The sequence below is a fragment of the Clostridioides sp. ES-W-0016-02 genome, assembly GCF_020641035.1.
Classification (GTDB): Bacteria; Bacillota; Clostridia; order Peptostreptococcales; family Peptostreptococcaceae; genus Clostridioides.
In genome coordinates this window covers 1,343,940-1,401,610 of record NZ_CP061361.1, presented here as the reverse complement: position 1 = coordinate 1,401,610, position 57,671 = coordinate 1,343,940, and the positions used below count along the sequence as shown (strand labels likewise).

Annotated in this window: 54 protein-coding genes (2 of these 54 cut by a window edge); 11 read left to right on the top strand and 43 right to left on the bottom strand. The window is 27.8% G+C overall.

The genetic code is table 11. The annotated features are described in order from the left end of the window. Together IC758_RS06815 and IC758_RS06810 are read left to right on the top strand one after the other, a co-directional pair. Nucleotides 1-18: the 3' portion of a helix-turn-helix domain-containing protein gene (locus tag IC758_RS06815; protein ID WP_227434280.1), read on the top strand. Its footprint begins 393 nt before the window's first position; only the last 18 of its 411 coding nucleotides appear in the window; its start codon lies beyond the left edge, outside the window; its stop codon occupies nt 16-18. Nucleotides 19-253: 235 nt separating this feature from the next. Further along, nucleotides 254-709, top strand: coding sequence for a hypothetical protein (locus IC758_RS06810; RefSeq protein WP_227434279.1), 456 nt, complete (start codon nt 254-256; stop codon nt 707-709). A 169-nt stretch (nt 710-878) separates the two neighbouring features. Here the strand turns inward: IC758_RS06810 and IC758_RS06805 are convergent, their stop codons facing one another. The 18 genes from IC758_RS06805 to IC758_RS06720 all read right to left on the bottom strand — a co-directional run bounded on the left by IC758_RS06805 (nt 879) and on the right by IC758_RS06720 (nt 19,334). Continuing rightward, nucleotides 879-1,676: an N-acetylmuramoyl-L-alanine amidase gene (locus tag IC758_RS06805; RefSeq protein WP_227834623.1), complete on the bottom strand. Its 798-nt coding sequence runs from the start codon at nt 1,674-1,676 to the stop codon at nt 879-881. Nucleotide 1,677: 1 nt separating this feature from the next. Further along, complete coding sequence (locus IC758_RS06800; RefSeq protein WP_227834624.1) at nt 1,678-1,941, bottom strand: hypothetical protein; 264 nt, start codon at nt 1,939-1,941, stop codon at nt 1,678-1,680. Nucleotides 1,942-2,185: 244 nt separating this feature from the next. Then, nucleotides 2,186-2,539, bottom strand: coding sequence for a CD1375 family protein (locus tag IC758_RS06795; RefSeq protein ID WP_227834625.1), 354 nt, complete (start codon nt 2,537-2,539; stop codon nt 2,186-2,188). Nucleotides 2,540-2,556: 17 nt separating this feature from the next. Beyond that, nucleotides 2,557-7,734, bottom strand: a complete 5,178-nt coding sequence (locus IC758_RS06790) for an RCC1 domain-containing protein (RefSeq protein WP_227851638.1) — start codon at nt 7,732-7,734, stop codon at nt 2,557-2,559. A 21-nt stretch (nt 7,735-7,755) separates the two neighbouring features. Then, nucleotides 7,756-8,742 carry a phage tail protein gene (locus tag IC758_RS06785; RefSeq protein WP_227851637.1) on the bottom strand — a complete coding sequence of 329 codons (987 nt, stop codon included), beginning with the start codon at nt 8,740-8,742 and terminating at the stop codon, nt 7,756-7,758. Next, nucleotides 8,743-9,441 (bottom strand): putative phage tail protein, encoded by a 699-nt coding sequence (locus IC758_RS06780; protein WP_227845290.1) that lies wholly within the window; start codon nt 9,439-9,441, stop codon nt 8,743-8,745. Further along, nucleotides 9,438-10,490 (bottom strand): baseplate J/gp47 family protein, encoded by a 1,053-nt coding sequence (locus tag IC758_RS06775; protein ID WP_227851635.1) that lies wholly within the window; start codon nt 10,488-10,490, stop codon nt 9,438-9,440. The genes IC758_RS06780 and IC758_RS06775 overlap by 4 nt, the downstream gene beginning before the upstream one ends. Then, entirely contained in the window at nt 10,483-10,911 is a 429-nt protein-coding gene (locus IC758_RS06770) for a DUF2634 domain-containing protein (RefSeq protein ID WP_003438449.1), read from the bottom strand. Before IC758_RS06770 ends, IC758_RS06775 begins: the two co-directional genes overlap by 8 nt. Continuing rightward, nucleotides 10,911-11,237, bottom strand: coding sequence for a DUF2577 family protein (locus IC758_RS06765; RefSeq protein WP_227851634.1), 327 nt, complete (start codon nt 11,235-11,237; stop codon nt 10,911-10,913). The genes IC758_RS06770 and IC758_RS06765 overlap by 1 nt, the downstream gene beginning before the upstream one ends. Nucleotides 11,238-11,252: 15 nt before the next feature. Continuing rightward, the gene (locus IC758_RS06760; RefSeq protein WP_227860834.1) at nt 11,253-12,809 is read right to left on the bottom strand and encodes an NlpC/P60 family protein; all 1,557 of its coding nucleotides are present in this window, start codon (nt 12,807-12,809) and stop codon (nt 11,253-11,255) included. A gap of 281 nt (nt 12,810-13,090) precedes the next feature. Continuing rightward, complete coding sequence (locus IC758_RS06755) at nt 13,091-13,513, bottom strand: phage baseplate protein (RefSeq protein WP_227823677.1); 423 nt, start codon at nt 13,511-13,513, stop codon at nt 13,091-13,093. Beyond that, on the bottom strand, nt 13,513-15,960 hold the full coding sequence (locus IC758_RS06750; protein WP_227834632.1) for a hypothetical protein: 2,448 nt from the start codon (nt 15,958-15,960) through the stop codon (nt 13,513-13,515). Before IC758_RS06750 ends, IC758_RS06755 begins: the two co-directional genes overlap by 1 nt. Next, nucleotides 15,960-16,127 carry a hypothetical protein gene (locus tag IC758_RS06745; RefSeq protein ID WP_227434270.1) on the bottom strand — a complete coding sequence of 56 codons (168 nt, stop codon included), beginning with the start codon at nt 16,125-16,127 and terminating at the stop codon, nt 15,960-15,962. The genes IC758_RS06750 and IC758_RS06745 overlap by 1 nt, the downstream gene beginning before the upstream one ends. A gap of 26 nt (nt 16,128-16,153) precedes the next feature. After that, on the bottom strand, nt 16,154-16,600 hold the full coding sequence (locus IC758_RS06740) for a phage tail assembly chaperone (protein ID WP_227823675.1): 447 nt from the start codon (nt 16,598-16,600) through the stop codon (nt 16,154-16,156). Between the two features lie 81 nt (nt 16,601-16,681). After that, nucleotides 16,682-17,110, bottom strand: coding sequence for a phage tail tube protein (locus IC758_RS06735; RefSeq protein WP_009896262.1), 429 nt, complete (start codon nt 17,108-17,110; stop codon nt 16,682-16,684). A gap of 13 nt (nt 17,111-17,123) precedes the next feature. Then, a complete protein-coding gene (locus IC758_RS06730) occupies nt 17,124-18,188 on the bottom strand; it encodes a phage tail sheath subtilisin-like domain-containing protein (RefSeq protein ID WP_227860833.1) in 1,065 nt (354 codons plus the stop codon). A gap of 4 nt (nt 18,189-18,192) precedes the next feature. Further along, on the bottom strand, nt 18,193-18,642 hold the full coding sequence (locus IC758_RS06725; RefSeq protein WP_227860832.1) for a DUF6838 family protein: 450 nt from the start codon (nt 18,640-18,642) through the stop codon (nt 18,193-18,195). A gap of 251 nt (nt 18,643-18,893) precedes the next feature. Next, nucleotides 18,894-19,334 carry a hypothetical protein gene (locus IC758_RS06720; RefSeq protein WP_227434266.1) on the bottom strand — a complete coding sequence of 147 codons (441 nt, stop codon included), beginning with the start codon at nt 19,332-19,334 and terminating at the stop codon, nt 18,894-18,896. A 467-nt stretch (nt 19,335-19,801) separates the two neighbouring features. On the opposite strand from IC758_RS06720, the gene IC758_RS06715 reads away from it, so the two are divergent. From IC758_RS06715 to IC758_RS06705, 3 genes are all read left to right on the top strand, one after another. Further along, nucleotides 19,802-20,122 carry an XRE family transcriptional regulator gene (locus IC758_RS06715; protein WP_227434265.1) on the top strand — a complete coding sequence of 107 codons (321 nt, stop codon included), beginning with the start codon at nt 19,802-19,804 and terminating at the stop codon, nt 20,120-20,122. A gap of 82 nt (nt 20,123-20,204) precedes the next feature. Further along, entirely contained in the window at nt 20,205-20,711 is a 507-nt protein-coding gene (locus tag IC758_RS06710) for an ImmA/IrrE family metallo-endopeptidase (RefSeq protein ID WP_227434264.1), read from the top strand. Between the two features lie 709 nt (nt 20,712-21,420). Further along, nucleotides 21,421-22,176 (top strand): peptidylprolyl isomerase, encoded by a 756-nt coding sequence (locus IC758_RS06705; RefSeq protein WP_227434332.1) that lies wholly within the window; start codon nt 21,421-21,423, stop codon nt 22,174-22,176. A gap of 148 nt (nt 22,177-22,324) precedes the next feature. On the opposite strand, the gene IC758_RS06700 is transcribed toward IC758_RS06705, so the two are convergent. The 3 genes from IC758_RS06700 to IC758_RS06690 all read right to left on the bottom strand — a co-directional run bounded on the left by IC758_RS06700 (nt 22,325) and on the right by IC758_RS06690 (nt 24,713). Beyond that, nucleotides 22,325-22,753, bottom strand: a complete 429-nt coding sequence (locus IC758_RS06700; RefSeq protein WP_227434263.1) for a CBS domain-containing protein — start codon at nt 22,751-22,753, stop codon at nt 22,325-22,327. 422 nt (nt 22,754-23,175) lie between these two features. Next, entirely contained in the window at nt 23,176-23,376 is a 201-nt protein-coding gene (locus IC758_RS06695; protein WP_227434262.1) for a cold-shock protein, read from the bottom strand. A 182-nt stretch (nt 23,377-23,558) separates the two neighbouring features. Beyond that, entirely contained in the window at nt 23,559-24,713 is a 1,155-nt protein-coding gene (locus IC758_RS06690) for an amidase domain-containing protein (RefSeq protein ID WP_227434261.1), read from the bottom strand. A gap of 250 nt (nt 24,714-24,963) precedes the next feature. On the opposite strand from IC758_RS06690, the gene IC758_RS06685 reads away from it, so the two are divergent. After that, a complete protein-coding gene (locus tag IC758_RS06685) occupies nt 24,964-25,785 on the top strand; it encodes a pyridoxamine kinase (RefSeq protein ID WP_227860831.1) in 822 nt (273 codons plus the stop codon). A gap of 80 nt (nt 25,786-25,865) precedes the next feature. Here IC758_RS06685 and IC758_RS06680 read toward each other — a convergent pair whose 3' ends face one another. From IC758_RS06680 to IC758_RS06645, 8 genes are all read right to left on the bottom strand, one after another. Beyond that, entirely contained in the window at nt 25,866-27,257 is a 1,392-nt protein-coding gene (locus tag IC758_RS06680) for a sensor histidine kinase (protein ID WP_227834634.1), read from the bottom strand. Nucleotides 27,258-27,389: 132 nt separating this feature from the next. Beyond that, entirely contained in the window at nt 27,390-28,145 is a 756-nt protein-coding gene (locus IC758_RS06675; RefSeq protein ID WP_227860830.1) for a lantibiotic immunity ABC transporter MutG family permease subunit, read from the bottom strand. A 1-nt stretch (nt 28,146) separates the two neighbouring features. Next, the gene (locus IC758_RS06670; RefSeq protein WP_227434257.1) at nt 28,147-28,866 is read right to left on the bottom strand and encodes a lantibiotic immunity ABC transporter MutE/EpiE family permease subunit; all 720 of its coding nucleotides are present in this window, start codon (nt 28,864-28,866) and stop codon (nt 28,147-28,149) included. A gap of 1 nt (nt 28,867) precedes the next feature. After that, nucleotides 28,868-29,575 carry a lantibiotic protection ABC transporter ATP-binding protein gene (locus IC758_RS06665; protein WP_227434256.1) on the bottom strand — a complete coding sequence of 236 codons (708 nt, stop codon included), beginning with the start codon at nt 29,573-29,575 and terminating at the stop codon, nt 28,868-28,870. A gap of 126 nt (nt 29,576-29,701) precedes the next feature. Beyond that, nucleotides 29,702-30,232 carry a hypothetical protein gene (locus IC758_RS06660; protein ID WP_227823670.1) on the bottom strand — a complete coding sequence of 177 codons (531 nt, stop codon included), beginning with the start codon at nt 30,230-30,232 and terminating at the stop codon, nt 29,702-29,704. 101 nt (nt 30,233-30,333) lie between these two features. After that, nucleotides 30,334-31,407 (bottom strand): DUF4097 family beta strand repeat-containing protein, encoded by a 1,074-nt coding sequence (locus IC758_RS06655; protein ID WP_227434254.1) that lies wholly within the window; start codon nt 31,405-31,407, stop codon nt 30,334-30,336. Continuing rightward, nucleotides 31,400-32,329: a DUF1700 domain-containing protein gene (locus tag IC758_RS06650; protein ID WP_227482261.1), complete on the bottom strand. Its 930-nt coding sequence runs from the start codon at nt 32,327-32,329 to the stop codon at nt 31,400-31,402. Before IC758_RS06650 ends, IC758_RS06655 begins: the two co-directional genes overlap by 8 nt. Further along, on the bottom strand, nt 32,316-32,648 hold the full coding sequence (locus IC758_RS06645) for a PadR family transcriptional regulator (protein WP_009889116.1): 333 nt from the start codon (nt 32,646-32,648) through the stop codon (nt 32,316-32,318). Before IC758_RS06645 ends, IC758_RS06650 begins: the two co-directional genes overlap by 14 nt. Nucleotides 32,649-32,837: 189 nt before the next feature. Here IC758_RS06645 and IC758_RS06640 point away from each other — a divergent pair, with 189 nt between their 5' ends. After that, nucleotides 32,838-33,968: an MGDG synthase family glycosyltransferase gene (locus IC758_RS06640; protein WP_227834635.1), complete on the top strand. Its 1,131-nt coding sequence runs from the start codon at nt 32,838-32,840 to the stop codon at nt 33,966-33,968. A gap of 144 nt (nt 33,969-34,112) precedes the next feature. On the opposite strand, the gene IC758_RS06635 is transcribed toward IC758_RS06640, so the two are convergent. Further along, a complete protein-coding gene (locus tag IC758_RS06635; protein WP_227434251.1) occupies nt 34,113-36,011 on the bottom strand; it encodes a glutamine synthetase in 1,899 nt (632 codons plus the stop codon). A gap of 313 nt (nt 36,012-36,324) precedes the next feature. Between IC758_RS06635 and IC758_RS06630 the strand changes: the two genes are divergently transcribed. Beyond that, nucleotides 36,325-37,101 (top strand): 3'-5' exonuclease, encoded by a 777-nt coding sequence (locus IC758_RS06630; RefSeq protein ID WP_227434250.1) that lies wholly within the window; start codon nt 36,325-36,327, stop codon nt 37,099-37,101. 92 nt (nt 37,102-37,193) lie between these two features. On the opposite strand, the gene IC758_RS06625 is transcribed toward IC758_RS06630, so the two are convergent. Further along, a complete protein-coding gene (locus IC758_RS06625) occupies nt 37,194-37,946 on the bottom strand; it encodes an exodeoxyribonuclease III (protein ID WP_227434249.1) in 753 nt (250 codons plus the stop codon). Between the two features lie 135 nt (nt 37,947-38,081). After that, nucleotides 38,082-39,032 carry a galactose-1-phosphate uridylyltransferase gene (galT, locus tag IC758_RS06620; protein ID WP_227434248.1) on the bottom strand — a complete coding sequence of 317 codons (951 nt, stop codon included), beginning with the start codon at nt 39,030-39,032 and terminating at the stop codon, nt 38,082-38,084. A gap of 374 nt (nt 39,033-39,406) precedes the next feature. Here galT and IC758_RS06615 point away from each other — a divergent pair, with 374 nt between their 5' ends. After that, on the top strand, nt 39,407-40,603 hold the full coding sequence (locus IC758_RS06615) for a pyridoxal phosphate-dependent aminotransferase (RefSeq protein ID WP_227434247.1): 1,197 nt from the start codon (nt 39,407-39,409) through the stop codon (nt 40,601-40,603). A gap of 87 nt (nt 40,604-40,690) precedes the next feature. Here IC758_RS06615 and IC758_RS06610 read toward each other — a convergent pair whose 3' ends face one another. The 3 genes from IC758_RS06610 to IC758_RS06600 form a co-directional block, all read right to left on the bottom strand. After that, the gene (locus IC758_RS06610; protein WP_227434246.1) at nt 40,691-41,143 is read right to left on the bottom strand and encodes a MarR family winged helix-turn-helix transcriptional regulator; all 453 of its coding nucleotides are present in this window, start codon (nt 41,141-41,143) and stop codon (nt 40,691-40,693) included. A 309-nt stretch (nt 41,144-41,452) separates the two neighbouring features. Then, entirely contained in the window at nt 41,453-42,898 is a 1,446-nt protein-coding gene (gene purB / locus IC758_RS06605; protein ID WP_227482258.1) for an adenylosuccinate lyase, read from the bottom strand. Between the two features lie 140 nt (nt 42,899-43,038). Further along, the gene (locus IC758_RS06600) at nt 43,039-43,950 is read right to left on the bottom strand and encodes a tyrosine-type recombinase/integrase (protein WP_227434244.1); all 912 of its coding nucleotides are present in this window, start codon (nt 43,948-43,950) and stop codon (nt 43,039-43,041) included. Between the two features lie 255 nt (nt 43,951-44,205). Between IC758_RS06600 and IC758_RS06595 the strand changes: the two genes are divergently transcribed. Further along, nucleotides 44,206-45,030: an undecaprenyl-diphosphate phosphatase gene (locus tag IC758_RS06595; RefSeq protein WP_227434243.1), complete on the top strand. Its 825-nt coding sequence runs from the start codon at nt 44,206-44,208 to the stop codon at nt 45,028-45,030. A gap of 39 nt (nt 45,031-45,069) precedes the next feature. After that, nucleotides 45,070-45,600: a signal peptidase I gene (gene lepB / locus IC758_RS06590; protein ID WP_227434242.1), complete on the top strand. Its 531-nt coding sequence runs from the start codon at nt 45,070-45,072 to the stop codon at nt 45,598-45,600. Between the two features lie 77 nt (nt 45,601-45,677). Here lepB and IC758_RS06585 read toward each other — a convergent pair whose 3' ends face one another. From IC758_RS06585 to rimO, 8 genes are all read right to left on the bottom strand, one after another. Beyond that, a complete protein-coding gene (locus IC758_RS06585) occupies nt 45,678-47,465 on the bottom strand; it encodes a UvrD-helicase domain-containing protein (protein WP_227434241.1) in 1,788 nt (595 codons plus the stop codon). Between the two features lie 353 nt (nt 47,466-47,818). Beyond that, nucleotides 47,819-50,152: a diguanylate cyclase gene (locus IC758_RS06580; protein ID WP_227860829.1), complete on the bottom strand. Its 2,334-nt coding sequence runs from the start codon at nt 50,150-50,152 to the stop codon at nt 47,819-47,821. Nucleotides 50,153-50,498: 346 nt separating this feature from the next. Beyond that, entirely contained in the window at nt 50,499-51,305 is an 807-nt protein-coding gene (locus tag IC758_RS06575; protein ID WP_227823666.1) for a response regulator, read from the bottom strand. Between the two features lie 4 nt (nt 51,306-51,309). Next, nucleotides 51,310-53,103 carry a sensor histidine kinase gene (locus IC758_RS06570; RefSeq protein ID WP_227860828.1) on the bottom strand — a complete coding sequence of 598 codons (1,794 nt, stop codon included), beginning with the start codon at nt 53,101-53,103 and terminating at the stop codon, nt 51,310-51,312. Nucleotides 53,104-53,428: 325 nt separating this feature from the next. Then, nucleotides 53,429-54,970, bottom strand: a complete 1,542-nt coding sequence (gene rny, locus IC758_RS06565) for a ribonuclease Y (RefSeq protein ID WP_227434331.1) — start codon at nt 54,968-54,970, stop codon at nt 53,429-53,431. A 175-nt stretch (nt 54,971-55,145) separates the two neighbouring features. Then, on the bottom strand, nt 55,146-56,192 hold the full coding sequence (gene recA, locus IC758_RS06560) for a recombinase RecA (RefSeq protein WP_227434237.1): 1,047 nt from the start codon (nt 56,190-56,192) through the stop codon (nt 55,146-55,148). Between the two features lie 289 nt (nt 56,193-56,481). After that, on the bottom strand, nt 56,482-57,024 hold the full coding sequence (gene pgsA, locus IC758_RS06555) for a CDP-diacylglycerol--glycerol-3-phosphate 3-phosphatidyltransferase (protein WP_227434236.1): 543 nt from the start codon (nt 57,022-57,024) through the stop codon (nt 56,482-56,484). Beyond that, nucleotides 57,011-57,671, bottom strand: the 3' portion of a protein-coding gene (rimO, locus tag IC758_RS06550) for a 30S ribosomal protein S12 methylthiotransferase RimO (protein ID WP_227860827.1). The gene runs 674 nt beyond the window's last position; the window shows 661 of its 1,335 coding nt (coding positions 675-1,335); the start codon falls outside the window, past its right edge; the stop codon is at nt 57,011-57,013. The genes pgsA and rimO overlap by 14 nt, the downstream gene beginning before the upstream one ends.

Genomic DNA, 57,671 nt, shown 5'->3' with positions numbered 1-57,671 from the left:
AATAAAGATAAAAAATAGATAAATAATTTTTATGTTGCTTTTGATACGATTTTACATCATTTCTTTGCTCTAATATTTTTATTTCATTTATTTTCTTTTTTATAGTTTTATGATAAAATAATTAGTATATTTTGCTTTACTTGAATGTAATTATTTATACAAAAGTCAAACATAATATAAATGTAGTAAATTTTTAGTTTCAAGTAATCTCTCGTTATTATAACTAAATATTTATTAAAATTAGGAGGATAAAATGGGCTTAAAAGACAAATTCGCGCAATCATTTGCTAGATCAAAAACTATGAGTGGCCCTGAGAAAAAGGCTAATGAAATAATGGGTAAATTACTTCTTAAGAAGGCTATATTACCTATCGTTTTAATGTTCGTGATAATAATCGCTGGAGCTATGCTGAAAATCAATTCTTGGGTTACACTTGGCATAAATTTAGTTATTGCTGTTGGTGCTTTCTTCTACATAAGAAATTCTAGTAAAAAGTATCAAAACTTTAAACCTTATGTTGGCAATTTGATTAGTTTAGAGAAAAAAGGTAAAAAAGAGTATGTTGCTATTATAAAACAAGGTAAACTACCAGTTAAATTACAAATTGCTTATGGTGGTGAAGACCTTGAACATATTAAGAAAAATCAAATGGTTCAAATAAGTTATAATCCAGATGCTAAGATAGCTATTTTAGTTAACAGACAATAATTTTATAGTTTAATTATAAAAAGAGGTAGCATTAAATACTACCTCTTTTATATTTTTTCAATTTTAACATTTACTTCGTTTTATTTAGTTTTCTAATTAAACTAATTTATTCAAATTTATTATCTACTTTCCTTGCACATTTATTTTTGTATACTTCTCTTTCTGTATTTTAGTTGTACTTTTCTAAGTACTTTAGCACAAGTTCAAAAGTTTCTTTTCTATCATGTCCGACAAATTCAATATATTTATCAGAATAATTTTTTATGACTTCTGTAGCTTTTCCACCTATAGAAAAAATATTTTTTGCCATTTTATTTTTATAGTCCTTTATATCAATTAATAAGCTTTTTTCTATATAAAATGACATTATGATTGCAATTGATTTATCAACTTCTCCAGAATATACTATTACATTTTCATAAGATTCCTGTAAGTTATCTTCTTCTTTTATATTTTTATTTAGTATTCCTTCTGCTATTAGTTTTGCAATTGTATGTTTACTTCTAATATAATAGTCAGTATCTGCTTTACTGTCTACAAAACAAGTTTCGATTAGTATTGCTGGCGCTTTAGTGTGATTAAACCAGTATAGGTTTCTTATATCTTCTTTGGCTCCTCTATTTTTAAACACAGTTGAAAGTTTTGAGTTTACTCTTTCCGCATATATTTTTCCGCTGTTTGTTTTATATATTGTTTCTGTTCCTATGGGATTTAGAGTTGTCTTATTTGCATTGAAATGGATTTGTACTGCTAGGTCTACATCTTGCTTGTTGGATATTTGGCATTGTTCTGATAGATATTCATTTGATTTGTCTATTTTACCAGTATATGTTGTTGCTCCTCCTAGTTTTAGCCATTTTACTATTAAGTCTGTTAGGATTCTGTTTTCTTTTCCTTCATCTATATAGCCAACTGCTCCTGTTCCTTTTCCATACAGTGTATGTCCTGGTACTATTGCTACTTTCATATTATACACCTTCTTTTTGTAACATATCTTTTATATCAGTTACATTTTCTTTGATTTCCTCTACATCAGTCTTCATTGTTCCCATCTGTACAAGTATATTTTTATTTATTTCTTGTTGCTGAGTAGATAATTCTATAAAATTTTCTACAGTTTTTTTGTACATATCTCTATCTTCTTTTTTCTCTTGCATAGTGTTTTTAAATAAAAGAGCACATAATATCCCTATTGCTCCTAGACTGCTCAATTCGGTTATTAATTTATCCATTATATCCTCCTATCATCTAATTTTTTTATATTTGTATCTTGAATTTTTATTATATTTTAATATCATATAATACTCTGTTTTTTGACACTGTTATTTGTATATTTAGTATTTTAATTTTTTATAAAATTAATTAAATCTATAAAAAATTAATATAGCAAAAAATAAGTACAAGGTCTTAACTTCAGTGATTAAGACCTTGTACTTTGCATAAAAAAATAACTACTCTATAGTTATTCTAAGTTTACTATTCAACTGGTATTTCTAGTTCTTCACATCTAATTCTGACTTGTTCTCTAATTATTGTTGGTACCTCTTCTATAGTTTTCTTTCCTCTTAAAATTAATGCTACATATACTTCTACCATTCCACTTTCACCTCCAGATTTTGATATATTAAATGTGCTTATACTGTGAACTTCATTGACAGGAATTTGACTTAACAACATCTCATATATTTCTGCATTTGCTATAAAGTTACTAGTTATATCATCATCTTGTTTTACTTGACCTACACTTATGTCTGAAATATCTTTATATTGCATTTCTACTTTTCTACCTTGTTTGATTTGCTCTATTTTGTTTTTATCAAATTTAAACAATTTTTAACACCTCCATTTTAAGCTTGTGGCTCGTTGTTTTCAGCATCATACCTAAAAATCATAGATGGACGTTTTATAGCTGTCCATTTATCTCCTTTTTCTACTATGATTTTAGGTTGAGCACTTTTTATATTGGCTTCTTCTAATTCATATATTTCTTGATAACTTGAGTCTGATTTTTTAATTTCAACTAGTTTCATATCTTTGAATAAGTCAGATTTATTTATTTTTACTTGAACCTTGTTTTTATTTATCAATTGATATATAGGGTCTCCAAGATTTAAATCTTCTTCAAGTCCTCTATCTAGAGTAATCGTAATATCTTGTTCATTAGATGTTGTATTGACTACCTTATACATTCTATTTCCTATCATAACATAAGAGTCTTTAATTATAGAATTTCCAGTACTCTCTTTAAAAATGAATAAAGATGCATATAAATCATCACCTTTACAATAAGCTCTAAATAGTATCTTATTTTCTCCTATTTTAATTTTATCTGTTGGTATCTCAAATGATATCTTCTCAGTAGTTAAATCACTTACAGATTTTATACTTTCTCCATTTATAAGCATCTCTATTCTGCTTATATCTTTATTTGGGTCTTGTATTTTTATCTTAATTGATGAAATTGACTTTTCAGTAATTTCTATAGCAGCATTTGTTGTTCCTACTTCTGATATAATATATAATGTATTGTCTGTTACAAGTACATCCTTCACTGTACTCACATCTTCTGAAATAGGTACTATAGTAAATTCTTTTAAAAACTCTACTGGTTGTTCAATCTTATAAACATCCCTATTTTTTCCAGTAACCCACACTGAATTGTCATTTTTAAGTACTAATATATGGTCACTTCCATATGACTTTATTTCTCTTATATCTGCTAGTGCTTTTGTAAAGAACTTGATTATAGTATTTTCACTCTCACTTCCTAATCCTAAAGCACCCTTGTCATTATATCCTTGTACAAATAATTCATTGCCTGTAGTTACTACTAAGGTATAGTTTTTACCACAATGTACCTCTTTACAGCTAGACACAGTTGTAATTCTTTGTAATTCACTAACTGGGTTATTATGACCTATACCTAACTGATATTCAGAGTTTTTACCAATTGACCAAAGGCTATCATCAGATTTTATAAAATAAGTAAAATTATCTCCACATGAAACATGTTTTACATCTGATACATTAATCTGTACAAATTCATCTACTTGATTTATAGATAAATCTTGTAATAGCTCTCCATGATAGTTTGTACCACATCCATACATTGTTCCATCATTAAGTAATATAATAATATGAGTTTTAGAAATAGACACCTCTTTTATATTTTCATATGGAAGTTCAGTATAAAGGTCTCCTTTATATAAATTTCCTAATACAAGACCATAGTCAATATCTTTTGTAGTTGGTATAACTATCTTATTATTTAGAAGTATGAAGTTATGTCTATTTTTAATAGATGTCATATCGCCCATTACAAAGTTCATGTGTTTATAGTTAAAGATTCGATTATCATTATTTCTACTATCGTATCTATTTCCAACACCTAGTTGTCCATAATTATTTAATCCACAAATATATATATCATTAGTATCTTTTATTGCTATATTGGCATATTCTAAAGGAAGAATTTTCTTTACTCTTGTGTTGGTTTTTATAAATGTATCTCTTTTAGTTACATCACCAACACCTAATTGCCCATAAGCATTTGAACCTGTGCCATATAAATCACCATTATCACTTACATAATATCCACATCTATAACTCATACTTATGTCTTTTGCTTTTGATGCTATTTTTTTAATCTTTTCTGGAGTCTCACTTCCTGTACCTGAACCATTACTACATTTACCTGCAGTATATACATCACCTTCACTTGTAAGTAAAAGTACTGCATTGTTTCTATTTGGAGCTACTTTTACTACATTTGAAATTGGAATTTCAGAAAATGCACTTTGATTGCTATTACTATTTAGTCCTAAACAATAGTCAGTATTTAGCCCTGTACTATATGCAGTATTATAGATTGTTATTATATAAGTATTTATTTCATTTGGTATAACTTCTTTTACATTTTCCATACACTTTATAAAACTATATTGGTCAGTAGTATTTCCCATACCTAATTGTGAATTATTATTATATCCACAACAATATGCAATATTTGTATCTTTTACAATGAATGTTGTTGTATCTGAGCAGTATACATCTCTTACATTTGTTATATTATTTACAGTAAATGTTAGTACATCTGGATGATTGCTCTCACTTCCTAGACCTAGTTGCCCATGAGTATTTTCTCCACATGAATATAGTGTGTTATCATCTTTAATTGCATGTGAGTGAGTAGTGCCTAAGACTACATCTCTTACATTTTGTATGTTTACTTTGGTAAATGTATTTCTATTTACTATATCACCCAATCCTAATTGTCCTTTGGTATTTAATCCTGTAGAGTATAGTGTTCCATCATTTTTTATTGCAAATGTTGAGTTCCCATCTATACTTGTTGATATTTTCTTTATATTATCAAGATTTATTTGAGTAAACTTATTTCTATTTATTGTATCTCCTAGACCTAGTTGACCATAACTATTATTTCCTGTGGCATAGGCTGTTCCATCATTTTTGACTATAAACATTGCATTTCTTGATGTTGTAATTTCTTTTATGTCATCCATAAATATAAATGAATTTGATTGTTCAGTTATATTTGTGAATTTTTTTACTGGTTCGTTGTTATATTCTCCTATACCTAGTTTGTTAAATTGATTCACTCCTGTTACATATATATTATTATTTTTATCTACTACTACTACAGTATTTTCTTTTACAATTATATCTTTTATGTCTTTTAATCCTGTATCATAGCCACTTACACCATCTAGACTTGTCATATTTCCAAATTCTCCATTATTAGCAATTCCATATCCATATAATTTAGAACTGCTAGAAGTTATAATAAAAGAATTTCCCATATTTGAATATTCAGAACTAATGCTAGTATAACTTTTATATCCAGTAGTAGATGAGCCAAAGGTTTTAGGATATCCAGTAACATATGTACTTCCTTTTTTAAAGTATAATATATTATCTGATGTTCCTATTACTTTTTCTATTCCATTAAAAGAAGTTTCTTGTATAAAATAAGTATTATGATTTGAATTTGTAACTTCAATAAAACTTCCATATCTTGAATAATCAGATATACTTGAACTACTACCTGTTGTTTTTGAATATCCATGATATCCTGTTAAATAAACATATCCACTTTCATCAATTATTGCACAACCACTATTAAAAGGAAAAATATTAGTTATTTTAGGTAAATCTCTAAGACTACTTGTGCTAGTAGATGATGAAGGTAATCTAAATAAAGATACTAATGCTTTACTTTGATTACTATTATTTCCTGTACCTAATTGATAATTATAATTGTATCCAGAAACATATAGTTTTCCTTCACTATTTATCATATATACAGAATAGTAATATGTTGCTATCTTTTCTATGTTACTTATATTTTGCTTATATGGATAATTACAAGCTCTTTCTATATTACTATAGGAATTATACCCCCAACCATATACCTCTTTTGAATGATTTAAAGCTATAACATAATTACTTTCTACACAAAAATCCTTTACATTCTCTATTTCTATTTTTGTAAATATATTTCTATTAACTTCATCTTTTAAACCTAATATCCCATAAGTATTTAAGCCACATGAATATAATGTTCCATTATTCTTAAGTACGAAAGTTGAGTTTCCATTTCCCTTTACATCCAAAACATTATCTATATCCACCTTAGTCATAACTGACCTACTAACATTATCTCCTAATCCTAATTGCCCGTTATTATTCAAACCACAGGCATATAATGTCCCATCATTCATAACAATAAACATATTGTTATTCGTCAACTCTATCTTCTTATAATCCTGAAAATTATCACTTAACTTTACATTTAAAAACTCACTATTATCTTTAGTAACATATAAATAATCATCATTAACCAATAAACCTGAATAATTATCTAAATTTGAAGACTGTATCTTTGAAAACTCATATAAAAAAGTTGTATGAAAGAATGAACCAAGTTGACCTGATAAATTACATCCACATACAAATATCTCTTTTGAACTATTTATTAAAAAGTTAAATTTAGAACCACACTTAATATCTTTTATATTTTCTATATTAACCTTAACAAAAGTATTTCTTGATGCTATATCTTTATTAGCATTAGCTAGTTGACCATAATTGTTTTGTCCTGTACTAAATAGTGTATTATCATATTTTAATATCATAGTATGATTATTTCCACAAGAAACATACTTGACATTATTTATATTCGAAAGAGTAAATACAATCGAATTATTATTATTTCCTGTACCAAGCTGACCAACACCATTATAACCTGTAGTATACATAGTTCCATCATTCTTGATAAGTATTGTATGACTACTACCACATGCTATCTGTTTTACATTGTCCATACCTTCTATTTTATTAAAAACACTTTTATTCAAAGTACTATTAATTCCCAATTGACCACTTGAATTTAACCCACATGCATGTGCTGTTCCATCCATTTTTATAATGAATACAGATTGATTATAAGTTACTACATCCTTTACACTATCTATATTTACTTTAGTAAAAGTAGCCCTATTGTTAGTATCACCTAATCCAAGTTGACCACTTGAATTTAACCCTGCTGAATATAGAGTTCCATCATTTTTAAGTACAAAAGTAAAGTCATAACCACATGCAACAGATTTTACATCATCTATTGGTAACTTAGTAAACTCATAATACACTGTAGACTCAATTACTCCCAATTGACCTACATTACTTGTTCCTGCTCCATATGCAAATCCATCTTTAGTCACTGCTACACTATGCTTTGAGCCACAAGATACATATTTTACATTGTCAATCTTTACTTTGCTAAACATCCTTCTTTCTGATGAATCTTTTCCCACACCTAATTGAAAACCTGTGTTGTCTCCACAAGCATATAAGTTACCATCTGACTTTAATCCAAAGGTACTATTACTTATACCAGCAAAAAATTCTACGAAATCATAATCGTTATATCTTTTATCAAAATCATCCACCAATATGTTCTTATCGTTAAAATAAGCACCACGTTGTAAAAGTTTATTTTGCTTCATTCTCAGAACTACCCCCTTTATTTATCTTATTTCATATGAATACTTATTTAGAGTTATATCTTTTTGCTCTTTTAAATAAGTATTACTAGATTTTGTCTCAACAAAATTATTATCCATATCATGTATATATCTAACTCTATTTGCACTAAATGGTAATACCACATCTCTAAAAACCACATTACCAACTTCGCCTGTTATACACTTTCTATTTAAATCTAATTTTAGACCTTCTATAGCTACTATGTTGTTTCCATTTGCTAATGTATCATACCAGTAACCTGCCTCATCTACAGTTACTTCTGACTCTAATTCTAAGTATATTAATATATCTAATACTTTTTCAGATAATTTGTTATAGCTATTTTTTAAAACTGATATATCAGTTTGTATCTGACCACTTATAACATCGTCAAAAGATATATTTTCTATTTTTTTAACTACTTCATTTATAGCACCTGATAAATTTTTAGAATCTGTAGTTAATATATTTACATCACCAATATTAACTCTTATTTCTTTTATATTACTATCAAATTTATCATCCAAATCTTGAATATCCTTTTGAGTCACAAAAACCAGCGTTGGGTCTACTTCTAATGTTACATTTGAAGTATTAGACAATTGTAAAATCATCTTTACAACTAAATCTTTAATACTGCCATCTTCAGCACGAGGCTTATACGTCTCTGGATATTTACCTATAGCTATTATATTGTTCTCATTATCCAAAACAGCAGCTTCTCTTATCATAAATCCACCAACTGTTCCTGGTAAAATAGTCTCTATAACTATCCAGTTAGGATTCTTCTCATCAATTCTTAGAGAATTTATATTCCCTTCCCAAACTACATTCTTTAAAGCAGTTTGTTCTTCTGTTGGCTCATAATATTCTCCATTACTATCTCCAACTTGAAACTTGGTTAATCCTACAAGTTCCCCTAGTGCAGTCGCATTTGCTATTTTTTCTCTACCAATTTTGGTTAATATTATATAAAATTTTTCTTCCAACTATACCACCTCCGATTTAGGATAAACTACTACTTTTTCTACACCTGTACTATTTGCAATAGCTATATTAATCTTACAATTACTCTCAATACATTTAATACTTAAAGGATAGACCTTTATTTCTTCTCTACTTAGCATTCCAGCTCCACAATTTACAACAGCACTACATTTTATAATTGGTTCAAAGTATGGATGGACTTTTACCTCTTCACTGCACACCATACCTCCACCACAATAGACCATACTTTCATCTAGTATTATTGGTTCTAAATAATGTAATAAGTGAGCTGGCTTTACCTTTTCAATCATATCGCTACAATCTAAAAGAGTTTTATAGTCACAATTATTTGCTATAAAACTCAGTATGAACGTAAACTCATCACTATAAATTTTTATGTCTGTTTCTGATTTTGTATAGGCTTCACATATACTTTTTATAACCTCAATAGTACTAGTTCCTCTACTTCTCATTTTAGCTTTTATATTACTACGTCTTGTATTAAAATCAATGTCTTTTTGTTCGATGCAGAGTATATCTTCCCACACATCTAGACCCCACGTTGCAGTATCTACAAATAATTGGGCAAAAGTATCATCAATATCATATTTGAGAATATCGAACTCTGTATCATATGCATTTTGTATCTCTTCTACAATGTAATTTCTATCAAATGATGGCAGTTTATCAATTAGTTTCATTGATTTTCCACCTCGCTAAAATCAACAGATGTTACACTTGGTATTTTGTCCTCAGTAATAGTTATATTATCTGTGCTTCCATTTATAAGTAAATTGCTTAAATCATGTACACCAATGGTGTTTATAAGTATTCCCATAACCTTTGTATAAATTATTTCTCCTCTAATCTCTCTAAAGTATGAATTTATACTTTCTAAGAAAGATTCTTTAACACTATCTAAGGTGTATCCATCTTCTAATTTCATTACTGCACTTATATTTATTTCTATTGGTGCTGGTGTCACAACTGTTATAGTTGGTCCAATAGGTTTTTCTTCATCTAGATGTTGCTGACATCTTTGAATGGTTTCTGTATCAACAGCTTGATTGTTTTTCCCAAATATAAGGACTTTAATCGTACCTGCCCCATCCCACCTTGGATAAACTTTGACATTGTACACTCCATCTACTTCCAAAGCCCATTCTTCATAATGAGCTTTATTTCCACTTGTAGCTTGGTTTCTTTGTATCTTATAGAATCGTTCTTTTAACTCTTCATCTGTCTCTATATCTGTTCCACCTTCAAAACTTCTTGTATTAACAATCTTTGTGATACCAGATATATTGTCAACCAACTTGAATTCACAATTTGTAGATATATTATATTTCTTACCGACTTCTAGAGCTTGAACTGGACTATTGTCACCTTCTTCACTACCAATAGTTACATCTTTTATTACTACAAATAGTAAATCGCTATATGATATTACTGTTCCATTAGTTATTACAGTTCCTTTTTCTCCAATAAATTCAACTTCTCCATTTGACTCTGTTCCCAACTTTCTATATACACCAAATTCATTAACTCTCTTGTCAAGAAACTGATTATATGTATCTTGTATAAAAGCCATTTTATGTATTTTAGAAAGTTCTATATATATCTTTGCAAGTTCTAGATTATTTCCAGATACCATATTGTTTAGAAAAGAACCCTCACCTTTATAAATATCAAGCTTGATATTTTCAAGAGTTCTATTTTTTATTATTTCATATGTCTGGTCACTATACATTTATTTCCACCTCCCCATAGATAGTGGATACTTTTACATTTGCACTTAATATGTCTCTGTTAAAGTTAGCACTTTTTACATTTACTTCTAATATATATGGATTTATTAAAAGAGCTTCTTTTATAAACCTGCTCGCTTCACTTTCTGTAAGGCCTTTTGTATATTTTTGCCCTATAAGTTCTGAAAGCTCTGTTCCATATTCTAAAGAGTATATCTCATGTTCATATCTATTTGTTTTTATACACTTGTATATCCAAACTTTTAAAGCTTCTTTTTTTTCAATTATTTTAAAATCACCTTTTTCTAAAATAGGCTCATCTTTTTCAAAATCCCAAGCCACTTCACGAAAGATTGGCAATTCTTCTGTTTTAGGCAAGATATAATCTTCTGGGACACCTATAAAAGGAAATATCGTACTCATTATAAACTCACCAACTTACTTACAACAGCAAATTTCTCGCCTATTCTAAACATTATTACCATGTCTCCAGATTCAAAATTATCTATAAAAGGATTTTTTACTTCATGTTTATGTTCTTGACTTGTTTCTGTATCAAAGGATTCTATCTGTCTATCAAGTATCCAACTATCTATTAAAATATCTTCTTTTTCTAATATGATGTTGTTTGTCTCTATTTTTAAATCTGGTAATTTACTTTTAATTTTTCCAATAAAAAAAGAAGGTTGATTATGATACTTACCTTCGTTTCTCATTATTCCTATAAATTCATTAATCGGATTTGCCATTATATCACCATCCTTTTATAAAACTCTTTGAGCTGTCACAAAGTTTTTAGTGTAATAACTACCACTTAACTTGCTTATTTTTACCACATCACCCTCATGTGGAGCATGGATAAATTCTCCATTTCCAATAAACATACCAACATGTGTTATTTCACCTTCAGGCCCATTTTTTGAAAATAAAACTAAATCTCCTGTTTGTAAACTTACTTTATTTACTGCCTTGCCTTTTCTAGCCTGCTGTCTTGCTGTTCTTGGAAGATTAATACCAACTTTCTTAAAACAATAGACCATTAATCCAGAACAATCAAAACTACTTGGCCCATTACCACCCCATTTATAAGGCTTGCCTAGATGTTTTTTTGCTTCTGATATTACTATTTTAGCTTTATCAGATACATTACCAGCATAACCACCAAGAATAATTTTTCCTTTTCTCTTTCCAAACTTTTTCATTTCTTCTGCATTTTTTACTAAAACATCGATATGATAAGTTCCATCTTTTTCTATAATTATGGCAGAACCATTATCATTGACCTTATAGACTCCGTCACGTCCAGAAACGCCTGTTACAAGTCTTACTTCATCACCATATTTAAATAATGGATGTTTTGATAGGAACTCTTTTGTGTAATAAGGCTTTTCATAAGCTCCAATCATAGGTGCAGCACATGTCTTTTTAGATGGATTGAGCTTTTTCTCTCTACAATCTGTATCTCCACCTTCTATACCAGGTCCAGGATAATAGGCTGTAAATATAGTAGCAAACTCCGTTCCTCCTGTATAACCTTCTCCTCCTAAATTACTTTCTTCTTTAGGTTCATCTTGACCTGCTGACTTTTCATCCATAAGATTTTGAAAGTTAAGTTCAAGTTCAATTTGATACTCTCCATTTTGCCATGTATGTTTATCTGTATCTATATAAAATAACCCTACAAGCTTTGTATAGGAATCCTTAACTTTTACCCCTCTACCAGTTATACAACTTACATCTCCATAACCTCTGAGAGAACAGCTTTTTTCTATACCTTTAAACTCACTATCCACATCTACATCTTGATTTTCTTGTTGCTGAATTACTTTTTGCATTATTACATTTACTTCTTTAAAAATTTCACTGTCTACTTTTTCACTAATCTTACTTCCATACTGGTCTACTACTATCACCTTATTTTTTACATTTTCCATACTTTCTGAAAAAGTAGTATTTATAATATTAAATCCCTCTTCAAACATAACACTTAGTGTAACAGTTCCTTTTTCAATAACATTAAACTTATCTAAATTGGCTTCTATCATATACTTTTTCTTAGTCTTCTTGCTTGCCTCTGTATATGCACTCATTATAGTATCATATCCATTTACTCCTATAAACATCTTAGTATGCTTAACATTAGTCTTTGCTATTGTTCCAACTGCAAGCTTATTTTCAGCAAAGACTTGCTTTGCTATATCTTCAACTAACTTGTCTTTAAAGTTGTATGACACTTCACTTTGTGTAAGTAGAAATCCCATATCTTTAGATACAAAACTAATTTCATTACTACTTGAATCTTTAGACCTATTAATTATCATTCCTCTAAAAAGCTCTTTCTCATCTACATAAAAACAAATCGTACTAGCTATTGGTATATCTATTTGTTGAAAATTCACATCAAAAGAGGATTGGATTATTGAAAACTCTAGAGTTCTTGATGGAGATTTATAATCACCTGACCAAGAAACTTTATCTACTATATCAGTTATATCATATATACTTCCATTTTTTATGTGTACCCAAATTTTAATAATAAAAAATCACCTGCCTTTTCATTTAACTTTATCAGCAGTTGTTTACAACTTATTATCCATAATAGTTATTTTTTTGGAGTTACCTTTGGTATTTTTATTCTTTTATACTCTTTTAAATCTAATGTAAAATACACATCTCGAGTCCCATCTCTTTCTTCATAGCTAAAACCCTCAATTATGACCTCCATATTTATATTTGTTTCTGTAATTGTAAATCTTAATATAAGCCCTTCATTCATCCATTTTTCAATCTTATTTACACAATCATATGGTGATGGAAAACCTGTATAATCACAAAAAGTATAGTATTTATTTGGAAAAAAACTTGATATTGAAATACTTTTAAGAGCTATACCTCCAAAAGTTGCTATTTCACCTATTTTGAGTATACTAGAAGAGTTTACAGCAGCTTTTCCATTAATACTAAAGGAAGATGGAAATACTGGAAATCTAAATCTATCTTCTGCTTGTCTAAGCCACATTTCCATTATAATACACCTCCTAATTGTGCCATTTTTATACTTGAAACTAATTTTGATGTAATTTTTTCTATATCAGCTTCTTCTCTAATTACTATTGTATCAGCTAACTTGGCTATGCTTATATTTCCACCACTTTTTCCGCTTCTATATTGATTGGCTTCTTGTTTAGTTAGAACCATTTCCCCCTCATGAAGTCTTGTTGGGTAGTCATTATAAGGTACATAGTTTAATCCAAATGCCTTTCCAAACAGTTCACTTATATCAGGATTTGTACCTGAATCATGAGCTAATCCACTGTCCATACCTTCTTCTTCATATTTCTTTCTTCTCTCTGTAATATATTTACCTATTTTAGCAGTTATCGGGCTTTCATTTATAGACTTAACCATCTTCTTCCATGAATCGCAAATTAAATTTATAAAATCAGATAAGTTTTTTAATGCATCAAGAAAAGAATCTAAAAGTGGCTCCAAAAACTTCCATGCTTCTTCTAAAATTGGACCTAATGTTTCCCATACAGTTTTCCATACGTTACCCATAGTTTCAATAAAATAATTTATTTGTGGAGCATGCTCTCCTAAAAAGGTAAAAATTCTTGTAATAATTGGACTAACAGCCTCAACTACAGGCCCAATTAGTTGAAATGCTGTAGTTACTATTGTACCAAATATACTTATTAACCCTTGTGCAATTGGTGATTTATTATTTATACTGTCTAGTAAATTATTTACTAAGTTTACTACTGGTAATAATGAATCCATTAGTGCAGTAAAGTCAATATTTTGTAATAGTGTATTTCCTGTATTAACAATTGCTTTTGGAGCATTCCCTATCATTCTTGCTGCACTATTTTCAAAATTTTCTTGTTTATTTTCAGTCATCATTTTACGCTTTTCAACCTCACTAGAAAGTCGAAATTGGGCAGAATCAGGAAGCCCTTTTTTATTTTTCATACTTCTAAATTGCATTTGTTCATCCTTATTACTAGTAATTCCTCTACCATTCACTACATTACCTATCTTTTCGGCCATTCTTTTAGATATACTAGCTAAATTTGATAACCCACATTCTATAAAAGTTTTTATTTTCTTTATTCCTTGACCTAAAATATCATCGAAAGGTTTAACAATACTCTTCAAACCATTATTAATACTTGTTTGAGCACTTGCTATTATACCTGGTATTGTATTACTCATTTCTTTAGCTAATCCCATCTGCTTTATACTTATACCTTCCAATGCTTCATCAAAAGTTTTATAATTTTCTCCTACCAAAGTATTAAGAGATTCCATATTCCCCTTTGCTGCACTTAAAAAAGCTGCTGATACATCTTGTGTACTACTTGTATCCATATTTAAAGCTCTAACATCTACCATAGCCTGAGTTATATCTTCTTCTTTTTTACCCCCAGTAATATTACTAATCATTTTAGCTTTAGTTCCCATTGCAACAACATCTTCAGGATCAAAAGGTGTATCATTTGCCATATCTACTAAACGATTATAATACTTATCAACATCTTTTTTACTAGTACTCCCAGTATTTCTTTTCATTACACTTTCTAAAACAACTTTCTGATTTTGCTCTTGACCAAGTAAGTCAACACCCTTTTTCACAGCAACACCTATAGTAGCACCATTTGTTAAATCTGATATCTTCCCCTTTATAGAACTAAGTATTCCACTCGCCATATCCTTTACAGCTATTGCACCTGTCCATACCTTCCCTGCAAACAATCTCAACTTAGGAAATACCTTACTTATAATACTACTTGCCATATCTTTAAGATTAACAATTCCTTGCCAGCTATTTTTAATAAAGTATTTCAATTTTTCCAAGAGATTACTTACAACACCCTTAGCTGTATCCTTTATTTTTATTACAACTGGCCATGCTTTGTCACTAATCTTTTTTAACTTTTCAAGTACTTTACCAAGTACCTTTTTTGCACTTGAATTTTCTATCTTTAACCTTATATTAGAAGCAAGGCTTCTTAGGAAACTTATTTTTGAATTAGCTTTTTCAATCTCTTTAGCTTTAAAATCAAATATTATTATAATTTTGGCATTTGAGTTCAATTCATTTTTCTTTTGAATCAGCTTACTGAAATAATCAATAATCATAGCTATAGTTACTGCTAGTCTCATAATACTTCCATTTAAACTTCCAATCGTTCCTGAAGCAGAATTTATACTAGAACTTAATTTTGTCATAGTAGAACTTGTACTACTAGCAGTAGTCTGAACTTTTCTTAAAGAAGAATTCAAACTATTTAATGTACTACTTGCACTTCCAATAGAATTTTTTATACTACTAGCCATTACATTAGTAGAAAGAGAAACAGCCACAGTTGCTCTTCTAAAAGTATCCGTTACTGATATGATTTGATTCATCTTTGGAGTGTAATTATCTGTAAGATACATATTTATACCTTCTTCTCTTACATTACCCACTATATACCACCTCCTGTCAAAGGACAAACTCCGTATCCATGCTTCATTTTTTCAACTTCCTCTTCAATTTCTAAGGCGAAAAAAGCTTCAATAAGCTTTAATTCGCCTTTATCCATTGCATAAAAAAGGGACGGTCTAATACCTTTTGTCTTCCAATAATAATACATTATTGTAGTTTTGGTATCCGTCCCTATTAGTTTTTTACCTCTTCTATTACTGCATTTTTACCATAACCCATTACATCTTGAAGGATTCTGTATAAATTAGTAATTTCACCTGGTAACAATAGCTTTCTTGCCAATTCCTTTGGAGTTGGAGCCTTAAATTTACTCATTAATTCCTTGTTTTTAAATAAAAGCTTTCCATCTAAATCACAAACACCTTCTATAATTGTAAGCATCTGCATCTCTGGTAAGTCTATATCCGTTTTCATATTTTCATCAATTTTAAGACAAGTATTTTGTATCTCCTCATCTTTACTTATTGTTAAAGCTTTGCACATTACTTTAAATTCCTGATCAAATATACTTGATAATCTCTTAAGTTCAACTACAGTACTTGGTCTTTCTAAATTGTCTGTATCTGCATTTAAAAGTAAGTCTACTATATTTATATTTTTTGATAATCCATTTTCACTCATTATTATCTACTCCTTTATCAATCAATTTCTATTAACTAACAGCATTTATTAACTATATATTTACTAACTATCCAGATAAAACTAAATTATATCAAGGAAGTCATACTCAGTAAATGTGAAAGGAGCCTCTATTTCTCCTTTTACTCCAACTTCCCAATCAGCTAAAGTTAAGTCATCAAAAGCTATATTTTTTACTGCTATTCTTTCTGCTCCATAAGAATCTGGGTCATTTAACTTAGATATAGCTACAAATCTAGGTTCAGAACCTCTTTTTATCTTTTCTCCAATTAACTTATGCATTCTTGAACTGACATGATATAAAGTTATTGAACCTTTCCCTTTATATCCCATATACTTCGTATCAGTTCCCATTTGACCTGCTATTATAATATCTTCTTTTGTAAATTCCATCTTTGCTTGAAATTTCTTTACTTCTGCCACTTTATCTCCATCAAGCCAAAGTTCTCCCCAAGTACCACTCATTACATTTCTAGCTTCCATATTTGCCATATTAATAATCCTCCTATATTTCTATTGATAAATCTATATCTTCCATAGCATCTAGTGCTTTTATTGTTGCTTTTAAAAATACTTTAGAACCAGTATTAGCTTCTTTTATTTCTTGTGAAGTCATATAAGATAAATCTATTCCCTTTAATTTCAAATAAGATTTTTGTGCTTTAAAATCTATTTCAACAGTAGAATTGGACTCTATAAGAGCAGATTTTTCTAGTTCTTCTAAATAACCTTTTATCGATACTATTAATAGGCATTTATTATCGTAACTATTAGTAACTTTTCCTATATAGTCATCTATAATTACCTTTCTTATATCACTATGTATAATATCCAAAGTGTCAACTATCTTGATTTTTTGGAACATCTCTCCTTTTTCTTCAGTTAAATCAGTTAAAGAATTTATTCCTCTGGCAATTCTTATAGCTCCAGCTTCTTTAATAAGGATAAGCTCTCCATTATTAACTTTTGACTCTGCATCAGCTTTAGTGCTTTTAGGTATATCAATAACATCACCAAGCTTAGTATAAGTTATTGATTGACTTAAAGGTGTTCCTGCTATAATACCAGCTATTCTACTCGTAAACTCCTCAGCACTATACTTCTTTGTTCCAACTAATGTATCTTCTGTAGTAAAATTAATTATTCCCTCATGATTTCCTGCAACTTTGCCCAATATCGCTTTAACTTTAACCTTATCTGTATCTCTAAGTTTAATTATCCAACTTTTGATGACATTCTTATCAGCTTCTATTGCTTTAGGCATACATAAATAATTAAATTCTTTAGTTTCTAAAAAGTCTAAGGAACTTTGAACCTCTTCCTCTTCTCCTAACACATAAACTAATACTTTATTTGGTGCATTGACATTTCCCATCAAAGCCATATTTATATAGTCTTTATTTTCAGCAGATAAATCAGCTGGTATATCTTCTTTTTCATGTATTTCATTAAATCCTAGTGCTTTGGTATCTTTAAGCACCATTGCAATTATTCCTCTAGCTGAACGCTCTTTAACAGTTGTAGCTAGCTCCTTAAATGATATATTGATACTTGGTAATCCTATAGCCATACTATCACTCTCCTAAGTTTAAATTTATTTCTTCCATATTTTCATATACTTCTTCTTCTTCTTCATCATATACACTATCAAGAAAGTTTAATGTAATTGAAAAGTTCAATGTATAAATTGACTCCTCTTTTTTAATGCTTTGTTCAATTTTAGCTATATTTAATTTTCTATCTCTTACATTTACAGTTCTATTAAATAGCTTATCAAGTTCATCTGAAACTTCATACATTCTTATATTATTTGATTGTGGTCTTGGTAAATACTTTATAGACATAACAACATCTTTGTTGTTTGTCTTTAACATTATGGGTGTACAAAGAACTGATACCATACTTACAAAAAAACAAGACCCTTCTGAACCTTGCATACTTTCATCATCAATAAAAATACTTTCATCAAAACTTTTTTTAAGTATATCAATAATTGTTTCTAATATTTCTTTGTTTTTAAGCAAATAATCACCACGCTATCACTAAATATTTTTTTACTTAATGTGGCAAACTTCTTATGAGTAGCATAAGTAATTTTTAAAGATACATCTAATTTCTCTATTGTTATGTTCCCTCTATATTTTTAGGTAATATCATGTTTCTCAATTCCTCACCTCCCTCACTATAGATTTCTTTCACAATAACATTATCTCATGTATTTCAGTGGGTGTTGTTGCTATAGTGTGTATAAAGTGTTGTAAAAGTGTTATGTTTTTTATAATATTTCACTTAATTTACAAATCATCTTTTTCTTTAAGTTGTAGCAAGAAGTTCTATCTAAATGCAATTTCATAGAAATATAGGTCATATTATTTTTAGTCTTACTATTATAAAAGAGATTAAAAAATTCCATCTCCATATCATTTAGACAAGTTAGAGCATTTTCTATTTTTTCCTTTTCTATTTCTATATCATCTTTTTCCATTTTTAATTTTCTTAATCTCTCCTCTTTTTTTATAACTTCATTTTCAACAGAAGAACTTATATTATATGTAGTACTAGTTTTTTCAGTATAAACTACAGCTCCACATCCAAAGTATTCATTTTCACATCTTTTTATATCTAGGTTAATATTCTTTATCTTTACATCCAAATACTTGTAATTATGTAATCTTTCATCTACTTCCTTAAGTAATATATCTTTTTTATTATCCATTGTATTTCTCCTTTTTATATTTTATTGTCTTTAGCCTTAACTTTATAATGATAGTTTCTAATCAATAGCCTTATTGCAAGTTCCACAAACTTTAAAGAACATTTTGTTCTATATATATTCAAAAAATTTTATTCATATTTTGTTCTGAAATAACAGAATTTTTTATGCAAAATGAATCATAACTTTTTATGCCTATTTCTACTCTTGATATATAATTATTTGTAATTCCCGCTTTCTCCAAATTTAGTTTGCGACAACCTTATAGATTCTCTGTAACCTTTTAAATTATTTTTAAACATACTTTTCTCCTCCTAGTATAATTAAGAATATTTTGTTCTTATCTATATTCATTATATAGAATTATTTGTTCTTTATCAATATTTTTTAGAAAAAATCATTCTTTTTTCTTTTATTAGTTTTAATTTTTAGAACAATTTGTTATAATTTATACATAAGGTGGTGTTATAATGTTTGCCAAAAGATTAAGAGAACTTAGAAAGGAATTTGGATTTACTCAAAGAGAACTTGGTGAAAAAGTAGGAGTTTCTCAAAGAGTTTTAGGATACTATGAAACAGAAAACAGATTTCCTGATGAACATATTTTAAATAAATTGGCTGATGTATTTAATGTATCAGTTGATTACCTTCTTGGAAGAACCTTGGTTAAGGAAAATATTGACACTGTTGCGGCACATAGAAAAAATCCACATGAAGACTTACCTGAAGAAGCTCAAGAACAACTTAATGATTATATAGAATTTTTACTAAATAAATATAAAAAAAAATAAACTATATAATGAGCAGATTTATTTCTCTGCTCTTTTAATATAACTTTTCATCAAACATACATTCTATATTAGGGGGATTTTTATGAATAATTTGGATAAACTTTTTGAATTAGCTTCTCAGGAAGAGATAATAATTCATTATACCACTCATATTGCAGGTGACTTAGAAGGATTATATATAAACAGGCATGGTATAAAAGTTATATCATTACTCAGTAACTTAAAACAAAATACCAATAAACTTACATCCATATTAGCAGAGGAACTTGGACATCATTTCACTAGTTTTGGATACTATATATCCTCTTATAATGATTATTACACAAAAATCATTATAGATAAATGTGAAAATAAAGCTTTAAAATGGGCTTGTGAATTTTTAATTACAGAAGAAGATATAATAAATATAATTAATTCTGGTATTACTTGTGTTTATGAAATGGCTGATATGCTTAATGTAGATATCAAATTTTTTCAAAAAAGATTGGAATTCTTATCATTAAAAAAACAAACTTTACCACTTGGTAATAATAAATATCTTGTATTAACTAATTTGCCATATTTCTACATATTTGATCCAATTTCATAATAAAATGGTAGTAATTTTAATTGACTTAATAGCAAAAATCTATATATTTATTTTAGCAAATTTTGGTTTCTATAAACTCAATATTAATATATAATAATGATAGCACATTATTTAAAATTCTAAAAACAAATACATGCTTTTTTAAGAAAGGTTGTTTGATGAATGTATAAAGAAAAGTTTTTTGATAATTATTTTAAGTTCTTGGCACTATTTTTTTGGCCAATTATGTGGTATAAGTGGATAGTAATTTCAAATGGTACTCTTGAAAATACATTATTTACTGCTTATACAATTGTTGCAATTATTTACATCATTTTATACTCAATATTTATAATAAAATATAAAGACATTACACAAATAGATTTCTTTTACAGGATAAGCACTTTACTTGCGTTTATATTTACTCTTTTTAGTTTCTTGATATATCCAAAGAGTTTATTTTTCTTGTATCTAAAGATAGTTTTTACTGGAATATATTTTTATTATTCAATAGTAAAAACACTTAAATTTAAACATGAAGAAGGAATAGTGGGAATTATGGCCTCAATTCTATTGATTGTAATCACCTTGTTCTATTAAATCTAAGTCTATTTGACTTAATATGACTTTAAATGTTAGACATATACATCGTTTTCTGATATTATTTAAGTTGGTAGCTTTATATTAATAATGAAATACACTATAAAAGGAGTTAACTATTATGGAAAATATGGAAAAAAAAGTTTTAGTAACAGTTGGAGAAAAAGAGATAACTAATATTGATATTGAAAATGCATTAAAATCATTAGATCCTTATCAAGCAATGCAATTTAAAACTGAAGAAGGAAAAAAACATTTATTAAATGATTTAGTAAACCAAGAACTATTCTTCTTAGATGCTAAGGACGAAAAATTAGATGAAGAAGAAGTGTTTAAGTTAGAAATGAAAAAAATAGAAGCAAATGTATTAAAGCAATTTGCTATAAATAAAGTTTTATCTAGTGTTGATGTAACAGAAGATGAAAAAGTAAAATTCTTTGAAGCTAATAAGAGTTCTTTTTCTAAACCAGAAAGTGCAACTGCTAAACATATACTAGTAGATAGTGATGAAAAAGCTAAAGAAATACTTGCTCAAATAAAATCAGAAGAAATATCTTTTGAAGATGCTGCTGTTAAACATTCTTCTTGCCCATCTAAAGATATGGGTGGTGATTTAGGAACATTCGGTAGAGGACAAATGGTTCCTGAGTTTGAAGAAGCTGTATTCTCTATGGCTAAAGGTGAAGTAAGTGAACCAGTTAAAACTCAATTTGGATACCATATAATAAAGTTAGAAGACCTTCAAGAAAGTACAGAATCTACATTTGATGAAGTTAAAGATGAAGTTGAAAAAAGTTTATTATACCAAAAACAAAATGAAGTTTATGGAAATAAAATAAATTCTCTTAATGCTAAATATGGAAATCTTGTAAAATACAACGACTAATAATAAAACAACAGATAAAAAAGGCTGTCTTATCTATAATTTTTAGAAAAGACAGCTTTTATATTAAAGTTTAAGAATTTAATTTCATATTATTATTCTTTTATTACAAAGAATAGAAGTAGAAACTTGAAAAGTTTCAAAAAATTTTCTAATTATCATCTGCTAAATTTTTATATCCACGTATTATCTCATAACAATAACCTATTACATCTCTTCTTTTTATTATCCCAATAAATGTATCTTGGTCATCTATAACAGGAATAAAATTTTGATTTAAAGATTTTATTACTAAATCTTCAATATCTGCATTGATGGAAACAGGAGAATTATCCATTTTTCTATTTATATCTGTTACTGGAACATCTTCCAATCCTTTTAGGTCCAGATTTAAGTCGTTTTTTAATGTCCATAAAAAATCACCTTCTGTTATAGTTCCAATATATTTACCCTCTTTGCTTATTATTGGAATTGCAGAGTATTTGTGATATTCCATTTTTTCTAGGGCTTGCCTTATAGTGTAGTCTTCATATATATATGCTACTTCACTTTTTGGTGTTAGAAAGAATAATATGTTCATTACACTACCCACCGTTACCGAAAACTTATAAATATTATCCAATATTTATAATGTTACTTTTTTGCAGTAACTTTCTCCTTTCTCATTTTCTAAGTATTTTTTAGATACTATACGCTGTAACAAGCGTTTTTCTTTTAATAGCTTTAAATGTCTATACTTTATTAATATTTTTATATGGTCTATCAGCGTCACTTATTCTTTTTATAGAAAATTAACTAGAGGTTAATTGACTTAAACTTAGCCATAATAATTTTACTCTACACTATTAATTTTAACATATTTATCTTATTATTAATGCCTTTATTTTAATAATTTTAATTTATTTTGCAATTAATTTAGTTTACAAAAAACTGAAAAAACCGCTAAACGATTAGCGGCTTATCTGTCATATTACTAGAATACTAATATATATGAATTTTTAATTATAATCTAACTACGTTAGCAGCTTGAGGACCTTTAGCTCCATCCACTACTTCGAATTCAACACTTTGTCCTTCTTCTAATGATTTGTATCCATCTCCTGTTATAGCTGAGAAATGTACGAAAACATCTCCTTCACCTTCTACAGATATAAATCCAAATCCTTTTTCATTGTTAAACCATTTAACTACACCAGTTTTCATTAATAAATCCTCCTAAAAAAACACAATTATTTAGCTACTCTTTTCTGTAACCTTATTACTACTTTATCATATATAGCTATGTTTGTCAATTATTATTATTTTTATACATTAACAATCATTTTTTTTAATTTATAATATTAAATCATTGTTATCTTTTATACTTTATTTTTCTTTATAAATTTTTAATAGTTTATTTTTATTATATGGAATCTTATAGATTTATCACTCCAACCTAAATCCCATGGCACAAGCATTCTATCAGTATTATGACAGGTTACCAAAGGATATCCTCTTGAATCCAATCCCGTTACAGTCGAAACATGTGTTATTCTACCTTTTTTTTCATATCCTACAAAATCTCCAGGACGTAGATTATAAGCTTCTTTGTAAACATCTTCGTAAGAACCTTTAGCTATTAATGAACCTCTTCCGCTATAGAGAGCATAATTTTTAAAAGCTTGCGCATTTACCCATGCTTTTGTTCCTGCTCTTTCACTATAATTCCAGATTGAATTTTTCTTAAACTTTCCACTTTCAAACATTATCTGTGATGCAAAGTTGGCACAATCTCCACCTTCTGGATTATAATCTCTATAATTTGGATTAAACTTCATACCATGTTCTTCATCTGCTGCTGCTCCACAGTATTTATGTGCATAATCGATAGCCTTCTTTTGCTCTTCTGTAAGCTGTAACTCTACAGCATTTTGTTGACCAATATAGCTTCTTATATCATCAGATTTTATATTTTCTAAATTTAAAGAATCTGCAAAAGGGTCTGTATACCACTCTTTAGTTATTACATATTGATTATCTATGATTTTTACATTTAGATAGTGATATGTACCTATTCTAAATACATTTTCTTTGTCCTTTTGATTTTCATATGAGTACTTATACTCAGTTGATACAGAACATATTATGCCATATAAGTCTTTTTCTTTTTCTTTTATTTTTTTAACTTTGACTCTTGTCTTTATGTCTTTAAACTTTACACCTTGTTTACTAGACCAATTTTCTAAATACTTCATCTTTTTTACTTCATTTTCATAAGCCCAAAGACCAAACTTTTTTTCTGTTTCATAAAGACCTTTTAAAATATTTTCATTTTTCTCTAATATTGCCTTATTTCTGTAGTCAAATAAATTTTCAAGCAATAACTTATACTGGTCTTTTACATCATCACCTTCAACAGTAGCAGATTCTATAACTTTTTCTTTCATATTTTTCATACTTAAATCATTAATTAAAAATACACCTGCTGTAGTAGCTAAAGATAAAAATACAAATGCCATTATACCTTTGATGTACTTATTTTTATTTTTCAGTATTTTCAAAGCTACACCTCCCAAATAGTACACCTTACGAATAAATTCACAAAAAAGCTATTATTATATACAATAATTTTCATATTTAATAATTCTCTATCTTATTATGTCCAATATTAAAAATTAATTGTATTGATACACTGTTTTTTTTACAAATTTTTATTTTATAATCTACTTTTTTCTTTTTTTTATAGTAATATATATGTATATAAATATTTTGATATCATTATGATTAATACATACTAATGGAGGGTTTTTTATGCAAAAAAAAGTCGCAGCAATTAATGACTTATCTGGAATAGGAAAATGTTCATTATCAGTTGCTATACCTATACTTTCAGCATTAAAGGTTCAATGTTGTCCATTTCCAACAGCTATACTTTCAAGTCAAACTGGTTATCCTGAGTTTACATTTTTAGATTGCACTGATGAGATGGTAAAATATTCAACTGTTTGGAAAAATTTAAAAGTCAACTTTGATAGTATATATAGTGGTTTTTTAGGTTCAAAACATCAAATTGAAATAGTGGCAAACTTTATAAATGATTATCCAAATGCTTTTATCGTAGTTGACCCTGTAATGGGCGATAATGGAATTATGTATCCAATCTTTACAGAAGAAATGAGACATGAAATTAAAGAATTAGTTAGACATTCAGATTTAACTACTCCTAATTTAACAGAAGCTTGTTTCTTAACTGGAAATGACTATACAAAAAAGGATTATAATAGAGATGAACTTATAAATATTGCAAAATCTGTATCTTCTTTAGGACCTAGTAAAGTTGTAATCACAGGTATATTAGAAGATGATAATATATTAAATTTAGCTTATGATAGAGATACTGACCATATATTCTTTACTTCTGTTAAATACAATAACTGTTCTTATAGTGGAACTGGAGATATATTTACATCTATGCTTTGTGGTATGCTAGTGAATAACCATGACTTAGGAATAGCTGTTAATACTGCAACAGATTTTATATATAAAACGATAAATTATACGTCTCAATTTGACACTGATAGAAATGATGGAGTGATGTTCGAAAACTTTTTATCAGATTTAATTAATATATAAAATTAACCACAAAAATTATCCATTTTACAAATACCTACCAAGTATATAAAATTTAGGTATTTATAAAATGGATATAAGTATTAAATTATTGGTATTTCAATTGTTATCATTGCTCCACTAGTTTTTATAGAATTTTCAACATTTAAATTACCATTATGTTTTTGTATAATAGTATTTGCAATGTATAGACCCATACCATAATGAGATTTAGAGTTCCTACTCGAATCGCCTGTATAAAACTGTTCTGTAGCTTTTGATAAATCTTCCTTAGAAAAACCTCTTCCACAATCTGTAATTACAAATTTTAAATATCTTTGATTTACTAATACATCAAAATATAACTTACTTTGATTTGTTGAATAATCAATAGCATTTGAAATTATATTCATAATAGCTCTAAATAATAATTCTCTATCTATTGTTATATTCTTAGGTAAATCATCTTGCTTATAAAATTCCACATCTAAACTTTTTGTACTGGCCAGTGCTTCTATTTGCACCAAAACATCCTCTATAAATTTATCAATATTAATACTTTCTTTATTAATTGTATAACCTTTATCTGCTTTAGATATGTATATTAGAGTGTTAATATATTTTTCTATCTGAGTAACACCATTTGCTATATATTCCATATATTCTGATAGCTCAGGATTGTCATTTATTTCAATCAATAAGTCCGCATTTCCATGTATAATGGTTAATGGGGTCTTTATATCATGTGCTAATGCAGATATCTGTTCTTTTCGAGTTTCTTCCAGTCTCCACTGCTTTTCTAGAGAATCTTTTAATGCTAGCTTCATTTTTTCTATAGAAAAGAGAACATTATCAATTTCATAAATATCACTAGATTCTATTGTAAAATCTAAATCTTGCTGTTGTATTTTTTCTGTAGCATTTTTCAAAAGGTCCATTTTTGCATTAATTTTTTTACCAAAAGATTTTGATAGTATAACCACTTCAATAAAAAATGCTACAACAAAAATAATTATCCCTAATACTTCTGGCTTTGGCAAATATTTTCTTAAACCTGGAGAATTGAATTCTGATACTATATCATATCTTATTATACATACTTCATTTTGTCTAAAAAGTTTTATATAATTGTCTGACGAATGTCCACTTTTTACTTCAATACCTTTCATTAAATTCCAAGTTTTTTTTGCTTCTTCATTATTAAAAGTTCCCGAAGTCAATTTACCATCTAAAGTGTAGATTCCATAGTCACAAAAATCTGGTATTATATCTTTAGTTACTTTTTCACTTGAAATAATTTCATCTTTATATTTGTAGATTTGCTTTTCTGTATAATTGGATGGCAACACTACTCCTAATGATAATAACACAGAAAACAAAAATACTAAAAGAACTCCCAAAGTAATTGTTGTAACAAAGAATACAGACAAATATCTTACAAAAATAGTTCTTAACTTTACAACTTTTTTATTATTAGAATTTTTTTTCCGAAACATTCGTATCATATCCTCCAAACAGTTTAATTAACACCTAAGCAACTGTATATCTGATTATTTTTATCTCTTTTCTGTTATCAAATTATACTATAATATAATAATACAAATAATCTAAATAAACAATTAATTATTTTATTCTTCAGATTTCTTACCTTCCCATTTAGAAAACCAAATACATAAAATTACAAATGCTAAAATAGTTGCAAAGCCACAAATTAAACCTATTGACTGAAACTCTTGAATTGATTCAATTTCTTTAGAACTTGAAAAAGATGCCCAAACACTTACAAATCTAACACCCCATGCACAAGGAATATACTGCCATATACCATCTCCTAGTCCAGTTAGTAATAGTGCTGAAAGTAAAGTCTCCACTATACCTACTCCAATTGATGTTCCTTTTCCAAATCTCAAACTTAAGAATAAATGTAATATATATTCAAATAGATTACTTCCTGCTAAAATTAAAATTGAAATCATATAAAAACTTAGTGTAAAATGATTATTATTAAAAATAGTATCTATACCAAATTCAAAACCTAACACAGAAACTAATGTTGCTCCAAAACCAAGGCATATTAAAATTACATATTTACTTATAATTGTAAGGTATTTTGGATTAGATGATGTTAGTATATGCTTATAATTTCCTGAGTAATATTCTTGTTCAACGCACATTGAACACATAATACTTGATAATAAAGGAAAAGCTATAGCTATAACTTGTAAATATGCTCCTATCTTTGATATACTATCATAACCTGAAATATTGTAATATCCTAAAAATAAGCCTATTCCTACTAATGCAATACAAAAGTGTATTAGTACTATGTAAGTTCTTTTTAGTTTTATCAAGTCAGAATTAAATAGTCTTATTAGTTGTGCCATATTATTTCACCTCTCTATTTTTAAACCAAGCACTTGTAGCTAAAGTAAATAATATAAATAAGGCAATAGATATTAATATCCCTGGTAAAATGACATTAGTGCTTAAAAGTTCATTTCCTTCTGGTACAGGAAGTCCATTTGGTAAAATATGCAATATTGCAGCCATTAATCTTGATGGAATTGAATATGGAAATAAGCACCATGAACTTGTAGTTGAAAAAACAGCTACTCCAAATACAGTGAAAAACATATTTATTAAAACTGTAATAAACAAACCAAATTTTGAGGCTAAAAACATACAAAGTGGAATTTGCCACATAAATAGTAAGATAAGTACTATAGTTCCAATAATATTTTGATTTATTAAAATAGTTTTCTTATAAACTACTCCAATAAAAACTATCCCTATCATGAAAATAATTGAAGATATACAAAGTATAATGGTACAATAAAGTATTTTTCCAGTCCAGATATTTTTTTTGTCAACTGGCAATGACAATACACCTCGATACTTCTTTTTTTCATCTTTTTGTACTACTAAAGAACAAATCAAAGTTATTGCTCCTGGAAGAAACATAGTATACCACCAATTGTAAGCACCATTTTGTCCTCCACCTAGTCCAAAGCAGATAAGTATAGAAAATATTGGGGCTATCCAAGACAATCTCATTCCAAAAGTTCCTTTCATCTTTAGGAATTCTGCTCTAACAAATCTTTCCATGTTACTTACCTCTCTTTCTATTTTCAGCTACAACTTTCATAAAAAGTTCTTCTAAATTTTGTTCCCTTGATACTTCTCCTTGATACCCTATTACTCCATTAGAAATTATTCCAATTTCATCTACAACTTGCTCAACCTCAGATAAAATATGACTTGATAAAATAACTGTAATTCCTTGTTTTGGAAAAGAACGAATCAGTTCTCTAAGTTCCTCAATTCCAATAGGGTCAAGTCCATTTGTAGGCTCATCTAAGATTAAAAGTTTTGGGTGATTTAATAATGCAATAGCAATACCAAGACGTTGCTTCATACCCAGAGAAAACTGACCTGAACGCTTTTTAAAAGTATCTCTTAAATCAACAATCCCTAAAACTTCTTCAATGCGAGAGTCGTGAAGACCAAGTAATGTAGTATGAACTTTTAAATTTTCTCTTGCTGTTAAATTCTCATATATAGCAGGTGATTCAATAAGAGACCCAATGTTTGCTAAATCTTTTCTAGTCCATCTATGACCTTCAAATAATATCTTCCCAGAAGTGGGGTTTAAGATTCCTGTTATCATTTTTAATAAAGTGGATTTCCCAGCTCCATTCGGTCCTAATAATCCATAAATAGAATTATGTTTAATTGCAATTGAAATATTATCAACTGCAACCTGCTCCTTAAACTTTTTAGAAACTCCTTTTACTTCCAAAATATAATTACTCATAATTTTCATCCTTTCTTTTGTCAAACTTATTTACAAGAATCATTCTAAATCATAAATATAAGGATTTTATAAGAATTAAAAAATTATAAAAAAAATGATGTGCTTTTAAATAAAACACATCATTTCTTATGTTAACTCTATTAATTCTCCATTGTAGTATATCTCTACTTCTTCAATCCAAATACTATTATCATCTTCTTGAATGACATTTTTGATAATATTATTTATAGTATATATTATATTTTGTTCATTTAAATAATCATCTTTCCAAGAAACTCTCCCCTTTTCATCAGGTTCAACTAAGTTTATCTTAACTAGACTATCTTTTTCCTGAACTTCTACTTCCATATCTAAACCATTAAAATACTCATGTGATAAAGTATCTAAGATTAACTGTAGTTTTTCTTTTAATGTACTTTCTTCATCTATTTGTAAGTATTTTACTATCTTTTCATCCTTTGAAACTATCTCTATAGGTATTTTAGCTGTTCTTCTAGGATTAATTGTATCAGTTTCTTCTTTGATATCTTCACCTTTCTTTACAACTGCAGAATCTCTAGAATCAACCAATTCTACTTTGTCAACTTTATAATCCATACATGCTGTACTCAATAAAGTAGTAGCAATTATTAAAAAACTTACTGCTATTTTATTCATAAGTATCCCTCTCCCAATTCTATTTCGATACTTATTATACCATAGTATAGACTATATTTTTATACTTTTAGGTCAATTTATTAATTATAGTAATGAATTATTTACATTTCTAATTTATTTGAATTTATTTTTATAGTATACTCTTGTTCTAAATTCGACAAGTTTTCATTTAAAAGCCCTTTTATTTCTCTTATATTTTTATATGCGTTATGATTTTCTTCACTGTGTTCATATTCAATTGAACTATCATTGTATTCTTCTGACTCATCATTAATTTCTTCTATTCTTTCTTTAGATTTTATATCGCAATTAAACTTATACTTATTTACTGGTAGACTAAGACTTACTTTAGAATTTGGAACCTCTATATCTAAATTTTTAGCAATTGGAAAATCACAATATATGCTAAAGTTGTTATCGTAATGTGAATTTCTACCTATTTTTTCTTTTATATTTATATTTTCAGGTATATATTGTTCTACATTATTGACAAATATGTCTTCATATTCTGAAGATATATCTAATGATTCTGTTTCTATATTTACGTTTTTAACACCTAAGACTGATTTTGTAGATAATTCAAGATTATTGCTAGATATTAAGTTTAATGTATCTAACTTATTTATATTATTTTCAGTTATAACTCTCTCAAATCTTCCATAAGAAGTCTTATATGTTATATTGCTTGAAGCTACATTATCATATACTAATAAAGATGAATCTACACTTGATACATTTATATCTACATTATTTGGTACATAGATTACTATTTCCCTATAATCTCCTGAAAACATATTATTTATAGATGTATTGAATAATTGGTCAAAATTTTTAATTTTTTTAACACGATTTTCATATTTTCTTTCACCTTTTACAACTAATGTCTTATCCTTTAAAGTTACATTATATTTGTAAAATTCATTGTTTCCTCTTGTTGTCACACGTACATCTTCACTTGAATGTCTCTTTATCGTAACATTTATATTGCCAACAGATACATCTAACTTGTCAATATTTACTTTTTCTTGATAAAGTTTATTTTCCTTTTTGAATTCAGCTTCTTTTTCGAGTCCAAAGTTTATTAAGCTTGGCATAACTAAAATCCCTGACCATGTTGTTCCAATTATACCTATTACCAATAAAACCGCAGCAAATATGGCAAGTTTCTTATTCATGTTTATCTTCTCCTTTCTTATCATCTATTTCTTCAAAATCTTTATACATTGCCTCAAAATTTATACTATCATCGTTGTAATTATCAGATTCCTTTATATTCTCTTCTTTTTCTATATTACAATAATCATCATATAAATCTTCATTACTATCTTTATTTAAATCTTTCTCACTTAAAGTATCCTTATTTCTTTTTTCCATCTTTTTATTTGCATTTATATAAATGTTTTTTCTCTTTATCCAATTTATATAACTGCCTAACAATTGTTTACCTAACTTTATAACAAACAGTAAAATTTGCCATGCCAGTATCTCTAAACCTATAAATGCTATAGTCGCAAATATACAAAACATTGTAACATCTGGAACCATTGAAATAAATTTAATCACAAATGGAATTGATATGACAAAAGCAATCAATGTACATACTAACCCAATAGCAACTGAAATAATAGCACATACAAATGCAAATGCTGGAATAATCAATAATAAGGATAAAAATACTAATAAAATCTTTATAGCTTCTCTAGATACTCCTCCGACACCTTCTTCTATACTTGGAGTAAGCTTATCATTTACTCTTTCTTTCGATTTATTGTACTTTTCTTTAGCTTCATCTTTTAAAATAGAATAACCCTTTTTCATATCTAACTTGAATTTACTAAACTTATCATTTAAAATATCTGTGTTTATTATTTTTTCATCTTCAATGTTTTTTTCTTTTGTCTGTAGAATAAGTTCTCTTGCTATAGATTTTGGTGAACCAAGCGATGCTATTATTTCCATATCACTCTTTCCTTCTATAATCCCATCTACAAAATATTCTTCATAATCTCTCAATATATCATTAACTTCGCTCTCAGAAAAATCTTTTTTTAGATAATCCTTTAAAATTTCCAGAAACTCAGTTTTATTCAAGTTCATTACCTCCCTCATCTTCACTTATTAAAATCTCAACAGCTTTTACAAATTCTCTCCACTCTTCCATCAGATTGGATAAGTTTTCTTTTCCTAGTGAAGTTATTCTATAGTATTTTCTAGCAGGACCCTCATTAGATTCTAGTATATACGTTTCAAAATACAAATCTTTTGTCAGTCTTCTTAGAATAGGATATATCGTTCCTTCATTTACATCTATTACTTTGGAAATATTATGTACTATTTCATATCCATACATATCTTTTTTAGATATTAGAGCAAGTACACAAATTTCTAAGACACCCTTTCTAAATTGTGTGTTCATATACTCCATCCTTTCTTTAAATACACAGTATTGTGTTTTACAAGGTACTATGTTAAAACTTCTTATGCTTTTATAATAACACAGTACTATGTTTTACACAATAGTTATTTTTTAATATTATTATTGATTAAATTCTTATGTAAATGTATAATACTCTAATCAGATATATTTTATGAAAGTGGTGATAAATTGTCTAAAACAAAAGAAGATAAAACTATATTAATCTTAACAGCTCAATTTGGTGCTGGTCATATAAGTGCTGCAAAAGCAGTTAAAGAATGTATTATGGAAAAATATAGTAATTACAATGTTGTTATACAAAACTTTATAAATGCAAGTATACCTATGATGAATAAGCCTATGGTGAAGCTTTATGAAAACAATACAAAATATACTCCTGGATTATATAATTATTATTATTATTTTAAGAAATCGTTTGACTCAAGACATGATTTCTCTCATAAATTATATACACCTAAACTTTCTGAGTATATTTCTGATATAAATCCAGATTTGATTATCTCTACATTTCCACTAGCTGCTGCTTGTGTAAATAATTTTAAGATAAAAAACCCTGATATAAATATACCAACATTGACAGTTATCACAGATGTTGTAGACAGTATGGAATGGGTTTTTGAAAATACAGATTTATATTTTGTTCCATCTCCAGAGATAAAAAATAGATTTTTTCAAAAAGGAATAAGTCCAGATTCCATAAAAGTTACTGGTGTTCCTGTAGATAAGAGATTCCAGATTGAAAGTAAAGAACCTTGTTGTGGAAAATATAGGCTATTGCTTTTGGGTGGAGGAAGAGGTCTATTTGATATAGATGAGGATTTTATGCATTGGATAGATGACTTCATTGAAGAACATATTAATTCCATAGAGATTACAATAGTTACAGGTAAAAATAAAAAACTATATGATAATTTAACTCATAAAAAACCTCTAAAAAATATAAAAGTACTTGGATTTGTAAATGATATGTACAATCTGATAAAAGAATGTGACTTAATGTTGACTAAACCTGGAGGAGCAACTATATTTGAAGCAATCCAGTCTCAAACTCCAGTACTTGTTAAAATGCCAAAAGTTGGTCAAGAAATTGAAAATGCTAAATTTATAATAGATAAAGGACTTGGAATGATTTATAGTGATGACTTAGACCTAAAAAATATATTTTATAAGTTAGTATCAAATGAGTTTGATTCTATAATAAATTTTATGAAAAAGAATCTAGAAGAGTTTAAAACAGTCATTCATCCAGATGAAATTGCTGATTATATATCAGAATTAATAGATAATCAATATAATTAATTTTATATTAATTTTATTGTAAAACTTAAAATCCAAAATTAAAGGCAATTGAGTATGGTTTTTACATTTGAGATTTAACTCAAAATGATTTAATCATACTTAATTGCCTTTATAACATCAAAATCAAATTATTACTACTTTATCTTAATATATATTTTTCTTGTATTGCATATATAATTGTTGTATTTCTTCCATGCTTCTCTTTAGTTCTATTTGTAAATCCGAAGCAGTTTGATAATCTTTATTTTCTACAGCCTCTCTTACTCTAGTAAATAGTGATTCCCTAGTTAAAGTATCTTTCATAATATTAAACTTTAAGTCTGATATTGAATTCCAAACTACTTCATCAAGTGCATCCATATTTTCTTTTGTGTGTACTTTTACAATACTTCTTATCTTTTGAATTCCAGCTTCTATTATTCTAGTTTTTAATTTTTTTTGCCACTTATCTATTGCCCCAACTTTAAATGATTCTATTATACTATCAGTAAATACATCACCTTGTTTTAAAGATTTTAATTTAGAAGCATATATTTCTAGGTTTTTCATATTTTCATAAACTGTTGCTGGAGGTGTTCCAAATCTTGCATTTCTTTCTTCTAAATTATAATGTTCAAATACATCATTTTCATCTCTATATGCTCTGTCTTTTTCTAAATAGAAACTTTCTTCTCCCACATTTTTAGATAATTCTTTTTCTAGTTCTTTAGTACTAAGTCCACTCTTAGCTGCTGCTTTTATACCATCTAACATTGTTTGATAACATCCTGCTATTACTAGGTAAGTATTAGATAGAGGACTTGGTGATCTTAATTCAAATCTTACAGTTTTTGGATTCTTTATATCTCTTATTAACCCAACAAGTACCGACCTATTTCTAGATGGCATTTCATAACTATGACCTAAAGATGTAACTATACATACAGGTGCTTCAAATCCAGGAACCAGTCTATTAAATCCATCATTAGAAGCTGTTACAATCGGATTTAATACTTCATAATTATAAAGAAGTCCCATAAGAGCTCCATACCCTAATTCACTTAGATAGTCTTCTTTTAAATCTTTTGGAGCAAATAAGTTTTTGATACTTCCATCTTTTAATTTTGCACTTACTCCTACATGTGTATGACCACCACTTCCTGCAACTCCATGAATTGGCTTTGCTTTAAATGTAACTTCTAATCCATGCGATGTAAATACATCTTCTATAACATCTCTTACTAATAATTCATTATCTGCCGCTTGTAGTGGTGTAGAAAACTTCCAAGAAACCTCTAATTGCTCCATAGCATGGTTTGTTTTTCCATCTATACTTATAGAACTTTGAATTCCCCCAACCTCTTTATGAGCCATTTCAGGGCTTACACCTAGCTTTTGAAGTATTATTAAACTTTGTTCCAGACAAGTTCTTATAATACCATGAGTTCTTTTCCAGTATTGTTCTTTTAAGCTTTGTGATACATATAATTTTTCTAAGTCAGCTTTATCTTCAGGAGTATTAACCCAAAATTCGAGTTCTGTAGCTGCTGTTAACATTATTTCTTCTATATCATCTACTGAGTTTATTCCTATATTGTTTATTACATGTGGATATTCTCTAAATATTTCAAACATAGATTTCTTAAAATATTTATCTGCTTTTTGAAGAATTCCCCTAGAACATACTTTTTTATTATCGTGTATTAGAAATGCAGGTATCTTTAATGTTCCTACAGGCAACCCTACTTCTTCATCTATGTATTCCATATTGTAATCTACATACCAATGACAACTTTTATCTGGCATTAAGTCTACTTTTGCATTATTCAATGTTGCTATATTGTAAAGTTCAACACTTGAACCATCAGTTTGTATAGCTGATTCTAAGAATTTATCTATATCCTCTAAAAATAATTCTACAGGAATTTTTTCATCTGTTGCATTTCCTCCTAAGTCAACTCCCATTAAAGAAACGAATCTTATGTTTTTATTGCTCTCTAGGATTTCTCTTATTTCTTCATTGGTATGCTTATCTTTCTCTATTACATATAATAAACTCTCCATCTTTTCACTCTCCTATGATTTTTGTGTAAATTTTATTTTATTAAATATACAAGATAAAATTCATTTTTCCTTATATTTATGAATTTTTCTTGCAAAATATTCGTGTTTTATTCGTGTTTTTATTTATATTATTATATATCAAGTACAAAAAGTTCGCAATATTTTTTCTTGGAAAAATATTATACATACAATAGTTTAACATTTTTATAAATATGGGGTATACTAAAATAAAAGTATTTTTGTTTAAAAATTTAATTTAGCTTATAATATAATCTATACTAGTAATAATACAAAAATTTAGGAGATAAACTTTATGGAATACATAATTTTCGATTTGGAATTCAACCAAGGATTTGACAAAAAACTCAATAAAACTGTGTCCAATGAAAAATGTCCTTTTGAAATTATACAAATAGGAGCAATTAAACTGGATTCTAAATTTAATATAGTAGATACATTTAATAGCTATATTAAACCTACACTATACAAGGCAATGCACCCTTTTATTAGTCGTATGACCAATATTAAAGACTCTGATTTTAACGATTCACCTACTTTTCCTGAGGTTTACAACAATTTCATAAAATTCATAGCATCACACGACCCTATACTATGTGTTTGGGGGGTTGGAGATTTAAAGGAGTTATACAGAAATATCAATTATCATAAGCTAGCATCAGATATTTTACCTAAGTCTTATATTAATATTCAACAACATGCATCTAAATATTTTAATAATCCAGCAGGAAAAAGTATTGGCTTGAAAAATGCTATTTCTATATTGGAACTTGATGAAAAAATGTCTTATCACAACGCTTTAAATGATGCATATTATACAGCGAAGGTTTTTATTAAGATATATAATCCAAGCATAGTACCTGATATATATGTGTATACAAATATTAAATCTAAATCTATAAAGTATTCTAATAAAAAAAGAGTTGACTATGATAAATTATTTGATGAGTTTAAGAAAATTCTAAATCGTGATTTGACTAAAGATGAGAAAAAAATTATTAATTTAGCTTACAACATGGGAAAAACAAATCAATTTGAATTAGAAAACTCTAAGCAAAGAAAAAATAAGTGAAATTTATTTAGGTTAAAAAAAGGCATGTAGATTAAAAGAATAATTAACTTTAAATTTACATCTACAGCCCAATTTTTATCCTGATTAAACTTCTATATTATCTCTAATTCTACTGGACAATGGTCTGACCCCAATACCTCAGTATGTATATTTGCATTTGTCAATCTATCTTCTAATTTTTTAGATGCACAAAAATAATCGATTCTCCATCCAGCGTTATTTTTTCTTGCATTAAATCTATATGACCACCAACTATACACTCCTTCTTTATCAGGATTAAAGTATCTATATGTGTCTATAAATCCACTATCTAATAATTTAGAGAATTTTTCTCTTTCTTCTTTTGTAAAACCTGCGTTCTTTGTATTGTTTTTAGGATTTTTTAAGTCTATTTCTTTATGTGCAACATTCATATCTCCACACACTATTACAGGCTTATGATTATCTAATTTAACTAAATAATCTATAAAGTCATCTTCCCATCTAGTTCTATATTCTAATCTCTTTAATTCAGATTGAGAATTTGGCGTATATACAGTAATAAAATAAAAATCTTCAAATTCTAAAGTTATAACTCTACCTTCCTTATCATGTTCTTCTATATTTATTCCATACATTACTTTTAAAGGCTCTTTTTTTGTAAATATAGCAGTACCTGAATAGCCTTTTCGCTCTGCATAATTCCAGTACTGAAAATAACCTGGCAAATCTAACTCTATTTGCCCTTCCTGTAATTTAGTCTCTTGTAAGCAAAATATATCTGCATCAATATCTCTAAAAAAGTCTAAAAATCCTTTCCCAACACACGCTCTTATCCCATTGACATTCCACGATATAAATTTCATATTCCACTCCTCATCTAAATAGCAATTTTCTATTAGTTTTTTTATTTATTTTTCTATTTGTTTTTATTTTAACATTAATATACTATAAATTTATTTTAAAATCATTATTTCTTTAATACCTAAAAGATACATACTTTAATCAAATTTTAATTTTTTTGTTAATTCTTCAGGATTCATTGAAGAAACATACATATTTGTTCCAAGTTCAAATCCTCCAAGGTTATACTTTCTTGGTATTATGTGCATATGGACATTAAAGTATGATTTTGTTTCAATTTTTGTTGGATGAGTATGGATACATAAGTTAAATGGCATATACCCATTTATATTATATAATTTTTTAAATAACTTTTCGAATATCATAGAAATCTCTTTTACATTATTATCTGTTAATTCATCAAACTTTATGTTGTCTTTAAATATTACTCTTACTTCACCACTGTACTTAGTTGCATATGGTATAATCACTAAAAAAGCGTCTCCATTATAAACCACTCTTTTATTTAAACTTATTTCATTTTCTACCAAGTCATTATACAAAGAGCTTTTATTACTATCATAATACTCTTTTGAAACCAACAATTCATTTGTAATTTCAGGTGGAATAAAAGACATAGATAGTATTTGAGCATGTGGATGCATCAAAGATGCTCCAGCCTTTCTCAAGAAATTTTTAAAAATACTCACATATTCTACTTTGTCATCTTTCGACAAATCTTTAAATCTATTTCTATACATAAAAAAAACATCTTCAAATTCTTTTTGATTCATATTGTAAAAACTGCTGTTATGTTTATTGCTTTCTATCATTACCTCATGAATACCATATATATCTCTTGCCAAATCATCAATTATAGGAAATTTATTATATATAGATTTTACAAGCCAACCTTCATCACCTTTTATTTCAAATAGTGTATCTGTTGCATAAGCTTCATTTCCCTTACAAAATGGGCATCCTTCATCGTATTCATTCGTTTCTTCTTCATCATTTGGTACATCAATTGTATCTAATGGTCTTTTCAGCCTATCAGTAGCAAATATAACAACATCATTAGTAATTGGATCTATTCTTAATTCTCTCATAATTAACACCTCTTAGTTAATAGCCTTTAATATAATTATATGATATTTATTGTATCTGTTAAATAAATTTATAATATTTTTTATAATTTTACATATTTAGTATTAGGTATTTTAATTTTCTAATACAAAAAAATTATAACTAATATATCCATATATTATCATACTATAAATAAGTTTATGTACATATAATTTATTAGTATAAATACGAGTGTTTCACTGTAATTTGTTAAAAGTTTATTTTAAAGCTATATTAATTTTTTTTGATGATTTTTACCTATAAGTATGTTATTATTATCTTGTAAAGATGTCTTGTATTCCAATATACAATTTACATAATACAATATACGTATTTAAATTAAATAGGGGGTATTAAAATGAATTATTCAAACAGAGTTAGTGCAATGCAAGCCTCTCCAATCAGAAAACTTGTTCCATTTGCACAAGCAGCAAAAGATAAAGGAATCAAAGTATATCACTTAAATATAGGTCAACCAGACATAAAAACTCCTCAAGGGTTTTTTGATGCTGTTAAAAACTTTGATAGCGAAGTTTTAGAATATGCTACTTCTGAAGGTATTCCAGAATTATTAGAAGCACTTCAAAATTACTACAAAACTTACAACATGGATTTTGAAAAAGATGAATTATTAGTGACTAATGGTGGTAGTGAAGCTTTACTTTTCACTATGATGGCTGTTTGTGACCCAGGAGATAATTTATTAGTTCCAGAACCATTCTATACTAACTACAATGGATTTGGTCAATGTGTAAACGTGGAAGTTAATGCTGTTACAACAAAAGCAGAAAACGGTTTCCACCTTCCATCAAAAGAAGAAATAGCTTCTAAGGTAGATGATAGAACTAAAGCTATAATTCTTTCTAACCCAGGAAATCCAACTGGTGCAATTTATACAAAAGAAGAACTTAATATCCTAGCTGAAATAGCTAAAGAAAAAAATCTATGGATAATAGCAGACGAAGTTTATAGAGAATTTGTTTATGATGGACTTGAGTATACTAGCTGTGGTAACTTAGAAGGTGTACAAGACAGAGTTATAATAATAGACAGTGTTTCTAAGAGATACAGTGCTTGTGGTGCTAGAATTGGTTCTATCGCTTGTAAAAATAAAGGTCTTATAGCTCAAATACTTAAATTGTGTCAAGGAAGACTTTGTGTTCCTACATTAGAACAAATAGGAGCTGTTGAATTATACAAAACTCCAGCTTCTTACTTCAAAGAGGTTAATGAAGAATACAAAAAAAGAAGAGACGTATTATACAATGAATTAATGAAAGTTGAAGGTGTTATATGTAAAAAACCAACTGGTGCATTCTATATAGTTGCTAAATTACCAGTTGAAAATGCAGAAGATTTCACAATCTGGATGTTAAAAGAGTTCAGTAAAAATAATGAAACTGTTATGGTTTGCCCTGCTGAAGGATTCTATGCTACTCCAGGTTTAGGACGTGACGAAATAAGATTAGCTTACATCCTAAATGAAACTGACCTTCATAGAGCTGCTACATTATTAAAAGAAGGTTTAGAGCAATATGTAGCTTTACACAAATAAATTTTAAAAGTTTACTTTATGTAAATTTTATCAGATAAAAAGTCCCCTTTTCAACCAATATTTGAAAAGGGGATTTTTCATAGTTTTCTATCTAAATTCGTCTTTATTTAATATATATTGAAGAGTATTTATTGCTCCTAGATAGTTCTTTCTATCTTCTTCAGTTAGTCTAGAAAGCTTCTCTTCTAATCCATCACTCAATTTATCCATAAAATCAGAAGCTATCTTATCTCCTTCTTCTGTAATATCAATTAAATACTTTCTTCTATCAACTAAATCTCTTTTTCTTGTTACATATTTCTTTTCTGTTAAATCATCTACCATACTAGTTAGACTGCCTTTTTCTATATTTAATTTAGAGCATAAATCAGTCATGCTTATTACTCCATAATTTCTTATAAATACTAATGCTCTTAATTGTGTTTTATTTACATTATAGTCTGGTGCGAATTTTTTTAGGTCTTCTAAATATAAGCTAGAATAAATCTTCGGAAATGTTTTTACCAAAAAACTTATAGTATCTTTTACTACGTATTTCATACAATCACCTCAGTTGTTTTAAAATTTATTAAATTATCTAACTAACTTATTTCAGTTTACATTAAAAATATTGCAAGTACAATAGTTTTTAAATAATGATTAAATTTAATTAGTAATCTTATTGTTTTTCTTATTTTTAATAATATTTCTCTGATTAAATATTATTTATATAGCTATTTTATTAAATTCATGATATAGTAAATAAGGAAGAACTCTTCACAGCGGTGAAGAGCAGACGCTAGCCCATTAAAATGGCTATCTTATTTATAAATAAGATAGCCATTTTTAATTATATTTTATCTATAAAACTTACACTCTTAAATCCACATCTACTTTTCCTAAATCTTCTTTATAATCTTTTATAGCTGGTTCTACAACTTCATTTACAAATTCTACAACTTGTTCTGGAGCTCTACCTATAAAGTTTTTTGGGTCCATTATAGATAATATTTCTTCCTTACTCATTTTAAATGAATCATCATTCATTATAAGCTCAATTAAATTATTATCTTTACCTTCATGTTTAACTCTATAAGCAGCTTTCATAGAATATTCTCTTATTATCTCATGTAATTCCTGTCTATCTCCACCTCTTTTTACAGCTTCCATAAGTATTGTTTCTGTAGCCATAAAAGGAAGTTCTTCATTTACACGTTTATTTATCATATTTTCATATACTACTAACCCATCAGTTACATTTATACCTATTTCAAGTATAGCATCTGCTGCCATAAAAGCTTGAGGTATAGCTAATCTTTTATTGGCTGAGTCATCTAATGTTCTCTCTAACCATTGAGTAGCCTGTACCATTGCAGGGCTTATAGATTCAGATATTATATATTTAGATAAAGAAGCTATTCTTTCACTTCTCATTGGATTTCTTTTATAAGCCATTGCTGATGAACCTATTTGATTTTTTTCAAATGGCTCTTCTAATTCTTTTAGACTTTGTAAAAGTCTTATGTCATTAGTCATTTTATGCATACTTTGAGCTATTCCTGATAATACACTTATTACTTGATAGTCCAGCTTTCTAGTGTATGTTTGTCCACTTACTGCATAAGAAGAACTATATCCCATTTTGTTACAGATTTTCTTATCTAACTCTTTTACTTTTTCATGGTCTCCTTCAAATAAACTTAAAAAACTTGCTTGAGTCCCAGTAGTCCCTTTAACTCCTCTTAATTTCATATTGTCTATTCTATAATTTAAGTCTTCTAAATCAAGAATTAAATCTTGAGCCCACAAACAAGCTCTTTTCCCTACTGTTGTAAGTTGTGCTGCTTGAAAGTGCGTAAAACCAAGAGCTGGCATATCCTTATACTTAAGTGCAAATTCTTTTAAGTTGTTTATCAAATTTACAAGCTTTACTCTTAAAAGTTTTAGAGCTTCATTCATTTGTACAACATCTGTATTATCTCCAACATAAGCAGATGTTGCTCCTAAATGAATGATTCCTTTAGCTTTTTCACATTGTAAACCATACGCTTTTACATGAGACATTACATCATGTCTTACTTCTTTTTCTATTTTTCTAGCTTCATCAAAATTTATATTATCTATATTAGCTCTTAACTCATCTAATTGTTCTTCAGTTATATTGATTCCTAACTCATGCTCACCTTCAGCAAGAGCAACCCATAATCTTCTCCATGTAGAAAATTTAAATTGCGGAGAAAATATATAACTCATATCTTTACTACAGTATCTATCTGTAAGCGGATTTGAGTATGTAGTATATTTGTTATCTATCATTATATTAGCACCTTCCTTAAATCTTTTGTTGTATAGTTATTATGTACATATTAGTACATAAATAATTATATATAATTTTACGAACTATAACAAGGCTTTTTTGTTTTTTGTTCATATTTATATAGATTATTTTTTATGTTCTAATATTTTTTATTTATATCTAGATTATCTTTTTCAATTAAATAATCCACAATCTCGCTATCAACAAAATTCAATACATATTTATACCTAATTGCATAGTATTTATCACTCCAGCCAAGTTGATTTTTTACGTCACTCTCATCTGCCCCAAGTCTTAAACTTATTGCTGCAAATGAATGTCTAAAGTCTCTTGCTGAATATTGAGAAAGTCCTGCTAAATCTAATGCTTTTTTTACTATCAATCTGACATTTCTATCTGTTATAGAATTGCTTTTTTGAGTTGTAAAAATAAAATCATCATTAGGTATTATTACTTCTGGAAGTCCAGAATAGTTTCTGTAGTCTTCTAAAAGCCTAAAAAAGTATGGATGTAACTTTACTACTCTCTCTTTTCTTCCCTTTCCTAGTCTAACATACGAGTTATCGTTTTCATCTACCATAAGGTCTTTCCACTTTAAGCTAACTAATTCATTTAATAAACACCCAGTAGTAACTAGACAGACTATTATCACTCTATCTCTTATATTCAGTTTTGGCAAAATACCTATAAGCTTATTTATTTCCTGTATGCTTAAAACATCATCCTTTGTCTTTATTCTAGTTACTGTTGGTTTTTCTACATGTCTAAATGGATTTATATCTATATATCCTTCTTTTTTTAAGAAGTTGTAAAAACTATGTAAATAACTATATATCTTTTCACAAGTTGATTTTGCATATTTGGTTTGTATATAGTCCACAAAATTTTTACAATCTTCTTTTGTTACATAAATTAATTCCTTTCCTTTTAGAAACTCTTTAAATAACATAACCTTTGATAAATAATCGTGTTTTGTATTTGGGTTTAATTTTGTAGAAAAAACATTAAAAGTTTCATACTCATAATCATCCAATATTTTCGTACTATACATAATAACTCCTTTCCTTTTCATAAAATAAAATAGTTATACTTTTACTATACCATATATTTCCCCCTCATATATACCCCTTATTCAATAGACAAGTTTCAAGTTTATGATTTTAAATTATGAAGGTTTTATGAAAATATCAATCTTCCATTGTGCACTACACAGTACTATGGTATTATAAGTTAGTAAAAGATGGCATATTTTATTAATCTTTGAATAAAATATGCTACTATAAATTTGTATTGGAGGTATTTAAATTTGGAAACATTTAGTTTGCTTGAAGTTTTTAAAGCAGTCATTTTGGGAATAGTTCAAGGAATTACAGAATGGCTACCAGTAAGTAGTACAGGGCATATGATATTAGTTGATGAATTTATAAAATTGAATTTTTCATCTACATTTATAAATACATTTTTAGTTGTAATTCAATTTGGTTCAATATTGGCTGTACTTGTTATATTTTTTAGGAAGTTAAATCCTTTTGATAGTGCAAAAAATACTAAACAAAAAAAAGAAACAGTTCGCTTATGGCTTAAGGTTATAATTGCAGTTATACCATCTGGAGTTATTGGTATACTGTTTGAGGATGATATAGACAGATTATTCTTCAATTCAACAGTAGTTGCAATTGCTCTTATTGTATATGGTATAATAATGATAGGACTTGAAAATAGAAATAAAAGACCAAAATATAAAGATTTTTCTCAAGTTACATATAAACTAGCTCTTTGTATAGGTTTATTCCAATGTCTAGCTCTTATTCCAGGTACATCTAGATCTGGTTCAACTATAATCGGTGCAGTATTACTTGGTACTTCTAGATACGTAGCAGCAGAATTTTCATTCTTCTTAGCTATTCCTACAATGCTTGGAGCTAGTGCATTAAAACTTTTAAAAGCTGGGTTTGGATTTACTGGATTTGAATGGCTTATTTTAGGTGTTGGCTCTGTAGTAGCTTTTATAGTTTCAATCGTAGTTATTAAGTTTTTTATGGATTATATCAAAAAACACGATTTCAAAGTCTTTGGCTATTATAGAATAATTTTGGGTATAGTTGTTCTTGGTTATTTCTTTTTATTCTAGAGTATTTTAATTTAATGACAAATGATAAGGAGAAAAATTATGAGTGTTAAAAAGGAAATATTTGATTGGATTAAGTCAATAGCCATGGCTATTGTACTTGCATTTGTAATATTACAATTTATAAGACCTTCTATTGTTAGTGGAGAATCAATGTATCCTACTTTAGATGATAAAGACTATCTAATTTTAAATAGAATATCATATAAAGTTGGTAAACCTGAAAAAGGTGATATTGTAGTTTTTAAAACTAATTTAGTTGATGGAGATACTGGAAAGAAAAAAGATTTAATAAAGAGAGTTATAGCTACTGAAGGTGACAGTATAAAAATATCAAATTCTAAAGTATATGTAAATGGCAAATTACTAACCGAACCATATATACATAATAATTATACTTCTGGAGATATAGACACAGTTGTTCCAGAAGGAAAGTTATTTGCAATGGGTGATAACAGAGAAAATAGTAATGATAGTAGATTCCCAGATGTAGGTATGGTTGATGAAGACGAAATTCTTGGTAAGGTCATGGTAAGGTTATTACCTTTTGATAATATTGGAAAAGTAAGTTAAAAAAATAAGAGACTGAGTTGGTAATATTTATTCTACACAATTCAGTCTCTTTTAATTTTTTGAATTCAAAATATGTTTTATTCCCTATCTTCTTTTGATTCTGTAATAATTCTTATTATATCACTTGCATCTTCATTAAAGGTTGTTACTATACTTAGATAGTCAGTGGCCCTGCTCATAGCCAAATAAACCTTATTTAAATCACCTACAAAGTCATTTACTTGATAATCTTGCTCTGTATCATTTATTGTTTGATTATACAACATTTCTAACTCACATATTATTATCGCTTTATATTCTAAATTCTTTATTGTATATATATTTGCTATTGTCGTTCCTATCTTCTTACTTATGTTTGTTAAGTTATCTTCTGCGCATATATAAGGAATTTGTGCTTCTTCTAATGCCTTTTTTAACATGTATTGAAAATAAATAGTTTTTCCACTTTTTAATTTCTTCTTATTATAAGGATATACAATAGCAACTTCAGAATAATCAAGACCTTTTTTGCTTATTAAATATTCGATTTCCCATATTACAGAACTTATTTGGTCATCTAAATCACTTACTTTTATTATATCAACCGACTTATTACCACCTCTAAGTGCTTTTGTATTAAAAAAAGTATTAAACTTTGTATTAGGTCTTAATTCATTAATATAAGCGTTAGAATTATTGGAAAAATTATTTGTAAAATCAACAATTTCTTTAGCTTGCCTATAATTTTTATTTAATATTATTTTATCATCAAACTCTATATTGCTGTATAGTTTCCTAAATATATTTAGTCTATTAAAGATATTTAAAGAGTTACAAGAATACACATTAAATATGAATTTTGTTTTATATAAAAACTCTCTTATAAAATCTATTTCATAATCTAAAAAACTTTCTGCTTCATCAATAAAAATCGCCTTAAACATATTTTTATTCTTTATAATGTTTTGTGCTTGCTTTACAAGATTATTAAATGTTTTTTCATAATCATTTTTTAACATATTATAGTCAATAATTAGATTATATTTTTTAGCTAATTTAAATATAAAGGAACTAAATGTATGAACTTCTAAATTATTATTGTCTTTATATAATAATTCTATTCTTTCTCGAAGTTCATTACATAGTTGTTTTGTATGTGTAAATATTAGTAACTTATGATGTGGATATACTTTTGCCAGTTTTATAGCTCTAGAAAGCATATTTGCCGTTTTTCCTATACCAGAACCGCCTTCAATAAGTGTATTTCCATATTTAATAGAAATAGCATCTTTAATTTGAATTTCTTCCATCATAGTTGCTGTATACTTATAGTCATCATTATAGAAGGAAATTTTTTTAAATTTTTCGTTTAGGTGAAGTGTGTCATTTATTATATAGTATTCTGAACATATATCTAATAAAAATAAATTTAAATTTATTTCATCATTTTTTTCCTTAAGATATTCATCCAGTGAAGCACTAGCCATTATATCTTGAAGCTTATTTTTATCTATTATATTATTATTCACAAATTCTTCAAACTCATAAGCTTCGTCTACTTCAACATATGGCATAATGTAAACATAGTTATAGCTTATATTTCTATTCTTTTGTCCCATTTTTAGTTTCAAAAGCTCATATTCCTCATGCATAACTTCAAGTAACTCTTCTTCCAAAATAAAATATATGTCTTCTGTTGTATCCATAAATTTTATAAATAAAATTTTTCCATCTTTTACATACAACAAGTCAGTATTTATTCCTTTAAAAGGAGTAACTTTTGGCACTACTTTAACGTCCTTATTGATATTTTCGTAAAATACTTTCTCGAATTCTTTCAATTTCAGGGCGTCTAACTGAGAGTTTATATTTATGTATTGGCTCACTTATATTACCTCCTTCTGTTATAACTAATTATACCATTTTAAACTATATTTTTATATATACTTTTTATAGGCAAATTTCGTAAACAAATTCAAAATAAGTACAAATAAATACAAAACTATTAAAGAAAAATTGCAATAAGTATAGATATATATAAATATAAAATTCTTTATGATAAGCACTGACAAAATAAACTTCAGAATTATTTTTTTAAATAATAAATAAAATCTACTCTAAAAAGGTAAAATTTCTTTAACTAGTGACTTATATTACTTAATTATATAAAAATTAACGAACAAAAAATTTTAAAACCTGCTAAAAAATAATTCATTCATATTAGCAGGTTTTATTTAAATTATCTTCCTAAAAAAACATTAAAGTTTGATATATCTGTGTAAACTGCATAAAAAACAGGGTAACGATTTTGGTATAGTTCATTTACAAACTTACCTTGCATTCTCACAGGGAAATAGTGTCCATCTATATGACGGAAGTTAAAAATCACTTCAAAAGTTTCTCTCTTAGGTATTGCTTTATTCAGCGTATCAAGTACAACCTGTAAATCCTCTGGTAATATAGGTGAAAGTACATCAAAATCTTTGGATGAAACATTTCTAGCTGAATAACCAGTAAACTCAAGCATTTTTTGATTAAAGTAAAGTAGTTTCAAATTTTCCATACAAGCAAATTTTGCAATACCATCAGTAGACATCTCCAACAATAACTTTACATCTCTAGTGTCTATATTAAATGCTATACCATCAATAGAATCATCCCCAAAAATATGGAAAGAATTTTTTCCATGACCCTTTGTATAGTAAAGTGCTTGGTCTGCTTTTTCATAGAGTTCAGAATACTTACAGCCATGCTCAGGATATATTGCCACACCAATGCTACATGAAATAGAAAATTCTTCATGTTCAGCAAAACGTTTCTGGTTAATCTTAGAACAAAAACGCTCTAATTTATCCATAATTACATAATTACTGCTATTGAAATCTTTTATCAACACAACAAATTCATCTCCACCAATACGCCCAACAATATCATCTTCACGAAATTGAGACTTTAATTCTAATGCAAATTCACTTATAATAAAATCTCCAAATGCATGACCATATCTATCATTTACATTTTTGAAATCATCAATATCAAAAATCAGAAAAATATGTTCTGAATTTTGATTTTTATCACTTTTTAAAAATGTACTAATAAAGTCCTCTGTTACTCCCTTATTATAAAGACCAGTAAGAGAATCACGTTGTGAACGCTCAAGAAGCAACAATTCTCTATTTTTTTCTTCATCTATATTTTCACGATAAGAAATCATGCGAACAGATTCATCTGATGTCCAAAAGAAAATTCTGGCAGTAATCCTCATCCAATGATAATTTTCTTCATCTCTTTTAATTAAAAAGTCATAACTTATGTTATTGATTCCACTATTATAACACTTAAGAACATTTTCAGGTAAAAATGTATCTAAATAACCTTGTGCATACTCTTCTTTAATTTGCCCTTTAGCAATTATATAGAGTGCTTCATCATATGGTGTGCTAAGACTTAAGCCAAACTCTTTAAAATATCGATTTGCATCTTCACAACCAGCTTTGTTATTAGTAACATCAATCTCAAAAATATTTTCATAGAGATCTTCAGTAGATTTACTCAATAACTTTTGATATTCTAATTTCTGAGAAGAGCTGAGATTAATTATTTGTTGCTTGTATTTCTTAAGCACACGTGTAATTGTAAAAAGTACAAACATTATAATTAAAATTATAATTGCAATCCCTTTTAAAAACTGTATTTGAAGTTGTCTACTCATTGTAGTCAAATCATTTTCCAAAACAAGATGCCATTTTAAACTTGGGATATACTGATATACAACATAACTTTTTAATTTTTCTGATGAATTCCAAAAACTATTCTGTTCTTTTTTATTGCTCAAGATTAAATCTTTTGAAGCAGATAAATTACTACTTTTGTCTTCAAATAAATTAACATGTTCATAGCCTGTTTCCTCAGATGATAATTGAACAAATCCTTTATCATCAATTAGACGTGCTACAACATCAAACTTTTCATCATATTCTTTAAGTAACATTTGTAATGAGTCAACTTTTAATCCAACCCCAATAATTCCCATAGTTGATCCATTATCATCTTTTATCTTACAATTTACAAATACAGTAATACTATTATTACTTGCCTCATCATTATCAACATTTAATGAATATTCTTCATCCTGTTTTAAAAAATCATAATACCACTGATTCTCTGAGTTGTCAGCACTAAGTGTCCTATCAAGTCCATTAAAATGATAATAATTATTTGTCTTGGTTGAAACTAAAAAAACAGAATCATAGGAATATTTATTTCTGTATGTATTTAAGTAATCCTGTAATTTATAAACAAAGTTCCTATCATTTATATATTCTTTCTCACTAGTTAAAAAATTTTTTAATAGACTATCATTGGCCATGGTAAGTGATACATTTATAGGATGTGAAAGAAGTTTATCTATCTGATAATAAATACCTTCAGCAGCCAATGTAGATACGTGTTCAATATCATTTTTAAAAATATTAGTATTAGATTGGTACCCAATCACAGATGTAGCTATAAAACCAATAGTAATAATAACGCAAACAATAACATTTGTATGTAAAAGTGTATTTTTTTTCATCATGTATCCTCTCTTTCATCATCACTTTGGCTCATTGTATTCTCAACTTTTTAGTGCTTACAATATAATTAATTTTAATCAGCAAACTATCTCAAAAACTTAATTTTATTTCAAATATTAAATTTCATAAATCAACATTAATGCATAGATATTACATGTAAAAACATATAAATTGCTCATCTAAATCATTTTTAATAATATAAATCTATTATATAATTTTTATTTATTATTATATATTTTTAATATTCCTATAATATATTAATATAATCGATAATGCACATCCAAAGCACATCAACAAAACAAAAAACTTAAGAACTTCTGCTGTATAAAAACATATTATCTATCTTTAACAATTATAATTAAAAGTTTTTTGATACAGCATACCTGTAGTTAATTCTGCCCAACTGTAATTTGTCATGTATTCTCCAGCATATGTGTTAATTGCCATCATATCCCACCTTAACATATTATAATAATCACAATCAAATTTTGTAATATCTACTGCAAGGCTATTCCATTTTTTAATAACTATATATTCAATTTTTGCATCCTTTATGGTTTTCATCAGATGTGATATAACAGTTTGCGTTTGATTTTGCAAAGAACGATTGTATTCTTTGTCTTCCCAAAGTACTGCTGCAATTTCAGCAATAGTCACACTTGCTCCTTTCCTATCTACTAAATAAGCAAGTAATTCTTTTGATTTTGCTCTACTAAAAGTTAATGGCTTTTCATCTACAAATACCTCAAAGTTACCAAATGTATGAATAAATATATGGCTCTTATGGTTCAAAACAACAGGAGAACGTAAATTTTCTATTTCTTTCTGAATTCCTTCTATTGTAACAGGCTTTAGAAGATATCCACTGGCATGCATTGAAAATGCATCTAACGCATATTCTGAATAACCAGTTACAAAAATAATATTTATGTTTGGTAAAATTTCTTTTGCTAGACATGCAAACTCTAGTCCATTCATACCGTACATCTCAATGTCAAGAAATGCAATATCTACAAAATTTCTTTTTAAATACTCTAGCGCCAACTTAGGTTCATCAAAAAGAGTAACTTTTTCAATACCAGAAATATATGTTAATTTTTCATTCAAATTTTTAAGAGCAATTTGCTCGTCATCTACGACAATTATATTCATAATTTTACCCCTTTCTAATAGGAATGATTATTGTTGCTATTGTACCTTTTCCTATACCACTTTCTATATTTAGAATTCCATTACATTGTGTCTCTAATCGTCTTTTTACATTTTGAATACCAACATGGCTTTTTCCATCATTAACTCTTTCAAAGGGTTGGAAACCTACTCCATCATCTTTTATAACAATATAAATGTTATTTTCATCCTTGGATGTTGATACTATAATTGTTCCCCCTTCTTTTTGTTTTGTAACACCATGTCGTATCGCATTTTCAACAATTGGTTGTATAGTGAGAACAGGAATAAAAAAATCAGTAATTGTAAGCTCATAATGTATTTTTATACGCTCTCCAAAGCGTAATAACTCTATGTACAAATAATTTTTTAAATGAGCTAATTCTTTTTCAAATGGAATTAGCTTTTTTTGTGTAAGAGAATCCATATTTCCACGAAGATAAGAAGAAAATTTTTCTACTGCATGAACTGCCATGTTAGAATCATGTTTACACAAATATTGGATAGTGTTAAGTGCATTATATAAAAAATGAGGCTGTATTTGACTAAGCATTATAGAAATACGATTTTCCATCAATTCTCCCTCTAATCTCTGTTGAAACTTTTCCTTTCTTTTGATAGATAGCATCATATGCCCAATCTGTAATACAATAGTGGTTAGAAAACCTATACAAAAAAATGGTAGACTTCTAATGTATATAGTATAATAATTTGCTATTTCTGCAATACCACCTATAGTTGCTGGTAGATAAGCAAACAAAGCAATCTTAGCATCAGATTCTCTGTATATAATAATTTCAATAACCAAGAACCCCATACCAAGTAATACAATTAGAATACAGATGCTATTTTGTAAAATCAGAAACTCATGCAAATCATAAATATGAAGTATTTGGAGAATAACACAAAGTAGTATGATAGTCATAATTAAATACACACATAAATTTATAACGTTCAATCTCCACTCAGTTAAGTAAGTAGACAAATAAAGTATACAAAAAGTTGGAAGTAAAAACTGCGACAGTAATTCCAAAATACTGACAAGAGTTGGAGATTGGATAATAAGAGTAAGTATATTAAAATCTGCTAAACACCAAATTCCTCCAAATATAGCAAAACATGATAACAAAAAAATCTGACGTGTTAGCTCACTTTTCAAAAAAAACAAAATGATACTTGCAATTAGACCAAATAAGCCAAAAGATATTGTTAACATAGTAAATATAAGACCAATCCTGTTTTCGTGGAGTATACTAACAATTAAATCGCCCTTGGAGCCAATCTGCATTTCATCAAAAAAACATACTAATTGTAATGCTCGCCCACTAGGGTACACTCGTTGTATATTTATCTCAACTAAATCGTCAACCGATATTCCATCAGATTTAAAACCTGTCCAAAGATGACCTGTAGACTTTGTTAGTGCATTTTCTCTACCTTCTTGTATGGAAAATACCTCTTTATTAGATACACGAATATCAACTTTTAGATGGCTGATATGTAGCAAAAGTGTCTCTCCAGCTGGAATATTTCTGCTAAAATGTCCACGCAAATAAATAGACCCTTTTCTTATATCATTCAATGAGTCAACATTGATAAACGGCTGAAGATTTTCAGAATTAGATGTTCTAAATTCTCCAATAAATGAAACTGGAATAAGATTGCTTCGAGGATTTGAATGTTTATCTGATTTAAAAGCACAAACAAACAACAGTATTACTGATAAAGTTAGTAATACTGGTAAATAATACATATACCATCTAGATGTTTTCTTTTCCACAATAGTTTCCTCCATAAAATATATGTATATCTTTTATATATTTGAATATATAAAAAAATTATATAACCTAAAAATATTTATTTAGATATAATAGATTATTTTATCACTTCATTATATCAAACAAACTTAAATAATTATACAAACAATGTGTATATAAGGATTAATTTTATTAATTCTTTATAATTAATATTTATCAGCCTTATAATTATTTCAAATTATATCATTTTATACCTTGAAAATTAAAAAGCCACAGGATAAATTATTAAATCCTGTGGCAAATCTAAATTTTTAAAAATATTTTTATTATCATTTAGATATTTATATTTTATTTTGCATATTCTATAGCTCTTGTTTCTCTTATTATACTTACTTTTATTTGTCCAGGATATTCAAGTTCATCCTCTATTTTCTTAGTCATATCTCTAGCTAATAAGTGTATTTCTTCATCATTTATAGCTTCTGGTTTTACCATTATTCTAATTTCTCTACCAGCTTGTATAGCAAATGATTTTTCTACACCTTCGTATGAATTAGCTATTTCTTCTAGTTTTTCAAGTCTCTTAATATAAGCTTCTAAAGTCTCTCTTCTAGCACCAGGTCTAGCAGCTGATATTGCATCTGCTGCTGTAACTAATACAGCTTCTACTGTTTGAGGTTCATAATCTCCATGATGTGTACTCATAGCATGTATAACTTCTTTAGATTCCTTATAACGTCTAAGTAAATCCATACCTATTTCAACATGTGTACCTTCCATTTCATGGTCTACAGCCTTACCTATATCATGTAACAAACCAGCTCTCTTAGCTAATCTAATATCTGCACCTATCTCAGCAGCCATTATACCAGCTATATGAGCAACTTCTATAGAATGTTTAAGAACATTTTGTCCATAACTAGTTCTATAATTAAGTCTACCTAATAATCTTATTAATTCTGGATGAATTCCATGTACACTAGTTTCAAATGCAGCTTGTTCACCATATTCTTTTATAATATTGTCAACTTCTTTTCTCGCTTTTTCAACCATTTCTTCAATTCTAGCTGGATGTATTCTTCCATCTGCTATTAACTTCTCTAGAGCAATTCTTGCAATTTCTCTTCTTATTGGATCAAATCCTGATAAAATTACTGCTTCTGGAGTGTCATCTATTATAAGGTCTATCCCTGTTAAAGTTTCTAGAGTCCTTATATTTCTACCTTCTCTACCTATTATTCTACCCTTCATTTCATCATTAGGTAAGCTTACTACTGTAACAGTAGTTTCAGCTACGTGATCTGCTGCACATTTTTGAATTGCATATCCTATAATTTCTCTTGATTTCTTATCAGCTTCTTCTTTAGCTTGACCTTCTATCTCTTTTATCATTATAGACATTTCACGTCTTACATCTCTCTCAGCATTTGTTAAAATAATTTCTTTAGCCTTATCAGATGTAATTCCTGATATGCTTTCTAATTTTTCCAATTGTTGAGTTTTTATTACTTCAACTTCTTCTTCTTTCTTTTCAACTGTCTTTAATTTTTCACTTAAATTTACTTCTTTAGATTCTAAATTTTGTAATTTTCTATCTAAGACTTCTTCTTTTTGTACTACTCTTTTTTCATACTTTTGTACTTCTGTTCTTCTTTCTTTGTTTTCTCTTTCAGCTTCTGTTCTCCATTTATGGATCTCTTCTTTAGCTTCTAATAACTTTTCTTTCTGTACTGTTTCTGAGTCGTGGTGTGCTTTATCTATTATTTCTTTGGCCAAGTTTTCAGCTTGTCCAATTTTTGCTTCAGATATATTTTTTCTAACAAAATATCCAGCTATAATACCAACAGCTGCACCTATTACAATCATTACTACACTATCTATGACATCCACCTCCTTCGTTAATAATCCCAAAATGTCATCACTATGATTAAAAAATATTCCTAATAATTAAAATTAAATTTAGATATTTTATCCTCACTTAATTTTATAATTTTTTCAACATTGTGTCAAGCTAATAGGGAGCGTGGTATGTCCTTATTTAATAGTTATTTTTTTATATTTTCACTTATTTTTCAACAACTTCTTCTGATACCAAAGTACCGGCTTCTTCACTAACCTCATTTAAATTGTAAAATGTTCTAACTTTTTCATCTATTTCATTAGTTAAATCCATATTATCCTCTAGGAATTTTTTTACATTTTCTCTTCCTTGTCCAAGTTTAGTGTCATTGTAACTATACCATGAGCCTGATTTTTTAACTATATCTATGTCAGCAGCTATATCTAAAAGATCTCCAATTTTTGATATACCTTCTCCATACATTATATCAAATTCAGATTGTTTAAATGGTGGTGCTACTTTGTTTTTAACAACCTTAACTCTTGTTCTGCTTCCTATAACCTTGTCACCTTGTTTTATTGTGTCTATTTTTCTAACATCCAATCTAACAGATGAATAGAACTTTAATGCACGTCCTCCAGTAGTCGTTTCTGGATTTCCAAACATTATTCCTACTTTCTCTCTTAATTGGTTTATAAATATAGCAACACAATTTGATTTTTTAATCGAACCAGTTAATTTTCTAAGTGCTTGAGACATAAGTCTAGCTTGTAAACCTACATGAGAATCACCCATATCTCCGTCTATTTCTGCTTTTGGAACCAATGCTGCAACTGAATCTATTACTATTATATCAATTGCACCACTTCTTATTAATGCCTCTGCTATTTCTAAGGCTTGCTCTCCTGTATCTGGTTGAGATATGATTAGATTATCAACATCCACACCCAATGCTTTTGCATATACTGGGTCAAGCGCATGTTCAGCATCTATAAATGCAGCTATTCCTCCATTTTTTTGAGCTGATGCTACACAACTAAGTGCAACAGTCGTCTTACCAGAAGATTCAGGACCATATATTTCAACTATTCTCCCTCTAGGTAGACCTCCTATACCAATAGCTATATCTAAACCAATTGCTCCTGTTGATATAACATCTATAGACATAGACGTTGCTTCTCCCAATTTCATTACTGAACCTTTACCAAAATCTTTTTCAATTTTACCTAAAGCTTCATTCAACGCTTTTAATTTTTCTTGATCTACACTCATCTCTATACCATCCCTTCATTTATCTACAAACATTTGTTCTCTTGTTATATATTAATTATATAACATAAATCAAACCTAGTCAATTTAAAAACGCTCCTAATGATTATATTTTTATTTGCTACATTTTATTTATAAACCATTATCAATAATTATATACACAAAAGAAAATATTCCTAAAAAAGAAAAGAGATATACTATTATAGTATACCCTTTTTTACATTTTTAAAATTTTAAGTTGCTATTTTTTATTTATTAATCAATCAATTTATGATTATTAAATGATAAGATTCTATTTAGAAGACATGAAAAGTTCTTTATTTTTATATAGGTATTCCCATCCAGAATATAAAGTAAGCAGTGTTGCTATAAGTATAAGAATTCCACCTATATTTAGTATTAATTCATTTTCAAACTGAGCCCCTAACAATAAAATTACTACTGATATCATTTGAGTTATCGTTTTAAGCTTTCCACTGCCACCAGCTGCTATTACTTTTCCATCAGCAGCTGCTATAGCCCTCAATATGCTAACTGTAAGTTCTCTAGCTACTATTATAATTACCATCCAACTACTTACAAGACCATCTTCTATCATACATGTAAGTGCTGAGATTACTAATAACTTATCTGCTAATGGGTCCATAAACTTCCCAAAATCAGTAACTAAGTTATACTTTCTAGCTATCTTTCCATCTAGTGCATCAGTAATTGAAGCTACTATAAAAATAATACAAGCTAATAAAAACTTGTTCGGTACATTAAATAACATTATTAAAACAAATACTGGAATTAAAAATATTCTAAACAAAGTTAATTTGTTAGGCAAGTTCATATACAACATCTCCCATTAAATCGTATTCCATTGCATCATTTATTTGAACACTTACGAATTCTCCTACTTCAAGATTATCTACACTTTTTACATATACTATACTATCAATTTCTTCTGCATCACCCTGTGTTCTTCCTGTATATACATTATTTTCTATTTGCTCTTCTATAAGGACTTCATATGTTTTTCCTATTTTTTTATCATTAAGTTCTTCAGATATTTTTTGTTGAATCATCATTAAAGTATCTCTTCTTTGTATTTTTACTTCTTCATCTATGTGATTTGGTAATTTATCTGCTGGTGTATCTTCTTCTCTTGAATATGCAAATGCACCTAGCCTATCAAATTTAACTTCTTTGACAAAATCTACAAGCTGTTTAAAATCTTCTTCTGTTTCACCAGGAAAACCTACTATTATCGTAGTTCTAAGTATAGCATCTGGTATATTCTTTCTTATAAGTTTAATTTTATTTAATATATCCTCTTTACTAGTTTTTCTATTCATTAACTTTAAAATACTGTTACTTGCATGTTGTATTGGCATATCAAAATAGCTACATATATTATCATGTTCTTTTATAACTTTAATCAGTTCTTCTGTTATTGATTCTGGATATGAGTACATGACTCTTATCCATTTAAACCCA

Coding starts and splice junctions, on each gene's coding strand:
- IC758_RS06775 (WP_227851635.1), bottom strand. CDS start 10,490: ATGTATAGTGACCAGACATATGAAATAATAAAAAATAGAACTCTTGAA.
- IC758_RS06745 (WP_227434270.1), bottom strand. CDS start 16,127: ATGTATTATTATTGGAAGACAAAAGGTATTAGACCGTCCCTTTTTTAT.
- IC758_RS06610 (WP_227434246.1), bottom strand. CDS start 41,143: ATGAAATACGTAGTAAAAGATACTATAAGTTTTTTGGTAAAAACATTT.
- IC758_RS06630 (WP_227434250.1), top strand. CDS start 36,325: ATGGAATACATAATTTTCGATTTGGAATTCAACCAAGGATTTGACAAA.
- IC758_RS06715 (WP_227434265.1), top strand. CDS start 19,802: ATGTTTGCCAAAAGATTAAGAGAACTTAGAAAGGAATTTGGATTTACT.
- IC758_RS06580 (WP_227860829.1), bottom strand. CDS start 50,152: ATGAAAAAAAATACACTTTTACATACAAATGTTATTGTTTGCGTTATT.
- pgsA (WP_227434236.1), bottom strand. CDS start 57,024: ATGAACTTGCCTAACAAATTAACTTTGTTTAGAATATTTTTAATTCCA.
- purB (WP_227482258.1), bottom strand. CDS start 42,898: ATGATAGATAACAAATATACTACATACTCAAATCCGCTTACAGATAGA.
- IC758_RS06655 (WP_227434254.1), bottom strand. CDS start 31,407: ATGAATAAGAAACTTGCCATATTTGCTGCGGTTTTATTGGTAATAGGT.
- IC758_RS06780 (WP_227845290.1), bottom strand. CDS start 9,441: ATGAAACTAATTGATAAACTGCCATCATTTGATAGAAATTACATTGTA.
- IC758_RS06680 (WP_227834634.1), bottom strand. CDS start 27,257: ATGTTTCGGAAAAAAAATTCTAATAATAAAAAAGTTGTAAAGTTAAGA.
- IC758_RS06645 (WP_009889116.1), bottom strand. CDS start 32,648: ATGAACACACAATTTAGAAAGGGTGTCTTAGAAATTTGTGTACTTGCT.
- IC758_RS06665 (WP_227434256.1), bottom strand. CDS start 29,575: ATGAGTAATTATATTTTGGAAGTAAAAGGAGTTTCTAAAAAGTTTAAG.
- IC758_RS06765 (WP_227851634.1), bottom strand. CDS start 11,237: ATGGCAAATCCGATTAATGAATTTATAGGAATAATGAGAAACGAAGGT.
- IC758_RS06800 (WP_227834624.1), bottom strand. CDS start 1,941: ATGGATAAATTAATAACCGAATTGAGCAGTCTAGGAGCAATAGGGATA.
- IC758_RS06790 (WP_227851638.1), bottom strand. CDS start 7,734: ATGAAGCAAAATAAACTTTTACAACGTGGTGCTTATTTTAACGATAAG.
- lepB (WP_227434242.1), top strand. CDS start 45,070: ATGAGTGTTAAAAAGGAAATATTTGATTGGATTAAGTCAATAGCCATG.
- IC758_RS06805 (WP_227834623.1), bottom strand. CDS start 1,676: ATGAAAGTAGCAATAGTACCAGGACATACACTGTATGGAAAAGGAACA.
- IC758_RS06650 (WP_227482261.1), bottom strand. CDS start 32,329: ATGAACTTGAATAAAACTGAGTTTCTGGAAATTTTAAAGGATTATCTA.
- IC758_RS06625 (WP_227434249.1), bottom strand. CDS start 37,946: ATGAAATTTATATCGTGGAATGTCAATGGGATAAGAGCGTGTGTTGGG.
- IC758_RS06705 (WP_227434332.1), top strand. CDS start 21,421: ATGGAAAAAAAAGTTTTAGTAACAGTTGGAGAAAAAGAGATAACTAAT.
- galT (WP_227434248.1), bottom strand. CDS start 39,032: ATGAGAGAATTAAGAATAGATCCAATTACTAATGATGTTGTTATATTT.
- IC758_RS06700 (WP_227434263.1), bottom strand. CDS start 22,753: ATGAACATATTATTCTTTCTAACACCAAAAAGTGAAGTAGCATATATA.
- IC758_RS06735 (WP_009896262.1), bottom strand. CDS start 17,110: ATGGCAAATATGGAAGCTAGAAATGTAATGAGTGGTACTTGGGGAGAA.
- IC758_RS06675 (WP_227860830.1), bottom strand. CDS start 28,145: ATGGCACAACTAATAAGACTATTTAATTCTGACTTGATAAAACTAAAA.
- recA (WP_227434237.1), bottom strand. CDS start 56,192: ATGAGTGTAGATCAAGAAAAATTAAAAGCGTTGAATGAAGCTTTAGGT.
- IC758_RS06760 (WP_227860834.1), bottom strand. CDS start 12,809: ATGATAATTAATAGGTCTAAAGATTCAAGTAGTAATGAAATTAGTTTT.
- IC758_RS06730 (WP_227860833.1), bottom strand. CDS start 18,188: ATGGCTATAGGATTACCAAGTATCAATATATCATTTAAGGAGCTAGCT.
- IC758_RS06720 (WP_227434266.1), bottom strand. CDS start 19,334: ATGGATAATAAAAAAGATATATTACTTAAGGAAGTAGATGAAAGATTA.
- IC758_RS06755 (WP_227823677.1), bottom strand. CDS start 13,513: ATGGAAATGTGGCTTAGACAAGCAGAAGATAGATTTAGATTTCCAGTA.
- IC758_RS06660 (WP_227823670.1), bottom strand. CDS start 30,232: ATGAATAAAATAGCAGTAAGTTTTTTAATAATTGCTACTACTTTATTG.
- IC758_RS06600 (WP_227434244.1), bottom strand. CDS start 43,950: ATGTATAGTACGAAAATATTGGATGATTATGAGTATGAAACTTTTAAT.
- IC758_RS06670 (WP_227434257.1), bottom strand. CDS start 28,866: ATGGAAAGATTTGTTAGAGCAGAATTCCTAAAGATGAAAGGAACTTTT.
- IC758_RS06710 (WP_227434264.1), top strand. CDS start 20,205: ATGAATAATTTGGATAAACTTTTTGAATTAGCTTCTCAGGAAGAGATA.
- IC758_RS06770 (WP_003438449.1), bottom strand. CDS start 10,911: ATGAGTACGATATTTCCTTTTATAGGTGTCCCAGAAGATTATATCTTG.
- IC758_RS06685 (WP_227860831.1), top strand. CDS start 24,964: ATGCAAAAAAAAGTCGCAGCAATTAATGACTTATCTGGAATAGGAAAA.
- IC758_RS06740 (WP_227823675.1), bottom strand. CDS start 16,600: ATGAGTGAAAATGGATTATCAAAAAATATAAATATAGTAGACTTACTT.
- IC758_RS06810 (WP_227434279.1), top strand. CDS start 254: ATGGGCTTAAAAGACAAATTCGCGCAATCATTTGCTAGATCAAAAACT.
- IC758_RS06575 (WP_227823666.1), bottom strand. CDS start 51,305: ATGAATATAATTGTCGTAGATGACGAGCAAATTGCTCTTAAAAATTTG.
- IC758_RS06695 (WP_227434262.1), bottom strand. CDS start 23,376: ATGAAAACTGGTGTAGTTAAATGGTTTAACAATGAAAAAGGATTTGGA.
- IC758_RS06615 (WP_227434247.1), top strand. CDS start 39,407: ATGAATTATTCAAACAGAGTTAGTGCAATGCAAGCCTCTCCAATCAGA.
- IC758_RS06635 (WP_227434251.1), bottom strand. CDS start 36,011: ATGGAGAGTTTATTATATGTAATAGAGAAAGATAAGCATACCAATGAA.